The organism is Agrobacterium sp. GD03872, from assembly GCF_029840625.1.
In the GTDB taxonomy this organism is placed as follows: domain Bacteria; phylum Pseudomonadota; class Alphaproteobacteria; order Rhizobiales; family Rhizobiaceae; genus Agrobacterium; species Agrobacterium fabrum_A.
Genome location: NZ_JAOCCY010000003.1, coordinates 616,255 through 672,411 on the forward strand (window position 1 = coordinate 616,255; position 56,157 = coordinate 672,411).

Genomic DNA, 56,157 nt, shown 5'->3' on the forward strand with positions numbered 1-56,157 from the left:
GTCAACGTCACCTTCGCCCTCGACCAGTAAGATCGACGGCGGGCGGCACCTGGGTGCCGCTCATGCCCCTATGCCATGCTCAGCCACGGGCATGATGCAAAACGAAATGCCCCTCGCCTGCCTTTTCGGACAAGCGAGGGGCATTTTTGATTGACCTGCCGTACGGGGATATCGACAGATCAACGAAGGTCGCTGCTTTTAGCGGCGGATCACCGGGCAGCCGCGCTCATTGGCGAAAACAACGCGATCACGGCCACGACGATCGAAACCGGCAACCACGACGCGGCGCGGCGATACGTCAACCACGCGGGCGCGGCGAAGACCCATGCGGCTTGCCTTTTCTTCCGCAAGCCAGGGCGAGCAGCCGCGGCCCGGGCGATCCGGACGGCCCCAGCCGGGGCGATGGCCGTAGCCATCCTGAACCTGAACTCTGAATTGAACATCCGAGCCTGCCGAAGCAGCCGGAGCGGTGAAGGAAATTCCACCGAGGGCGATGAGGGCAGCCAGGCCGGTTTTTGCGAAGGTGCTGAACATGAACTCACTCCGTTTGTTTCTTTGCCGACAGGGCACATCCCCCGGCGATTGACGTGACCCTAGACTCGCCTGCCTGAATATGAACAGAACCGAATGTTCAGCAGGCGTTCATGGATGTTAACGCGGCTGCTCTTCATCCGGATCCGGGCGTCACGGCGAAATATGCAGCACGACTTCCCGGCGGTGCGGCCGGTCGCGGTGTTCGAAAAGATAAAGGCCCTGCCATGTGCCGAGCACGAGCCGGCCCTCACTGATCGGCACACCGATGGAAACCGTCGTCAGCGCCGATTTGATGTGGGCCGGCATATCGTCTGGACCTTCAAGCGTGTGCACGACCCAGCGCATGGAGGGATCGCTGGACGGCGGCACGAGACGGGAAAAAAATGTCATGAGATCACCCCGGACATCGGGATCGGCATTTTCCTGAATGAGCAGCGAACAGGATGTGTGCCGGACGAAGATGGTCAGCAGGCCTTCATCAAGATCGACCTGCTTGACGAAAGCCCTCGCCTCGGACGAGAATTCGTAAAGCCCTTGCCCCTGGGTCGAAACGATCAGTTTTTTCTGCGGCACATTTTTTCCTTCAATAACTTGGAACAAAATCGGCGCTGCCAACGTTGCAACATGTCGAATTGTATCCGATGACATCAGGGATACGACAAAGAGATGACGGCGGCCCATAACAGCAAAACGGAAAACCGGCGTCACAGTTGCAAAAAACGGGGAAGGGTTGGCACGATCAGAATGAATTATTCAGGCTTTCCCATCCCGCAACAACCAGATTATCTCCGGCACGGACAGACACAGGGTGCGAAAGACTGATTCATGGCGCCCACTGACTATCATGTCGACCTGACCAATTGCGACCGCGAACCCATTCATATTCCTGGTTATATTCAACCGCATGGCTGTCTCATCGCCTGCGATAACGCCATGCGCATGGTGTTGCGGCATTCCGAAAACTGCCGGGAACTGCTGGGCATTGACGGCGACATCAATGGCAGGACCGCCGAGGAGGTGCTCGGCAAGAAGCTCATCCACGATCTGCGCAATGCGCTGACGGTGACCGGCCGAACCACGCGCCCGGCCATGCTGCCCGCCACGGAAATGGGCGATGGCCGCAGCTTCGACATCTCCCTCCACCGCTACAAATCCACCACGATCATCGAATTCGAACCGTCGCAAAGCGAAACGCAGCCACTGGGCACGGCGCGCAAGATGGTGGACCGCATTCGCGAGGCCGACAGCGTCGAAAGCCTGATCTCCAGAACGACGCGGCTGATAAAGGCGACGCTCGGTTACGACCGGGTGATGATCTACCGTTTCGAGGAGGACGGCGCCGGCAAGGTGGTGTCGGAAGCGAAGCAGCCGGAGCTGGAAAGCTTTCTCGGGCAATATTTCCCCGCCAGCGACATACCGCAGCAGGCCCGTGCGCTTTATCTCAAGAACACGCTGCGCATCATCTCCGATGCCAGCGGCGCGCGGGTCCCTGTCCTGCCCGCCATCGATGCCTCCGGCGAGCCGCTCGACCTGTCCTTCGCGCATCTGCGCAGCGTCTCGCCCATCCATTGCGAATATCTTCGCAACATGGGCGTTGCCGCCTCCATGTCGATTTCGGTGATTGTCGATGGCGCCCTATGGGGCTTGATCGCCTGCCACCACTATTCCCCGCGCGTGCTGACGATGCCGGTCCGGATCGCCGCTGAAATGTTCGGGGAGTTTTTCTCCATGCATCTGCAGGTTCTGAAACAGAAACGCCGGCTCGACACCGTCAACCAGGCCCATGCCGCGCTCGACCGTTTCCTGCGGCTTGCCGCCCATCACACCAACATCGAAGAGCTGCTGATCGACAGTTTCCAGGATTTTGCCGATCTGATGCCCTGCGACGGCGTCGGGCTATGGGTGGGGAACAATTGGCATGGCCACGGCGCAACACCGCCGCATGATACCATTCCAAGGCTGGCGCGTTTCGTCGCCTCGGCTTCGGAAGGCAAGGTCTGGGCAACCCATGCCCTGTCGCAGGCCATACCGGAAGCGGAAATCTATGCCGGCACCGCAGCCGGAATGCTCGCCATTCCACTGTCGCAGGTGAAAAACGACTACCTGCTGTTCTTCCGCAAGGAGATCGTGCAGAACTTGAACTGGGCCGGCAATCCGGAAAAATCCTATGAAACCGGGCCGCTGGGCGACCGCCTCACACCGCGCAAGAGCTTCGCGATCTGGAAGGAAACCGTCCGCCTGCAGGCGCAGCCGTGGTCGGAGGCCGACCGGGAAATTGCCGAAGCAGCCAGAATTGCGCTTGTCGAGGTCGCATTCCATCACAGCGAGCTGATGGCCGGCGAAAGGGAGCGCGCCGAAGTGCGCCAGCGCATGCTGAACGAGGAACTCAACCACCGCGTCAAGAATGTTCTCGCCATCATCAAGTCGCTGGTCGGCAATCCTTCGCAGGAGGGCAAGACCCTGCAGGAATATGTCACCGCGCTGAAGGGCCGCATTCAGGCGCTGTCCTTTGCCCATGACCAGATCATTCGCGGCGAAGGCGGCGGTGCGCTTCGCGATCTTCTGGACGCCGAACTGTCACCCCATCGTTCGCCGGAAACAACGGTGAAACTTGAAGGGCCCCAGATCACGCTCGATTCGCGCGCCTTCTCGGTGATGGCGCTGGTTCTGCACGAACTGGCGACGAATGCCGCCAAATACGGCGCGCTTTCGCAAAATGGCGGGCAATTGCATGTGCGCTGGAACATCAACGACAATCGCGACTGCGAGATTGCGTGGCGAGAAATCCTGCCCACAAAGCTGCCGGCGCCATCGCGCGCCGGTTTCGGCACGGCGCTCATCAGCCGCAGCATTCCCTACGATCTCGGCGGGCGCAGCACGATGCGCTATTTGCCCGACGGACTGGAGGCGGAGCTTCTGCTGCCATTCCGTCACGTCTCATCGGCCACAACGGCTTCCGACACGAAATCCGAGAGCGAAGCCGTGCCGCAGGCCAGACCTTATAACCGGGAGGAGCCATTGAAAGTATTGCTCGTCGAAGACCAGATGCTGATCGCCATGGATGTCGAGAACATGCTGGAAGATAACGGCATCAGCGCCATTGAAACAGCGACTTCGTCGGCGATGGCAATCGAGAAGCTGAAGAATTATGTGCCTGACGTGGCCATTCTCGACATCAATCTCGGTTCCGATACCTCGATCCCCGTCGCCCGCGAACTCCACCGCCGCGGCGTCCCCTTCCTTTTCGCGACCGGTTACGCCGATGGCAGCATGGTTCCGGATGAATTCGGCAACGTGCCGGTCATCCGCAAGCCTTATGACGAGGATGCGCTGATGGCGGGGATTGGCATTCTGGTGGGGGATACGGAGCGGGTGTGAGGCAGCTTGAGAAAAGCCCTTTACGATCAAGGATAATCATATCGGACCCCGTCCGGACTGACGGCATGCGGACGATGAGGCGCTGCCAAATCTACCTCTATTGAAATCTCGTAAAACCGCGCTTTTTCGCCTCTTCCGGGCTGACCGCGTTGCCGATTTTAAACCGAAACTCCGTCACGGCGTAATTCTCCAGGTCGACCTCGCACTGGAACGATACATCGTGCCAGCCATTGCCCGTATTGAACGCGCCGCCGGAAGCATCGATCGAATTGCCGGAAATTCTGCCACCCGTATCCGAATAGGGGATCATGCCTCTTGCGGCAAAACCCGCACCCTGAATTTGGGCCAGAGCTTCGGTGCTGCAAAGCTGAACGATGCGGCGACGCGGCGGCAGATCGCCGAACATCTGACGTCTCTGGGCCGGCGAAAGAACGGAAGAAGACAGGAGCTGTTTGGCTGCCGGAAGCCTCTCGGGTTTTTCTTCCGCCAATTCGGCAGGCTTTTCTTCCGCCGGCTTTTCCTGCGGCACGGGCCTTTGCTCCGGCGGCACATTCTCCTTGACCGGTGAAACCGCAATTTCCCCCTGCTCGGCTGAAGCCTGAAGATCGCTGTTGGCCGTGGGAGACGCGGGTGCGTCTTCGGCCGTCTTTTCAGGCTCACCTGCCGGCTCTTGGGAAGGCTCGGTCTTTTCCGCTTCCTCCGTCTTGCCCGGCTTGTCCTCGGGGTCCGCCTGCGTTTCCTCAGGCCTCATCGCGATGGCGGGCAACGTCGCCTGCGGCGGCGGCAAGGGTTTTGCCTCTTCGGCCGGTGGGGCGGGCGGCGGCGGCGGAGGTTGCGGTTTTTCTTCCTTCGCCTTCTCTTCACCCGGCGGCGGGGCCTCTTCCGCCTTCTTTTCCTCGGGCGGCGCCACCAGATCGACGCTGATGCTTTCCGGCTCCTGCGGCTCGGCTATCCGTTCCGGCAGCTCGAAGAAAAAAAGAGCAACGACGACAAGATGCAGCAGCACCGAGACGGGCACAGCCCATCCCTTCCACCGCCATCTGCCTGCCGAAACCTGTTGCATCTCATCGAACCAAATCGAACCCCGGCATTTCCAGCAAAGCGGGATGCCTGTTGTCACACATAAGGCTTGTCGCAGAGTTCGCCAGTGCGGGAAACAAAAAACCCGGCCAGAGGTAACTGACCGGGTTCAATTTTAAAGGAAACGAACAGCTTAGCTGTCGAGGAAGCTGCGGAGCTTTCTCGAGCGGCTCGGATGTTTCAGCTTGCGCAGCGCCTTCGCCTCGATCTGGCGGATACGTTCGCGGGTAACCGAGAACTGCTGGCCAACTTCTTCCAGCGTGTGGTCGGTGTTCATGCCGATGCCGAAACGCATGCGCAGAACGCGTTCTTCACGCGGCGTCAGCGAGGCCAATACGCGGGTCGTCGTTTCGCGCAGGTTCGCCTGAATGGCGGCGTCGATCGGCAGTAGCGCGTTCTTGTCCTCGATGAAGTCGCCGAGATGCGAATCCTCTTCGTCACCCACGGGGGTTTCGAGCGAAATCGGCTCCTTGGCGATCTTCAGAACCTTGCGCACCTTTTCAAGCGGCATGGCGAGCTTTTCAGCCAGTTCTTCCGGGGTCGGCTCGCGGCCGATCTCGTGCAGCATCTGGCGCGAGGTGCGAACGATCTTGTTGATCGTTTCGATCATATGCACCGGAATACGGATCGTGCGGGCCTGGTCGGCGATCGAACGGGTGATTGCCTGCCTGATCCACCAGGTCGCATAGGTCGAGAACTTGTAACCGCGACGATATTCGAACTTGTCGACCGCCTTCATCAGGCCGATATTGCCTTCCTGAATGAGATCGAGGAACTGCAGACCACGGTTGGTGTATTTCTTCGCAATCGAGATCACCAGACGCAGGTTGGCCTCGACCATTTCCTTCTTGGCGATACGCGCTTCGCGCTCGCCCTTCTGCACCATCGAAACGATGCGGCGGAATTCGGCGATGGAAATGCCGGTTTCCGTAGAGAGATTCTGGATTTCCTGACGGATTTCGCGGATCGTATTGCTTTCCTCGCGGGCGAATTCCTTCCAGCCGCGGGCGGCCAGATTGGCAATCGACTTCATCCAGTTCGGATCGAGTTCCGCACCGTGATACTGCTCAAGGAAGCTGTCGCGCTTGACGCCATAGGATTCGGCAAGGCGCAGCAAACGGCCTTCGTTCTGCATCAGACGCTTGGAAATGTCGTAGAGCTGCTCGACAAGGCTGTCGATACGGTTCTGGTTCAGCGACAGCGACTTGACGGCCGTGATCAGCTGATCCTTCAATTCCTTGTAACGACGCTCCTGACCGGAAGACAGGGTACCGGTGCAGGCAAGACGTGCCTCAACCTGCTGGTCCTGAAGCTTGCGCAGCTTCTTGTAGGTGTCAGCGATGGTGTCGAGCGTTTCCATGACCTGCGGACGCAGTTCGGCTTCCATCGCGGCAAGCGAAAGATTGGACTCGTCGTCGTCCTCTTCTTCCTCTTCCGGCGGCAGGCCATCGCCGCCCACATCCGTCACATCCTCGTCGCCGGTCGGCGCGCGCAGCTTGCGGGTCTTTTCCTTCTCTTCGGCGGCCTTACGGTCCGCCTCGATCTTTTCCGGGCTCTGGAACTGCGGCGCCGCCTTGGCTTCCGGACCGGAATAGGTGGTTTCGAGATCGATGATCTCGCGCAGCAGCGTCGTGCCTTCGTTGAGTTCGTCGCGCCAGATGATCAGCGCCTGGAACGTCAGCGGGCTTTCGCACAGGCCCGAAATCATCGTTTCGCGGCCGGCCTCGATGCGCTTGGCGATGGCGATTTCGCCTTCGCGCGACAGAAGCTCCACGGAACCCATTTCGCGCAGATACATGCGCACCGGGTCGTCGGTACGGTCGGTCGGTTCTTTCTTCTTGGCGGTCGCAAGCGCGGTGCCGCCGGAAGGGGCCAGTTCCCCGCCTTCGGAATCGTCGCTGTCGGAATCGCTGTCGTCGTCGCTCGCCGTTGCTTCCTCGGCATCCTCGTCCTCGATGACATTGATGCCCATATCGGACAGCATCGCCATCGTGTCTTCGATCTGCTCGGAGGTCACTTCTTCGGACGGCAGGACGGAATTCAGCTCGTCCATCGTCACATAGCCGCGCTTCTTGGCGGCCTTGATCATTTTCTTGACCGCGTCATCCGAAAGGTCGAGAAGCGGGCCGTCCGTCGCACCGTCGCGTTCGTTTTCTGCTTCTTCGTTTTCTTTGACTTTGGTTGCCATCTATCTCGTCGCTTTCCCTGACGCTAACACCTGTTCCGCCGCATCGCCGTCCGCCCCTTGAGCATCCAGCGGTTTGCCGCGAATCACTGTCAGACACCTAACGGAGTGATCTTTAATTGCCGATTAACCACGGCAGCCTCAGGCAGAATGCAAAGACAGTGCACCCGGAAATGCTTGCTCATGCAATTTCTATCCGCCAAGGCCCATTCCACCTTACTTTTCCTGAAATGGTGATTCCCGCTATTTCCCGCCCCGTCAAGCCTTTGAGAGCGAGACAGCCACGGAAATTCTTAAAAAGAGCCGCATTTTGCGGGTTATCACCAGACTATCCCCTATTTAGGACGCCTGCCGCAAAAGGCAACCCCACAGGCCTTTCAATTCTTGCCGACCCGATCAGCCATGACCGACAGCCGGCCCCTTCACCCGGCCGGACATGACCCCGAAACCATCGATGATCGCTTCCTGATTTTCCATACGGCCGATTTCCAGCTGCACTTCGGCCAGCGCCCGCACCAGCAGCGTGCCGCGTTCGTCATCCGTCGCCTCGGCGATTTCCCGCTCCAGCTCGCGTTTCTGCCACAGCAGGGATTTTGTCCGCTTATGCAGGGAAAGCGCCTGCACGTAACCCTCGCGCGCATCCTCCATCGCCGCCTGCTCCGTCGCCGTCCACAGGCGGGCATTGCGCACCTGCTGGTCCATGGTCTTCAAAAGCGCTTCGAACCCCTGTTGCGACAGCCGCTCGACGAGCCCTGCCCGCGAAATCTCCGCTACACTTTCCGCCGCATAGGTCAGCACCGTCGACCACAGGCGCTGCAGATCGCGGTTCTCGTAATCGATGGCGGCGATCTCGTCATATTCCTCAAGCAGCAGTTCGGGATGGTTGACGATGGTGATGGCGAGAACGCTTTCCCGGAGCGAAGGCTTGGTCTGATAGCCCCTGACGAGGCCCGATTGCGCCAGCCGCTCGGAAATGCTGCTGGCCGGCGCGGACATGGCCCCGCCCCGCCCCGGCGCATTGCGCTGGAAGCCACGTCCCGCCGGCTGCGCGCCATTGCGACGGAAGTTGCCGTTCTGCGCCCCGCTTTGCTGGAAACGCGGCTGGAAAAAGCCGTTCAGCCTGTCGCGCATATCCTGCTGGTAAAAACGGCGCACCGTCTCGTCGCCGATAACGGCCACAATCTGCCGCAACCGGCTTTCAAGCTGGGCGCGTTTTTCCGGCGTATCGAAAGTGACACCTGACGTCTCGCGGCTCCAGATCATCGCCGCCAGCGGCTTGGCTTCGGATAATACCCGGTCGAAAGGCGCACGCCCCTCCAGTCGCACGAGATCGTCCGGATCCTTGCCATCGGGCAGAAGCGCGAAGCTGACGGAACGATCTGGCTTGATATGCGGCAGGGCAAGATCGGCGGCACGGTTGGCGGCGCGAATGCCGGCGCCATCGCCATCGAAGCAGAGGATCGGCTGCGGTGACATTTTCCAGAGGAGATCGAGCTGGCTTTCAGTCAGCGCCGTGCCGAGCGGGGCGACGGCATTTTCCACACCCGCCTGATAAAGCGCGATGACATCCATATAACCTTCGACGGCGATCACCGAACCGCCTGCCGCCTGCGAGGCGCGCCTGGCGCGGGCGAAATTGTAGAGAACATTGCCTTTGTGAAAGAGCTCTGTTTCGTTGGAATTCAGATATTTCGCGACCGCATCCGCGGCCATCGCGCGACCGCCGAAAGCGATCACCTTTTCCCGCGACGACAGGATCGGGAACATGATGCGGTCTCGGAACCGGTCATAGGAGACCGGCACATTCTCATGCACCACCAGCCCGCAGGCCTCCATCTGTTCCTTCGTTACGCCCTTGCTCGCCAGATGCTCTTTCAGCGCATTGCGGCTATCGGGCGCATAACCCAGTCGGAAAGTCTCGATGGTGCGCCCGGTCAACCCGCGATCGCGCAGGTAAGCCCGCGCCCGTGCACCGAGCGCCGTCTGCAACTGGTCCTGAAAGAACAGCGTCGCCATTTCCATGACGTCCTGCAGCGAGGTGCGCTCACGCTCGCGCTTTTCCGCCTGCGGATCGGGCTGCGGCATGGAAATGCCGGCCATATCGGCAATCTGCTGCACGGCCTCCGGGAAACTCAGGCCCTCAAGCTCGGTCAGAAAGCGGAAGTGATCGCCGGAAACGCCGCAACCGAAACAATGATACCGCCCCTTGCGGTCCTCGCAGTGGAAACTCGGGCTTTTCTCACCATGGAACGGGCAGCAGGCCCAATAATCCCCCCGCGACGTATTGGTCTTCTTCTTGTCCCAGGACACACGTCGGCCGATCACATCGGAGATGTGCACGCGGTCGCGTATCTCATCGAGGAAAGAATTGGAAAAGCGCATGGGTTACCTATTCGAGGCCAGTCTTTCATATAAGCGCGGAAAGAGGCCAGCACAAAACTTAAAGAACAGGAATACCCGATATTCACAGGCCACGAGGGCGAAATCACATCGCCATTGCGCCCGCTTCGGGCAAATTTATGGCACGGCAACATCACCAAAAATTATGTTTTTGTAATTTGAGCCGGCCGAAGCGGCGATGTAAAAACATCAGCGAAGGCAGTAATTGACCTCCGTATAATCTGCCGGCGCCCGCAGGCACGTCCCCCGAAAAAAGCCTGTGAAGGACCGCATTTTGATCCGCCGGAATGCGTTTTCGTCGACAGAAAAAAGGCAGGGCAGCTCACATCTGCCCTGCCTTTACTTTTTCGGCATTGCCGAATTTACTTCAGCAAGTCCTTCACGACGCCGGAGGCCTTCGCAAAGTCGATCTGGCCGGGATAACGCTCCTTCAGCGCATTCATGCACTTGCCCATGTCACGCAGGCCGGAGGCGCCTGTCTCGCTGATGACGGCCTGGCAGAGTTCGCGCACCTTCTCGGCCGGAATTTCTTCCGGCATGAATTCCTTGATGATGACGATTTCTTCGCGCTCCTGAGCGGCAAGCTCGGGACGGCCGGCGCCTTCATAGATGCTGGCGGATTCTTCCCGTTGCTTCACCATCTTGGTCAGGATCTGCATGATGTCCTCATCGCTGACGGGGTCCTTGCCCACGCCGCGATTGGCGATATCACGATCCTTGATGGCGGTCTGGATGAGACGCACGGTCGAGGTACGGCGTGCATCACGAGCCTTCAAAGCGTCTTTCAAAGTGTTAGCGAACGTGTCGCGCAGCATTTCTTCTTCTCCTTGGGAAAGTGCATTCCGCCGCTTTTCGACACGGAAACTTTCCACCCTATTTTTCGAAACGACATAAACGAGCAGACAGGCTCAAGCAAATCAAATGCATAAGGCCTTGAATATACGGCGGTTTAATTCCGCGTAAATCTTGGCCCTGCGGTTGACCGCTTGGGCTGCTTTCGTTATTTTCCGGCACCTGCACGAGATTTTAACGAAGGGTCGGAACGCGAGCTTTATCGCGCGCCCCTTTATGTCACGAAGCCTGCGACAAAAATGGCCCCTTACCCCCTGCCTTTCAAGAGGTGGGGTGCGAAGCGGCAGAAACGGAACGAGATGACCGAGACAGCGCCCTGGACTACCCGCAAACCGACCGCAATGCTTGTTCTTGCCGATGGCACGGTGATCGAGGGAACCGGCATCGGCGCAACCGGCAAGGTTCAGGCCGAAGTCTGTTTCAACACGGCGCTGACGGGTTACGAGGAAATCCTCACCGATCCTTCCTATCTCGGCCAGATCGTCACCTTCACCTTCCCGCATATCGGCAATGTCGGCACCAATGAGGAAGACATCGAAGACCTGACGCCCGCCGCCCGCCGCGGCGCCGTCGGCGTCATCTTCAAGGCCGATATAACCGATCCCTCGAACTTCCGCGCCGTCAAGCATCTGGATGCCTGGCTGAAGGCCCGCGGCGTCATCGGCCTTTGCGGCATCGACACCCGCGCGCTGACCGCATGGATCCGCGAAAACGGCGCGCCGAACGCGGTCATCGCCCATGATCCGAACGGCGTCTTCGACATCGAGGCGCTGAAGGCGGAAGCAAAGGCATGGAGCGGCCTCGTCGGTCTCGATCTCGCCATCGAAGCCACCTCCGGCCAGTCCTCCACCTGGACGGAAACGCCGTGGGTCTGGAACAAGGGTTACGGCACGCTCGGCGAAGCCGATGCCAAGTACCACGTTGTCTGCGTCGATTTCGGCGTCAAGCGCAACATCCTGCGCCTCTTTGCCGGTCTGGATTGCAAGGTAACGGTGGTTCCGGCCCAAACTTCGGCTGAAGACATTCTGGCGCTGAAGCCGGATGGCGTGTTCCTGTCCAACGGTCCGGGAGACCCGGCGGCGACCGGCGAATATGCCGTGCCGGTTATCCAGAACCTCATCAACAGCGAGCTGCCGATCTTCGGCATCTGCCTCGGCCACCAGATGCTCGGTCTTGCCGTCGGCGCAAAGACCGAAAAGATGCATCAGGGCCACCACGGCGCCAACCATCCGGTCAAGGACTTCACCACCGGCAAGGTGGAAATCGTCTCCATGAACCACGGCTTTGCGGTCGACACCAAGTCGCTGCCCGAAGGCGTCGAAGAGACCCATATCTCGCTGTTCGATGGCACCAATTGCGGCCTGCGCATCGTCGGCAAGCCGGTCTTCTCCGTCCAGCACCACCCGGAGGCATCGCCCGGCCCGCAGGACAGCCACTACCTCTTCCGCCGCTTCGTCAACCTGCTGCGCGAGAGACAAGGCGAGGCAGCGCTCGCCGAGCGCTGATAGGCCGTTCCCATACTCCACGTCATCCTCGGGCTTGACCCGAGGATCCATCGAGGCCGGGATGACCAGAGTTACATGTAAGAACCATCACGGCCCGCTATCAGCGGGCCGTTCGCATTTCACGCTTCACCAGAAGAACGAAACGCACGGTCAGGAGAACGGCCGCCGTCGAAAGGCCGATCACGAAACCGAACCAGACACCGCGCCCGCCAAAGCCGAGCGGAAAGGCCATGGTCCAGGCAAGCGCCAGCCCGATCGGCCAATAGGAAATCAGCGCCAGCATCGCCGGAATGCGCGCATCCTTCAATCCGCGCAGCAGGCCCGCCGTCACGGCCTGAATGCCATCGACCAGCTGGAAGATGCCGGCGATCACCACCAGGCTGCTGGCATAGGCAAGCACTTCCGCCGCCTCGGGCAATTTCGCATCCAGGAACCATTTCGCCAGAAATTCCGGCACGGCCGCAAACAGGATACCGCCGCAAATGGCAATGCCGCAGGCAATCGCGTAGATCATGATCGAAGCGCGGATGAGGTTCTTGAAGTCCCCCTGACCGCGGGCGATCCCCACCCGCACGGTCGCCGCCTGCGACAGGCCGAGCGGGATCATGAAGGCGATGGAGGCGAGCTGCAGGGCAATGCCGTGCGCCGCAAGCTGCACGGTGCCGATCTGCCCCATCAGGATAGACGCGGCGGCAAACAGCGTCACTTCGGCAAGGATGGTGATGCTGATCGGCAGGCCAAGGCGCAGCACTTCGAAGAGCGCATGCCAGTCCGGCCGCCAGAAACGTACGAACAGCTCGTATTTCTTCGTTTCCTCCCGCGTCTGCACATAAGCGACGATGAAGATGAAGCTGAAGGCATTGACGATGACGGCAACGACGGCAGCACCGTTCATGCCCATGGCCGGCAATCCGAAATGGCCGAACACCAGCGCATAGGCGAGCACGCCGTTCATCACCAGCATGGTGATGGTGGCATAAAGAATGATGCCGGCACGCCCGATGGCGCTGACGAGACTGCGCAGGACATAAAACAGCAGCGCCGGCAAAAGGCCGAACTTGGCAATGGCGAGATAATGACCCGTCAAGGCCGCAACGTTGGGGTTTTGCCCGAGAGAAACGAGAATGCGCTCGGCATTAAAGAAGATCGGCAGGGCGAGCAGCCAGTAGGCGATTGCCACCCACATGCCCATGCGCAGCGAGCGACGGGCCGCCGTCGCATCCCCCTGCCCGTAAGCCTGAGCCACCATCGGCACCACGGCCACGGAAAAGCCCGAGCCGAAAATGAAGACAACGAAGAAGAACTGCCCGGCCAGCACCATGGCCGCCAGTTTTTCGGCGCCCAGCTGGCCAACGATGACCATGTCAGTGGTATGGATGCCAAGCTGCGCGAGCTGCGCGCCGATAAGCGGAATTCCCAGCGCAAGCGTAGCCTTGAAATGCGAAAACCACGACCCCGATCCGGATGGAACGGTTCCTGCAACAATCGACGAAGACATTGTAATTCACCTGAACATTGGCCGTTGCCCGCGAATTGCGCAACGGCGGCACGATGATGAATAAAATATTCCCTTCCCGCACGCAACCTTTGTGACCAAATGATCAAAATTTACGCAGGCGCGCAACTCTGCCGCTTAAAGACCTGACAGAAGGCAAATTTAGTCGAATTTTACCATTTCACTTTAATTATTAGAACATCGAGTAGTTCTTTTAAATCATAAGCTGCATGACGCAGAATATTCCCGCCTTTGAGGCATGTTTTCCCCACCATTGTCAAAGATGACCGAAACGGTACATCCGGTTCAAAGGATCTTCAGTTTGCCGAAGAAAACCAACCTCATGACGCGCATTCTGTTCGCGGCGTCATCTCTTGTCGTCGCCGCCTTTGCGGGCTTTTCTTTCTACATCGACAGTCTTCAGCACCGGGTCACGACGGAAGCGGTGGCGGAAAATATCGATTCTTCCGGCAAGCAGGCCGCGCAGAGCATCGCCAACTGGCTGAACGGCCGCATCATGCTGACGGAAACGGTGGCAAAGACGCTTGCCAAGCTTCCGGATGACGAGGCCAAGCTGCGGTTTCTGGAAAATGACGTTCTGACCGCCCAGTTCATGTCGACCTATTTCGGCAATGCCGAAACGGGAAGTTTCACCACCTTCCCCAAAACACCGCTGCCGGAGGGATATGACCCGCGCAAGCGTCCGTGGTATCTGGACGCCGTAAAGGCGGGCAAAACCGTTCTTACCGAACCCTATAACGACGCATCGACCGGCGGCCTCATCATCACCGCCGCCATTCCCGTCTCCATCGATGGCAAGCTCACCGGCGTGACGGGCAGCGACTTCTCGCTCAATTCGCTGGTAGCAATGATCAAGTCGGTGGATGCAGGTACGGACGGTTATGCCTTCCTTGTCAGCAAGGACGGCAAGATCCTTATTCATCCCGATCCGAAATTCGTCGACAAGCCGCTCACCGATCTCTTCAAGGTCAATGCGCCGGCGATTTCCTCGGCGATTTCGCAGACCGAAATCGATGGCAAGGGCAAGATCACGAGCTTCATTCCGGTCGCCGGCCTGCCCTCGGTCGACTGGTATCTCGGTTTCGTCGTCGATTCCGATGTTGCCTATAGCGCCATCGGCCAGTTCCGTCTGGCAGCCACCATTGCCACCGTTCTTGCTGCCGCAATCATGATCGCCCTGCTCGCGACGGTGCTCTCCCGCTTCATCGTCCGCCCCGTCACGCAGATGACTTCCGCCATGGAAGGCCTCGCATCCGGCAATCTCGATGTCGCCATTCCCGGCCAGGAGCGCACCGACCAGATCGGCTCAATGGCCGCGGCGGTCGCCGTGTTCCGGTCGAACGCCATGGAGCGCCTGCGCCTCGAAGGCGACGCGGAGCAGAACCGCACGCTCTCCGAACGGGAGCGCAACGAACGTGAAAGACTGGCGGCGAAGGATGCCGCAGACATCCAGTTCGCCGTCGATTCGCTTGCCAGGGGATTGGCACATCTGTCGGATGGCGATCTCAACTACCGCATCGACACGCCTTTCGTGACGCGCATCGACCGGCTGCGCGACGATTTCAACAATTCCGTCGCCAAGCTGAACGCGGCGCTCAGCACCGTCGGCCAGAACGCCCGCGCCATCGATGCCGGCGCCGGCGAAATTCGCCAGTCGGCCGACGATCTCGCACGGCGCACCGAACAGCAGGCGGCCTCCGTGGAAGAAACGGCGGCGGCGCTTGAGGAAATCACCACCACCGTCAAGGATTCCGCCCGCCGTGCGGAAGAAGTCGGCCGCCTGGTCGACCGCGCCCGCAGCAATGCCGAACAGTCCGGCATCATCGTCGAAGATGCGGTGCGCGCCATGGAAGGCATTGAAAAATCATCGTCGGAGATCAGCAACATCATCGGCGTGATCGACGAAATCGCCTTCCAGACCAATCTGCTGGCGCTGAATGCCGGTGTGGAAGCCGCCCGCGCCGGCGAGGCCGGCAAGGGTTTTGCCGTCGTCGCCCAGGAAGTCCGCGAACTTGCCCAGCGCTCCGCCAATGCCGCCAAGGAGATCAAGACGCTGATCAACGCCTCGACGTCGCAGGTGCAGTCCGGTGTCGATCTCGTCGGCAATGCCGGCAAGGCGCTGGAAACCATCGTCCGCGAAGTGCAGGAGATCAACCGCCATATCGACGCCATCGTGACCGCGTCGCGTGAACAATCGACCGGCCTTCAGGAAATCAACACCGCCATCAACACCATCGACCAGGGCACGCAGCAAAATGCCGCCATGGTCGAGGAACAGACCGCGGCAAGCCATGGGCTGGCCTCGGAAGCGGCGGCGCTGAACGATCTGCTCGCCCAATTCCAGCTCGCCGCGGCAACGCGGCGGCAGGCGGAATATGGGCGTGCTGCGTGATAACAAGGACAGAGCTGGCCGGGAGCGACCCGGTATCGGCTAGGTCTCTACACGCACGACGTCATCCTCGGGCTTGACCCGAGGATCCAGAGTACGCCGGGATATAGATCCTCGGGTCAAGCCCGAGGGTGACGGAGGAGAGGTTTCAAACTCTCGCATGGCCGGAGCAATCCGGCCATTTTTCTTGGCCACCCCGGCAATAGCCGGTTCCCGCCACCGGCGCGATCCGCTAGAGCTTGATCGATCACGATCATGCGGAGGGATTCATGCTGGAACTGATTTGGCGCGGCATTGCCATGGGCATTGGCGGCACCGTATTCATGGATATATGGGCGATCATATTGCACCGGTTTTTCGGCCAGTCCGCGCCCAACTGGGCGCCGGTCGGCCGCTGGTTCTGGCATGTGCCGAAGGGCAGGATATTTCACGACAGCATTGCAACGGCGACACCCTATGAGCACGAACTGGCGCTCGGCTGGATTTCGCATTACGCCGTCGGAATCCTCTATGGCATCATTCTCGCGCTGATAGTGCCGGCCGCATGGTTTGCCAATCCGTCCTTCATCCAGCCATGGATCGTCGGCATCGTCACGGTCGGCGCAGGCTGGTTCCTGCTGCAGCCGGGTCTCGGCATCGGCTGGGCGGCGTCGAAAACGCCCAACCCCACCAAGGTCCGTGTTCTCAACCTCGTTGCCCACACGGTCTTTGCGCTCGGCATGTATGCCGTGGCGCTTTTGATGGGCTGAATGAAAAGGGGGCTGAAAAGCCCCCTCTCCCGTCTGCTCAGATATTTGCCGAGAATGTGTCGCAATCCTCGACGCGACCGCTCTGGAAACCGCGCTTGAACCATTCCGTGCGCTGTGCCGAGGTGCCGTGGTTGAAACTGTCAGGCACCACATAGCCCTGCGTCTGCTTCTGCAGCGTGTCGTCGCCGATCTGGTGGGCGGCATTCAGCGCTTCCTCAAGGTCGCCGGTTTCGAGAATGCCCTTCTGCTCGGTGAACTTGCCCCAGATACCGGCATAACAATCCGCCTGAAGCTCGACCCGCACCGACATCCTATTGGCATCCACCTGGCTCATCGACTGACGGCGGCGGTTGAACTCCGGCAGGACGCCGGTCAGGTTCTGAATATGGTGGCCCACCTCATGCGCAATCACGTAAGCCTGCGCGAAATCGCCGGCCGCGCCAAAACGCTGGTCCAGTTCCTTAAAGAAGCTGGTGTCGAGATAGACCTTGCGGTCACCCGGGCAATAAAACGGGCCGCTGGCCGCCGAAGCGTAACCGCAGGCCGAAGACACCTGACCGGAGAACAGAACCAGCGTCGGTTTCTGGTAGGTCTCACCGGCGGCCTGGAAAATGCCGCTCCAGGTATCCTCTGTTTCGGCCAGCACGGTGCGAACGAAAGCTGTCGTGTCGTCCGACGACTGGCCTTGCGGACGCGTGCCCGCCTGCTGGCCGCCGGATTGCTGCGTCGTGCCGCCGCCATCCAGCGAAATATCGCCGCCCGAAAGCAGCGTCAGCGGATTGATGCCGAGCACCCAGCTTATCAGCAGGATAACCAGAATGCCGCCAATACCGATACCACCGCCGCGCCGCCCGATCGGCACACGCATTCCGCCACGGGAAAATGGGTCGCTACCGCTTGGCCCCGAACCCGCCGACATGCCACGCCGGTCCTCGATGTTGTCCGACTGGCGGCGCCCTCTCCATTCCATGCTATTCTCCCGGCGGATATCGCCTTAACAAGCTGCCTGATAACGGCACTATAATACATCTTGTTCCGGAAGAAAGCTTGGCCTCGCTCAGGCGGTTTGCCGTCTTTGCCTGAGAACGGCGACGAACAGGAAAACAAGCAGCAGGCTCCCGACTGAAAGCGTCAGCAAATTCGCGCCGCCATCGCCGAAAGCCACCTCATGCATCATACGCGTGGGAAGGAAGGTGAGGCCGCCCGCAACGACGATCCCGCCAAGATAGATGCCCTTCATCAGCCGCATATGATGCTTGATTTCCCCCCTGCGGGCGAAATAGATCGATTGCAGACAGCCATATATGGTGAAAATCGACAGAAGATGTATCGGGCTGAAACCGTAAAAGACATTCAGCCCATGTATGAAAAAAGTCGAAAACGATGTGAGAATCATCAGAACAACCCAGACTTTGCCAAGTAGCCGGTGAAAAGCCGTTCCTTTCGGAGAAAACAGAACCACCGCGCCGATGATGGCCGCGGGAATGACCGTCGCCACATGCAGCTGAACAGCGAAAGGCGCATCTAGAAGAGGTTGAAGGGACATCTTTCCTACCCGGTTGAACTCGGCGGCAATTTCAGCCAAACAGGCTTTGGCTCAAGCGGAATGGCGCAAACGGCGGGAGAATTTCGTGAACGACACCGTGGTGCAATCCACGCTTCGCCAATTGCGGGCAATGGCGCGTTCCCGCCCGCTCTGGAGCACGTTTCTCGCTATCGTTTTTCTTTTCATCCTGACGGGTCCCTACGGGACGGGCGAGAAGATGACCTTCTGGCCAAGGGCTACCTACTGGACCCTGCTGCTGGGCACGGGCTGGATCATCACCACCAGCTTTTCGGCTTTCGCCAATGCCGCGCTGGCGGCGAGGCTTTCAAGCCCCCTCGCCCGGATGATGGCGGGAGCAATCGCCGCCGCCCTGCCAATCGGCGCCATTATTACATTCGCCAACCACGCGTTTTTCGCGCAGCCCATCGACGTCGCCTCGATAGGCGAGGATGCGCGGGCGGCCCTGCCGCTTTGCCTCATATTCTGTTTCCTGAGCTGCCTGACGGCCGGCTCCGCAAACCAGGCCGAGCAGGCGGCGGAGACGGAAGCGGAAACCACGCCGGCGTCATCGGCCGGGGAACGTGCCGCCATTCTGGATCGTCTGGAGCCGGAACGGCGCGGAACGTTGCTGCGCCTTTCCGTGCAGGATCATTATACCGAGGTGGTGACGGCGCGGGGACGTCAGCTCGTTCTTTTGCGTTTTGCCGATGCGATGAAGGAAACCGGCGATACGCCGGGATTGCAGGTGCACCGGTCGCACTGGATTGCCGATGCCGATGTCGTCTCGCTGCGCAGACAGGCCGGTCGCCTGCATCTCCTAACGGGAGACGGCACGGAAGTTCCCGTCAGCCGTTCCCATGCGGCGGCGGTGCAGGCCCGTTTTGCCGCCCGCGCCCCGGCCCGTTAAGAGTTTCTGTCGATTCCGGAATTTATGGGGTTCCGTTCTCAAAAACATTTGCCTATAAGCCGCTTCTAGCCTGAAAACATTTGAATTGCGCTCCCCGGCCGGTGATCTTCCACCCTGGCCGGTGTTTTGCGCAACCGAAAAGCGGAACGAGAGAGCCCATGCCGAAGCGCCAAGATATCAAGTCCATCCTCATCATCGGCGCGGGACCGATCGTCATCGGCCAGGCATGTGAATTCGACTATTCCGGCACCCAGGCCTGCAAGGCGCTGAAGGAAGAGGGTTACCGGGTCATCCTGGTCAACTCCAACCCGGCTACCATCATGACGGATCCGGGCCTTGCCGACGCCACTTACGTCGAGCCGATCACGCCGGAAGTCGTGGCGAAGATCATCGCCAAGGAGCGCCCGGACGCGCTTCTGCCGACCATGGGCGGCCAGACCGCGCTCAACACCGCGCTTTCTCTCAAGCGCATGGGCGTTCTCGACCGTTACAATGTGGAAATGATCGGCGCAAAGCCCGAAGCCATCGACATGGCTGAAGACCGTGCCCTCTTCCGCGAAGCCATGGCCCGCATCGGCCTTGAAACTCCGCGCTCGATGCTCGCCAACGCCACCGAAATCAAGGACGCCGACCGCAAGAAGCACGAGGCGGCGCGCACCGAGCTGAAGGGCAAGCTTTCCGGTCCCGATCTCGACAAGGCGCTGGACGACCTCGAAAACCAGTGGAACCTCGGCGAAACCGACCGCAAGCAGCGTTACATGGCGCACGCCATGGCGATTGCCGCCCAGGCCATCGACCATGTCGGCCTGCCGGCCATCATCCGCCCCTCCTTCACGCTCGGCGGCACCGGCGGCGGCATTGCCTATAACCGCTCGGAATTCTTCGACATCGTCTCGGGCGGTCTCGACGCCTCGCCGACGACCGAAGTTCTGGTCGAAGAATCGGTTCTCGGCTGGAAGGAATATGAGATGGAAGTCGTCCGCGACAAGGCGGACAATTGCATCATCATCTGCTCCATCGAAAACATCGATCCGATGGGCGTCCACACCGGCGACTCGATCACGGTTGCACCGGCGCTGACCTTGACCGACAAGGAATACCAGATCATGCGCAACGCCTCGATTGCGGTGCTGCGCGAGATCGGCGTCGAAACCGGCGGCTCGAACGTTCAGTTTGCCGTCAACCCGAAGGACGGCCGCCTCGTCGTCATCGAAATGAACCCGCGCGTCTCGCGCTCCTCGGCTCTCGCTTCGAAGGCGACCGGCTTCCCGATCGCCAAGATCGCCGCCAAGCTCGCCATCGGTTATACGCTCGACGAGCTGGAAAACGATATCACCGGCGGTGCGACGCCTGCTTCGTTCGAACCATCGATCGACTATGTCGTCACCAAGATCCCGCGTTTCGCCTTCGAGAAATTCCCGGGCGCTTCCCCGATCCTCACCACCGCCATGAAGTCGGTCGGTGAAGTCATGGCAATCGGCCGCACCTTCGCGGAATCGCTGCAGAAGGCGCTGCGCGGCATGGAAACCGGCCTCACCGGTCTCGATGAAATCGAAATCCCCGGTTTCGAGGAAGGCGAAGGCTCCAAGAACGCCATCCGCGCCGCCATCGGCACGCCGACGCCGGACCGTCTGCGCATGGTCGCCCAGGCGCTGCGCATGGGCATGACCGAAGAAGAAGTCCACGAAAACTCCAAGATCGATCCGTGGTTCATCGCCCAGTTCAAGGCCATCGTCGACATGGAAGCCCGCATCCGTGAGCATGGCCTGCCGCAGGATGCCGAAAACCTGCGTATGCTGAAAGCCATGGGCTTCTCCGATGCCCGCCTCGCCAGCCTCACGTCCAAGCGCCCGAAGGAAGTGGCCGAGCTGCGCAACAGCCTGAATGTTCGCCCGGTCTTCAAGCGCATCGACACCTGTGCTGCCGAATTCGCCTCGCCGACCGCTTACATGTATTCGACCTATGAAATTCCCTTCGTCGGCGCAGCCCGCTCCGAAGCGCAGGTTTCGGATCGCAAGAAGGTCGTCATCCTCGGCGGCGGCCCGAACCGTATCGGCCAGGGCATCGAGTTCGATTATTGCTGCTGCCATGCCGCCTTCGCGCTGAAGGATGCCGGCTTCGAAGCGATCATGATCAACTGCAACCCGGAAACGGTTTCCACCGACTATGACACCTCCGATCGCCTCTATTTCGAGCCGCTGACGGCGGAAGATGTGATCGAGATCATGCGCGCCGAACAGGAAAAGGGCGAACTGGTCGGCGTCATCGTGCAATTCGGCGGCCAGACCCCGCTGAAGCTGGCCGAAGCGCTGGAAAAGAACGGCATCCCGATCCTCGGCACTGCGCCTGACATGATCGACCTTGCCGAAGACCGCGACCGCTTCCAGAAGCTGCTGATGAAGCTCGATCTTGCCCAGCCGAACAACGGCATTGCCTATTCAGTCGAGCAGGCCCGCCTCGTCGCTTCGGAAATCGGCTTCCCGCTGGTCGTTCGCCCGTCTTACGTTCTGGGTGGCCGCGCCATGCAGATCATCCATTCGGAAGGCCAGCTCCAGACCTATCTGCTCGACACGGTTCCGGGCCTCGTACCCGAGGACATCAAGCAGCGTTACCCGAACGACAAGACCGGCCAGATCAACACCCTGCTCGGCAAGAACCCGCTGCTGTTCGACAGCTACCTGACCAACGCCGTGGAAGTGGACGTCGATGCGCTGTGCGACGGCGAAAGCGTCTTCGTCTCGGGCATCATGGAGCACATCGAAGAAGCCGGCATCCATTCGGGCGACTCGGCCTGCTCGCTGCCGGTTCGCTCGCTGTCGAAGGAAATCGTCGACGAGCTGGAGCGCCAGACGACGGCGCTTGCCAAGGCGCTCAATGTCGGCGGCCTGATGAATGTGCAATACGCCATCAAGGACGGCACGATCTACGTTCTCGAAGTCAACCCGCGCGCCTCGCGCACCGTGCCTTTCGTGGCGAAGACCATCGGTGCGCCGATCGCCAAGATCGCCGCCCGCGTCATGGCCGGCGAGAAGCTCGATCCGGCGATTGCCGCTTACGGCGAGAAGCCCGATCCGCGCAACCTGAAGCACATCGCCGTCAAGGAAGCCGTCTTCCCCTTCGCCCGCTTTCCCGGCGTCGACATCCTGCTCGGACCGGAAATGCGCTCGACCGGCGAAGTCATCGGCCTCGATACCGATTTCGCGCTGGCCTTCGCCAAGAGCCAGCTCGGCGCCGGCGTCGACCTGCCGCGCTCCGGTGCGGTCTTCGTCTCGGTGCGTGACGAGGACAAGGAAGGCGTTCTGCCCGCCATCCGCATTCTCGTGGAAAGCGGTTTCAGGGTGCTGGCGACCGGCGGCACCCAGCGTTTCCTTGCGGAAAAGGGCATCAACGCCGAAAAGATCAACAAGGTGCAGGAAGGCCGTCCGCATATCGAAGACGCCATCCGCAACCGTCAGGTCCAGCTCGTCATCAACACCACCGACAGCAACAAGGCGATTTCTGACAGCAAGTCGCTGCGCCGCGCGACGCTGATGCAGAAGGTGCCCTATTACACCACGATGGCCGGCGCGGAAGCCGCAGCGCTTGCCATCAAGGCGCTGAAGGCCGGCAATCTGGAAGTGAAGCCGCTGCAGAGCTACTTCCAGTAAGCCTAAAACGGCAAAGCCCGCAAAATTGAAACCGGAACGCCGCGGACCCCCATATCCGCGGCGTTTTGCATCGCGTAATCCCGCTGCAATCCGTTGTGGGTATCAAAAAGACATCATTCCCACGCGAGGTCCACGATGTCTTTTCCTGCACCTGAAAAATCCGCTTCCGCCAGCGGTCACGTCATTTCCCTGAACTCGAAGCTGCGGAGTTGACCATGGCTGGACGTCCACCAGGCCCGGAGCGCGTGGCCTTTCCGCTGCGGATCGAACCCGCAATATTGAACGAAATCCGCCACACAGCGAGCGATGAGCTGCGCAGCATCAATGCCCAGATCGAGATACTGCTGAAGGAAGCCCTACGGCATCGCGCAGCAATGGACGCCAGCACGCCAGGAAACTAACTGAAGGCGGCTTGCCGCAGAAAACGAGTGCCGCTAAGCGGCCAGCGCCTCGCGCACGCAATTACGCCCTTCGGTCTTTGCCCGGTAAAGCGCACGATCCGCCATTTCGGCGAGCGTCTGGAGATCGCAGCGCATCTCGCCGGTGGCGGCAACGCCGATGCTGATGGTCACGCCGACACGCAGACCGCCGCAATCGACCTCGGTTACCGCGATCGCATCACGAATACGTTCGCCGATCATGCAGGCTTTGTGAACGCCGGCGCCCGGCAGGAAAATGATGAATTCCTCGCCGCCGTAGCGCGCCAGCACATCGCCGCCGCGGATGCTGCCGCCGATGCGCTTCGCTACTTCCTGCAGCACGCTATCGCCGACGGCGTGGCCGAAACGGTCGTTGATCGACTTGAAGTGATCGATATCGAGCAACATGGCCGCGTCGGCAGGGTCCGGTGTCGCAGGCATGGTCTGAAAGAAGAAACGCCGGTTCTTGACGCCCGTCAGCGGATCGGTGTTGGCGAGAACCAGCAGTTTCCGCTCCGAACGTTCGGCCACCAGCATCATCACGAACAGGGCGATGGCGAAGTTCAGCATGATGATGAAGAAAAACGCATTGACCAGATTGAGAGTGGCATAGTCGGGGAAAAGCACGCTTTTCATCACCGTCAGCGAAATCAGGCCGGAGACGCCGGTGATCGCGGCCAACGCCAGGCGCGAAAGCAGCGGCTCCCTGCGCCACCCGGCAAGAAGCACCCACGCCCCGGCGAGATAGGCCAGCGACGCGCAGCCATTGAACAGCGCCGCGCGAAACGCATTATCGTCCGCCACCTGCTGCGCGACGACGATTGCCACGACGGCAATGATGCAGACTGGAAGGACAATCCGTCGGCCGACCGAGCGTCCGTCACTCAACGTCTTCAGGCCGAGCCAGATCAGCGCATAACCGACAATACCGAAAACGACGCTGCCGAACCGCCACAAAGTCGGCGACAATATTCCCCACTCCCCATAACCTGCAAGCGTGGAGCCGATCGTCATCGACACGAATCCCGCCGCAAGAGGGATGGGACCGCGCAAACCGCGATTGGTCATTTTCAGATAGATAAAACTCAGAAGCCCAACGATGTAAGAACACTTCTGCATCAATATGACTGTTGCAAGGTCGAGTTCACCCAGCATAATATGTCCACACTGTAAATAAAATTCAGATAATTCTTTTATTGCGCAATGTATAAAATTTCAACAAAAATAACTGATAAACAACAAGTAAAAAATATTTCCGTAATATAAGATGAAAATTAAAAATATACATATAATAAACAAAATTAAATTATTCTAATTCTCTTATAAGCCCCATATCATTTCTGAAGTGTAACATCTCCGCTTCTTTCACCAGCCCATCGGCAAGGCGCAGGAGATAGGACGGGTGCACGGTAACAAAAAGCGCCCGGCCCTCCCCCATCGGCAAAGGGCGCCCCCGAATCTCCTTGACGTTTTCCTTGCCGCCAGTCAGCGCATAAAGCGCCGTTGCACCCATGGCAACGATCAGTTTCGGTCGAATAAGCGCGATTTCCTGATTGAGCCACCAGCGGCATTGCTCCACTTCGTCCGCATTCGGCCGCTGATGAATACGCCGTTTGCCCCGTGTTTCATATTTGAAGTGTTTGACGGCATTGGTGACATAAAGCCTTTTGCGCTCGATGCCGACATCGGCAAGGGTCCGGTCGAAAAGCTGGCCGGCTGGGCCGACGAAAGGTTTGCCGGCGAGATCCTCGTGATCGCCCGGCTGTTCGCCAATGATCATGATTTTCGCATCCTCCGGGCCGGAGCCGAAAACTGTCTGCGTCGCGTTGCAATGCAGGGGGCAGCGGGTGCAATGGCCCGCCTGCCGCGCCAACGACGCGAGCGAGCCGTCCGGCGCCGCTTGTGATGTCTCGCGCGCGGCGGCGGCCGCCTGCAGGCGGTAGTGAAACGGCTGCGGCTGGCTTGCCGCCCTGGCGGCCATCTCAAGGACCCGCGCCTCCGCCCCAAGAACGAGACCGGGAATGAGATCGGCTTCCGGCAGGTTCTTCCAGTATTTCTTCGGCATCTCGGCCGTCATCGCTTTGACCTTGAGACGCGCCGGATTGAATATATTGGCATAATAGGTTCGCCAGAGCTCATCCGTCTCGTCCGTCAGATCAGGCTTCGCCGCCGCCTCCCGTGAGGTTTGCAGCTCGCTTCCATCCCATCGGGCGAACCCTTTCGGCGTGGCGATCAGCCAGTCCATATCGGTAAACCGTCGCTGGAAAAACGCGGCAGTTCTTTCGACAATAAAATGATCCGGCTCGAACCAGGCCACGAACCGCCGTCGCCCGCCCTGCCCCTGCGGCAAGGGCAACTCCTTGAAACGGACAAAGGCCGTCATCTTGTGACAATCCCGACGCACCGATTTTTCGAGCAAGCGGGCCTCTGCAACATCCGGATCGGACTTGAATTGCAACAGGGCGCGATCCCGCTTCAGCCGCCACAATAACCGGTAAAGCAACGCAAACCGGCCGGGATCGCCGTGGCAGATGACGGCCTGCGCCAGCGCCACGAACGAGGCCGGAACGGAAACCTGCCCATTGCCGGCATCGACCGTCGGCAATGGCTCGCCGGCGAAATCCAGCAGCCCCGCCCCGTCATCCCGCAACCACCAGTCAATCGTCTCCGGCCGAATATCGGCGGCAAGAGCCGCACGCGCGGCATCACGCCACTCGCCGAAATCGCCCCGCCCTTCCAGAACCGGACCATACATCACAACAGCAATAATTGTTCAGGCTGTGGTGCAAACATCGCCCGCAAATCCGGCCGCTCGGTCAGCTTGCCCGGCGTCCAGCCCTCGGCGACGATGAAAGCCTTCACCTTTTTCAGGGAAACGCCGAAACGCGCGATATCCTCCAGCCGCAGCCGCCGGAACCGCCGTGACGATAGAACGGAGGCCACCGTCTTGGTGCCGAAACCGGGCACACGCAGCAGCATTTCCCGATCCGCCGCATTGATGTCCACCGGGAAACGGTCGCGATGTCTCAGCGCCCAGGCGAGTTTCGGGTCGATATCGAGATCGAGCATGCCGTCGCCGCCGATTGCCGTTATCTCGTTGATATCGAAGCCATAAAAGCGATACAGCCAGTCGGCCTGATAAAGCCGGTGTTCCCGCATCAGCGGTGGCTTGATGAGCGGCAGGTTTTTCGACGAATCAGGAATGGGGCTGAAGGCCGAATAATAGACACGCCGCAAACCGTAGCTGCCATAAAGCCGGGCGCTGGTGGAGAGAATGGTGCTATCGTCAGCGCCATCGGCCCCGACGATCATCTGCGTGCTCTGCCCGGCGGGCGCAAAGCGCCTGGTCTTGCGTGTCCGGACGGTCGGCTCCCCGGCCTCCTCGATCTTCAGGCGGATATCGGCCATGGAGCGGCGAATATTGACGGGCTGCTTTTCCGGCGCGAAACGGCCAATGCCGCTATCGGTCGGCAATTCGATATTGATCGAAAGACGATCGGCATAAAGCCCCGCCTCCTCAATGAGCCCGGGCGATGCTTCGGGAATGGATTTCAGGTGGATATAACCGCGAAAACCATGGGTAACGCGCAGTTCCCGCGCCACGCGCACCATCTCCTCCATCGTATGATCGGAGGAACGGATGATTCCGGAGGACAGGAACAGCCCCTCGATATAGTTGCGCCGGTAAAACTCCAGCGTCAGCCAGACCACCTCTTCCGGCGTGAACCGCGCCCGCTCGACATTGCTGGAGGAGCGGTTGATGCAATAGGCGCAATCATAGATGCAGAAATTGGTGAGCAGGATTTTCAGGAGCGAGATACAGCGCCCGTCCGGCGCATAGGCATGGCAGATCCCCGACCCTTCCGTGGAGCCCAGCCCGCCCGACGCTGCGGAGTTGCGTTTCACCGTGCCGCTGGATGCGCATGAGGCGTCGTATTTTGCTGCGTCGGAGAGAATGGCCAGCCGTTGCCTGATCGACTTCTTCATGACGATGTTCACTATATGTTCTATTGACTGATGTCAATCATAGCGACTAGTTACTTGATTCTATGGAGAAATTTCAGCACCTCAAATTTGCTGGCATTTCGCTGTCGTCTTCTGATATAGTCGGCTCAGTTATGATTTTGGCATGGTTCCGGAGTTCCTCTCCGGAACCTGTTTCTTTTTGTGTCTGCAAGTAAAGCGACCGGAATGCGAAGGATAAAAAAATGGTAGAAAAAGTACCGATGACTCAGGGTGGATTCGTCAAGCTGCAGGAGGAGCTGCGCTGGCGCCAGCAGGAGGAACGCCCCCGTATCATCGAGGCGATTGCGGAAGCGCGCGCCCATGGCGACCTTTCGGAAAACGCCGAGTACCATGCTGCCAAGGAAGCCCAGAGCCACAATGAAGGCCGCATCACCGAACTCGAAGACCTGACCGCACGTGCGGAAGTCATCGATCTTTCCAAGATGTCGGGTTCGAAGATCAAGTTTGGCGCCACCGTCAAGCTGGTGGACGAGGACAGCGATGAGGAAAAGACCTATCAGATCGTCGGCGACCAGGAAGCCGATGTGAAGGCCGGCCGCATCTCCATCTCCTCGCCGATTGCCCGCGCCCTGATCGGCAAGGAAGTCGGCGACAGCATCGAAGTCAACGCGCCGGGCGGCGCCAAGGGTTACGAGATTCTCGCGGTACAGTGGGGCTGATGCCCTCACGTGCAATGCGCCCCATGCGGGCGCATTGCTTTTTCTGACGTATTGATTCCCCAGATTAGCCGCAAAGACGGAAGCCCATCTTGTCCCACGTCAGCCTGAAAGATGTGCAGGTGCTTGCGCCGAACTTCAAACGCAGGCTCTCCGGCGTCACTTCCACCATCGTTCAGCTGATACCCGTGCAGAACCGGATGGGACAGAAGGTGGCCACCATCGGCCCCGGCCTGCCGCCGCATCTGCCGCATGTGCGTTTTCGCGATCTCTGGCGTCTCTGGCAAAATGGTCCATTCGGCGGCCCGCGCATCTGGCATGCCCGTCGCAACCTGGAAATGCTGCCGGGCATCATCATGCGTGACGTGCTGCGCATGAAGGTGAAGCTGCTCTTCACTTCTGCTGCCCAGAGGCGGCATTCCGCCTATACCCGCTTTCTGATTTCCAAGATGGATGCCGTGGTTGCGACCAACGCCCGCTCCGGCTCGTTTCTGGAAGTGCCCCACCGCGTCGTCATGCACGGTGTCGATACCGGCCTCTTCCACCCGGCCACCGGCCCGGAAGACACGATCGCGGCAACCGGCCTGCCGGGACAATATCTGATCGGCTGTTTCGGGCGGGTGCGTCACCAGAAGGGCACCGATCTCTTCGTGCGCGCCATGATCGAACTCCTGCCCGACTACCCGCAATGGACGGCCGTGGTCTCCGGCCGCGTGACGGCGGAACACAAGGCCTTCGGCGATGCGCTCAAGGCCGATGTCGCCGCAGCCGGCCTTGCCGACCGCATCGTATTTCAGGGCGAAGTCGATGACATCAAGCCCTGGTACCGGCGGCTGACGTTCTATGTCGCGCCATCGCGCAACGAAGGTTTCGGCCTGACGCCGCTCGAAGCCATGGCCTCCGAGACGGCCGTTGTCGCCAGCAATGCCGGCGCTTACGAGGAAATGATCGTCACGGGCGAGACCGGGGCGGTTGTCGATGCGGGTGACTATGCCTCGCTGAGAGAGGCGATAAAGACCTATCTCGCCAATCCCGCTCTGGCCAAAGCCCACGCAGGCGCCGGGCTTGCGCATGTGCGCAGCACTTTTCCACTGGAGAAAGAAGCGACAAGTCTCGGCGAAGTCTATGATGCATTACGGCGGGGGTAACGCCCCCGAAGCCGACAAACAGCCTGCCGATCAGATTTCCACGAGGCCGACGCGCTTGACCTGACGGATGGTCAGCATGGTGCGCACGGTATCGACATTTTCGTCCGCCGTCAGAACCTCGATGACGAAATCCTGAAACTCGGTCAGGTTCTTGGCCACGCAATGCAGCAGGAAATCGCTTTCGCCCGACACCATCCAGGCCTGCCGCACCAGCGACCATCCGGCGGTTGCCGCCGCAAAGGCTTTCAGATTGCTGTCCGACTGGCGCTTGAGACCGATCATGCAGAAGGCGACGAGGTCGAAACCGAGCTTCGGGGCGTTCAACATGGCGTGATAACCCTCGATCACACCCGCTTCCTCCAGCTTGCGGACGCGCCGGAGGCAGGGCGGCGCGGAAATGCCGACCCTTTCGGCCAGTTCCACATTGGTCATGCGCCCGTCGCGCTGCAATTCGCGCAGGATTTTCAGATCGATGGCATCGAGTTCGACGCTGGTCACGGAGGAGTACCTCGTTAAGCTGTGGAACTTCCTTGTACTATTCGGCGCAGGATTCGCAACATTATGCCACCGCCCGGTCACAAAATTGCGCGCGCATCCACAACTGCCTTGTTGGTAACGCAAGGCTGCCCTTGAATAAAGGCACTAGACAACCTTAAATACCGGGCAACGAAGGGGTTGCGGCCCGTCCGCCGTCTTGCGGCTGCAGGGCCCCGGTGCTGAATGGCCCCGTTATTGAAAGGAACATTCCATGTCTGCCCGCCATACCAAGGTATTGATCATCGGCTCCGGTCCCGCCGGTTATACTGCGGCGATCTACGCGGCCCGCGCAATGCTGAAGCCCGTGCTGATCGCCGGCATGGAACAGGGCGGTCAGCTGATGATCACCACTGACGTCGAGAACTATCCGGGCTTTGCCGATCCGATCCAGGGTCCGTGGCTGATGGATCAGATGCTGAAGCAGGCGACGCATGTGGGCGCGGAAATCGTCAGCGACCTCGTCACCGAAGTTGACACCACGACCCGGCCTTTCGTGGTCAAGACCGATTCCGGTCAGGTCTGGACGGCTGATACCCTGATCATCGCCACCGGCGCCAAGGCCAAGTGGCTCGGCATCGAGAGCGAGCAGCATTTCCAGGGCTTCGGCGTTTCCGCCTGCGCCACCTGCGACGGTTTCTTCTATCGCAACAAGGATGTGATCGTGGTCGGCGGCGGCAACTCCGCCGTGGAAGAAGCGCTGTACCTCGCCCATATCGCCAAATCGGTCACCGTCGTGCACCGCCGCGACAGCTTCCGCTCGGAAAAAATCCTGCAGGAACGGCTGTTCGCCAAGGAAAACGTCAAGATTCTCTGGAACACGGAAATCGCCGAAATTACCGGCGCGCCCGCAAAGCCGCCAATGCCGCCTTCCGTTTCCGGCGTGAAGCTGCGCGACACCAAGACCGGCGCGATCAGCGAATTCCCCATCGACGGCGTCTTCGTCGCCATCGGCCATGCGCCGGCGGTCGAGCTCTTCAAGGGCAAGGTGAAGCTGAAAGACAACGGCTATATGTGGACCGCCCCCGATTCCACGGCGACTGACGTCGAAGGCATTTTCGCGGCCGGCGACGTCACCGACGACATCTACCGTCAGGCGATCACCGCCGCCGGCATGGGCTGCATGGCCGCGCTGGAAGCGGAACGTTATCTCACCGCGCAACAACCGCTCGCGGTCGCAGCGGAATAACCGAAAGGCAGGATAGGCATGGCAATGCCATTGGACTGGGATAAACTGCGCATTTTTCATGCCGCAGCCGAAGCGGGGTCTTTCACCCATGCTGCCGACAAGCTGCATTTGTCCCAGTCGGCCATCAGCCGCCAGGTCAGCGCGCTGGAGCAGGATGTCGGCGTCAAGCTGTTCCATCGCCATGCCCGCGGCCTGATCCTCACCGAACAGGGCGAATTGCTGTACCGCACCGCCCATGACGTGCTGCTGAAGCTCGAAACCGTCAAGATGCAGCTCACCGAAACGACGGAGAAGCCGAGCGGCAAGCTGCGCGTGACGACCACCGTCGGTCTCGGCCAGGGCTGGCTGACGGACAAGGTGCAGGAATTCCTGCAGCTCTATCCGGAAATGTCGATCCAGCTCATCCTCGACAATGAGGAGCTTGACGTGAACATGCGTCACGCCGATTGCGCCATCCGCCTGCGCCAGCCGCAGCAGTCGGACCTCATTCAGCGCAAGCTGTTCACGGTACACATGCACGTCTATGCCGCGCCGTCCTACATCAATCGCCATGGCGAGCCGCAGTCGATCGAGGATCTCGACAATCACCGCATCATCTCCTTCGGTGAACCGGCGCCCAATTATCTGCTTGATGTCAACTGGCTGGAAAATGCCGGGCGCTCTTCCGACAATACGCGCACGCCGCATCTTCAGATCAACAGCCAGACCTCGATCAAGCGCGCCTGCCTGCTGGGAATCGGCATCGCCTGTTTGCCTGACTATATCGTCGGTCGCGATCCGGGCCTTATCCAGCTATCGCTCGCCGCAGATATTCCGTCCTTCGATACCTATTTCTGCTATCCCGACGAGATGAAAAACGCTGCAAAACTGAAAGCCTTTCGCGACTTCATCGTCGCCAAGGCGCGGAACTGGAACTTCTGACGTTAAAATAGTCGGCGTCCGTTTATAGCGTTCAATTTCAATAAATTAACCAACAAGACACCCGGGTGGCGCGCTTGCGCCGCCCGGGAGCATTGCACATAAAATATACCGGAAATATCGAGGGCTGCGTGGTGCGCATGCCTGACCTGCACAAAAAAGAGTTGTTTCGTGCACAAAAAAGCACCATATCGCTCTCAGCTGATGCACACGGTGGCTTTTCCTCCCAGTTCCACCGCATCAGCTGTTCCCCTCTGGAGGTTTTTGACCTTCACACTTAAAGGGCCCTGGATCCATCCGGCGGCCCTCTTTTTTTACCCGCAAGAATTTTCCCCAAATTGGCGAAATATCGCATGATGCAACCTTGTTTTGCATTATTCCCACACCCATATTTTAGTCAGCTGTCACGCTCGCCCAAGGCACGCGGCAGCTGTTCCCCTCTGGAGGTTTTGACCTTCAAACTTATCAGGCCGCGGAAATATCCAGCGGCCTTCTTTTTTGGAAATGCCTGCCCGCCCCCCTTTCGATCCTCACAGAGACGTGACTTGTATATCGATAATGACCGATATAAATATCGGGCATGCCAGATATTGAAGAAACACCGATGAACCCGGAGGAAATCCTCAAAGCCCTTTCGCACCCCGCAAGGCTGAAATTCCTGGAATGGCTGAAGTCTCCGGAAAGTCACTTCTGCCAGGAGCATCCCCTCAGCATGGGCGTATGCGCCAACCAGTTTCAGATCAGCGGCCTGTCGCAATCCACCGTCTCGTCGCATCTGGCGGTGTTGCAGGCAGCCGGCCTCATCAGGTCGAAGAAGGTCGGACAATGGGTGTTTTTCGAACGTAGCGAGGAAACCATCGACGCCTTCCGCAATTATCTGCAAGCCAATCTCTGAGCCTCCCAAGCTTTGAGCCCCGGGGTGTCGGACCGGAAACCGCAAGACGGTTTTCATTCCGGCACCCAGACAGAAGGACAGCGCGTCCCCCGCGCAGTTTTGCCAACCGACCAGAAAGTGAAGTCGCATGACCAGTCTTTTCGAACCGGCACAGGCCGGCGATATCGCACTCGCCAACCGTATCGTCATGGCCCCCTTGACCCGCAACCGTTCGCCGGGCGCCATTCCCAACAATCTCAACGCCACCTATTACGAACAGCGCGCCACAGCCGGGCTGATCGTCACCGAGGGAACGCCGATTTCCCAGCAGGGTCAGGGTTATGCTGACGTTCCCGGCCTCTACAAGCGGGAAGCAATCGCGGGCTGGAAACAGGTTACGGATGGCGTGCATTCGGCCGGCGGCAAGATCGTCGCGCAAATCTGGCATGTGGGCCGCATTTCCCACACCTCGCTGCAGCCGCATGGCGGCCAGCCGGTCGCGCCATCGGCCATTCCCGCCAAGTCGAAGACCTATATCATCAATGATGACGGCACCGGCGCCTTTGCCGAAACCTCCGAGCCCCGCGCCCTCACCATCGACGATATCGGCCTTATCCTCGAGGATTACCGCAGCGGCGCCCGCGCAGCACTGGAGGCCGGTTTCGACGGCGTCGAAATCCATGCCGCCAATGGTTACCTGATTGAGCAGTTCCTGAAATCCAGCACCAACCAGCGCACCGACGAGTATGGCGGCTCGATTGAAAACCGCGCCCGCTTCCTGCTCGAAGTTGTCGATGCGGTGGCGGAAGAGATCGGCGCAGGCCGTACCGGCATCCGTCTCTCGCCGGTTACCCCCGCCAACGATATTTTCGAAGCCGATCCGCAGCCGCTCTACAATTACGTGGTGGAACAGCTCGGCAAGCGCAATCTCGCCTTCATCCATGTCGTTGAAGGCGCAACCGGCGGCCCGCGCGATTTCAACCAGGGCGACAAGCCTTTCGATTACGCCGCCTTCAAGGCCGCTTATCGCAATGCCGGCGGCAAGGGCCTTTGGATCGCCAATAATGGCTACGACCGTGAGAGCGCCATCGAGGCGGTTGAAAGCGGTAAGGTCGATGCCGTGGCTTTCGGCAAGGCTTTCATCGCCAATCCGGATCTGGTGCGCCGCCTGAAAAACGACGCGCCGCTCAACGAGCCGAACCAGCCGACCTTCTATGGCGGCGGAGCCGAAGGTTACACCGACTATCCGGCGCTTGCCTGATAAAGGATAAAGCAAAGACGCCGCACTGCCCGAAAGCGGTGCGGCGTTTTCTTTCAGCCCAGGCTTCGCGCCTGCCGCGCGGCAAAATCGGAAAACGCACCCATCACGAAGGCATTGGGCACATGCAGCGCCTGCAGGAACCCGTTGCCCGTTTCCCGGCCGATGCTCATCAGGGCCACCTGAAGACAATAGAGAGCAAGCAGTATCAGCGCCCGTGCAAGGTTCGGCCGCACATCTTCATAACGCAGCGCCAGCACGACCAGCGACGCGATGGGGACGGCGATGAAAATGCCGAGCCCCTTGTGCAGCGAAAGTAGCGATCCGTCATAATAGATCGACAGTCCGGCGAGCAGAACCTGCGCGAAGATCAGCACCGGCACGCTTGCCGAAATCACGGCAAACACGCGACGCCGGGCCGACATCCCATTCGCAACCGTGGCCATCACACCCTGCCCCCGGCATCGGCCGGATGCGGGAGGCTCGACGGCTGCGGCCTCTGTTCAAGGCAGCCGAGGCTCGCCAGTGTCGTCGCTACCGCGATGTCGATCGGTGTTCTGGGTTCCGTTCCGAGGAAATCGGTCAGCCTGCGATTGCTCATCCGGATCGGCATCTGCCAGAGATATTGCATTTCCAGCACTTCGCGGAACAGGGGAACGAAGGGGGCGGCCAATTTGATGCCCGACCAGGATAACTGCCGCCTCTTGACCGGATGACCGACAACCCGCTCGATGGCTTCAACTAGTTGCAACCCGTCGAAATCCCAGAAACCCTCCATGTGATAAACAGCGAAAGCCGGAAGCGCGTCCGCGCGATCAAGCAGCCGCCCGATTGTCTCCGCCACGTCAGGCAGATAGGCCCATTGATGCCCCGCATGGGGCGCTGCGGGATTCTGAACGCTGCGGACCGGCTTTCCGGGCCGCACCAGCATCTGCGAAAACCAGTTGTTTCTCGCGTCCGGCCCAAAGAAATCCCCGGCGCGGACAATCAGCACCGGCACGCCGCGCATCGACGCCATTTTCAGCCGTCGCTCCATCTCCACACGCAGCGCGCCCTTGCGGGTAAAAGGCTTTTGCGGGCTGTCTTCCGTCAGAAGCGGAAAGGCGTCCGTGCCAAAATTATAGACGCTGCCCGGAAAGACGATCCTCGCCCCGCAGGCCTCGGCGGCGGCGATGCTATTGTCCAGCATCGGCAGCACCTGGCTTTCCCAGTTGCGATATCCGGGAGGATTGACCGCATGGACGATGAGGCTCGCGCCTTTTGCCGCATCCATCACATCCTGCCGGTTCATGGCGTCCCCGGTCACTCGTTCGATGCCGTCCGTAGCGCCCGTTGACCCCCGCTGGCGCGTCATCGCCCTCACCCGCCATCCCCGTTGCTGCAGCATTCTGGAGACCTGACTGCCGACACCGCCATTCACCCCCAAAATCAGGGCCAGAGGCCGTTCATTCCGCGCTGCATTTGCGTTGTTTTCATATATCATCGCCGTACTCCTTGTTGTGGGCTGGAGTATCGTCCCGTTCCGCGATATACGAAATTATCGAAATGAGTGGAGCAGCTATACAAAATCTTATGACTAGAAACCGTGACATCAGCTGGGATTTTTATCGCACCTTCCTCAGCGTGCTGAGCGACGGTTCGCTTTCCGCCGCCGCCCGCGAACTCGGCATTACCCAGCCGACGGCGGGACGTCATATCGGCGCGCTGGAAGAGGCCGTCGGCTTTCCGCTGTTCATCCGCTCGCCGCACGGGTTGATGCCGACGGAAGCGGCGCTTGCGCTTCGCCCCTATGCGGAAAATCTCGCGGCGACGACCGCCGCCCTCATGCGCGCGGCCTCCGGCGAAGTCGGCAAGATCGAAGGCACGGTACGCATCAGCGCTTCCGATATCATCGGCGTGGAAATGCTGCCGCCAATCATCGCCGCCATGCAGGAGGTCCACCCCCGGCTTGAAATCGAGCTTTCGCTCTCCGATACGCTTGAAGACCTTTTAAGGCGCGAGGCGGATATAGCCATTCGCATGACCGAGCCGCAGCAGGATGCGATCGTCATGCGTTACATCGGCAATTTCCGCCTGGGATTTCATGCGACACGCGACTATCTGGCAAGAGCCGGCGCCCCGAAGAGCATGGAAGACCTGAACCACCACCGGATGGTCGGTTTCGACCGCAAGACGCCGTTCATCCGGGCGGCCATCCAGCGGATGCGCTCGCTCGATCCTGATATACCCGATATCGAGGAAATTTCCTTTGAAATCCGCGCCGACAGCAATCTCGCCCAGCTTGCCATGATCCGCGCCAGCGCGGGCATCGGCGTCTGTCAGATCGGCCTGGCGCGCAAGGACCCCCGGCTTGTTCAGGTGCTTCCGAAAGTCGACATCCCGCTCCACACCTGGGTCGCGATGCATGAAAATCTCAAGACCTCACCGCGATGTCGTGCCGTGTTCAGCGCCCTCGTCGAAGGTCTCAAGGGTCATCTCAAAGAAACCGATCCGGGCGCTCCGCCGAAAAGGCGCTAATGCCAATCCCGCATCGATACCACGCAGCCCTGCACCCGCAATTGCCTGGAAGAGACCGACGAAATACGCAAAATGATCACGGTCTTGCTGGAAATCCACGGATCGCTGATCAAAACGGTCTGGCCTGCTGTGTTGTCTTGTCGACCACCTCGGCTTCCGGCCGATCGCCGCCCTGGCTGTATTCTTCATGCCAGTGGCCGCTCTCATCCTGATAGCTGATTTCCTCGTCATCGCCCCCCACCTGCTGTTCGGCGGCGACGATGCGCGCAGCCTCGACGGCATCCGCATAAGAAGGGAATGTTTCGGAATAAGCGCCGTTCATGCGGTAGGCGAAGCCACCGTCATGCTCGACGATTTCATATACCACTTTGGTCATGCATGGTCCTCCTGTCTCGGTAGGCGACATGGCAACCACAACCGCGTTTCAAGCATTGCACCCGATGGGACAGCGCGGCATGAGCAGCATGTCCTGCGACACCACTATCCTACCAAAAGCATTCAAGCGCAAATCCTGCTTGATCTCACGGGCGATACGTCACAGCCTGAGCCGATCAGGGGGAAGGGAAATCGATGGCGGGTTCTATTCTGAAACAGGAGCGCATGCTGCTGCTGGCGATACCGGCGGCAATCCTCGCCTATATGGCCGAACATGCGATATTCGAAGCCGGAAAAACGGCGGCGCTCATCGCTGCAATCATGCTCATCGGGCTCATTGTTCTCGTCTCGATGCGCGTTGCCCATCACGCCGAAATCCTCGCCGCCAAGGTCGGCGATCCCTATGGCACCATGATCCTGACGCTGTCGGCCGTCGCGGTGGAAGTGCTGATCCTCGCCATCATCATGAGCGAATCCAGTTCACCGACGCTGGTGCGCGACACGATCTATTCCGCCGTGATGATCGACATCAACGGCATTCTCGGTCTCGCCGCCCTGCTCGGCGGCCTTCGCCACGGCGAGCAGCCTTATAATGACGATTCCGGCAAGACCTACGGCGTGATGATCCTGACGGCCATGGGCATATCGATGATCGTGCCGGAATTCATTCCGCAACAGAGCTGGCACGTCTATTCCGCCTTCACCATCGTCGCGATGATCGCGCTTTACGCGCTCTTCCTCAAAATGCAGGTCGGCCCGCACAGCTATTTCTTCAGCTACACCTATCCCCGCAAGACACACCCGGCCGGTCAGGCGCCGGACAGCCATGCGGACGAGGAGGACGAAGGCAGCGTGCCCCTCTCCATCGGCCTCATCATTGCCGGCGTGGTGCTGATCGGCGTGCTGGCGGAGTTCATGTCCGCCTTCTTAAGCGAAAGCCTCGAGGGCACAAGCGCGCCGCCGGCGCTGATGGCGGTGGTGGTGGCAACGATCTCGGCATCGCCGGAAATCCTCACCGCGCTCCGCTCCGCCTTGCGCAACCGTATGCAGGCCGTGGTCAATATCGCCATGGGCGCGTCGCTGTCGACGGTGATCCTGACCGTACCAGTCATGGAGGGCATCGCGCTCTATACCGGCCAGCCCTTCATCATGGCGATGACGCCGGTTCAGACCGTCATGGTCTTCATCACCCTCATAGCCGCCGCCATCAATCTCAATGACGGCGAAACCAATGCGATTGAAGGAATGACGCATTTCATTCTCTTCGCCACCTTCATCATGCTGCTGTTTCTGGGGCTTTAAAAACGAGCGTCGCGCCTGGATTTCCAGCACCTGACAAGGCGTCGTCGAAACCTCTCCTCCGTCATCCTCGGGCCTGCCCCGAGGATCCATCGCTCCGGGTTGTGGATCCTCGGGTCAGGCCCGAGGATGACGTGGAGTGTGCGGAGAACTCCACCGAACAAAAAAGCCCGGCATCGCTGCCGGGCTTCTTCATTTGAGATCACAACCGATCAGCGGCAATCGGCGCAGAAGCGCTGGATGCGCTTGCAGGCTTCTTCCAGCAGCGCTTCCGACGTGGCGTAGGAAATGCGGAAGTTCGGGCCGAGGCCGAAAGCCGATCCCTGCACGACGGCGACGCCTTCAGCTTCCAGAAGCTCGGAAACGAAATCCGTATCCGTCTCGATGACCTTGCCCGAAGGCGCGGTCTTGCCGATCAGACCGGCGCAGGACGGATAGACGTAGAACGCGCCTTCCGGAGCCGGGCAGCTGATGCCCTTGGCCTGGTTGAGCATGGAGACGACGAGGTCGCGGCGGCCTTCGAAGATTTTCTTGTTCGTCGGAATGAAATCCTGCGTGCCGTTCAAGGCTTCGACAGCCGCCCATTGCGCAATCGAGCTTGCGCCCGAGGTCTGCTGGCCCTGGATCATGTCCATGGCCTTGATGAGCGGCAGCGGGCCGGCGGCGTAACCGATACGCCAGCCGGTCATGGCATAGGCCTTGGAAACGCCGTTCATCGTCAGCGTGCGGTCATAAAGCGACGGCTCCACTTCGACCGGCGTGACGAATTTGAAATCGCCATAGGTCAGGTGCTCATACATGTCGTCCGTCAGCACCCAGACATGCGGATGCTTGACGAGCACATCCGTCAGCGCCTTCAGCTCGTCATGCGAATAGGCGGCGCCCGAGGGGTTGGACGGCGAGTTGAACACGAACCACTTGGTCTTCGGCGTGATCGCCTTTTCCAGCGCTTCCGGCTTCAGCTTGAAATTGTCTTCCAGTGTGGCATCGACAAAAACCGGCGTACCGCCGCAGATCGCCACCATTTCCGGATAGCTGACCCAGTAAGGCGCCGGAATGATGACTTCGTCACCCGGGTTCAGCGTGGCCATGAAGGCGTTGAAGAGGATCTGCTTGCCGCCGGTGCCGACGATGGTCTGTTCCGGCTTGTAGTCCAGGCCGTTTTCACGCTTGAACTTGTCGGCAATCGCCTTGCGCAGTTCCGGAATGCCGGAAATGGGCGTGTATTTGGTCTCGCCGCGTTTGATCGCGTCAATGGCCGCTTCCTTGATATTGTCGGGCGTATCGAAATCCGGCTCGCCGGCGCCAAGGCTGATCACATCGCGGCCCTGTGCTTTCAGCTCGCGGGCTTTCTGGGTAACGGCGATGGTGGCGGATGGCTTTACGCGGGAGAGAATGTCGGCAAGGAAGGCCATTTTTAATCGGTCCTATTGGGGTTGACATCGGCAGAATGGAAAACTTGTCTGCTGCGGCATTTTCTATGTCGAAAGACAGGCCTTCTTTCAAGGTCAAAAGCCGGCTTATCTGCGGTAACCGAGAATTTAAACCTTCCTTAACCTGGAAGTAACGCTTGATACGCTACATTCACGAGCCTAGAGGTCGTGTCTCTATAGCTGGTTGAAAAATGGCGCTCAAAAGCATCTTTTCCAGTCTTGTCCGCGAGGTCGATGGCACATGGTCCACGGCCTATCGCAGCTTCAACCTGAAATCGGCCCTGCAGCCCATTTTCCGCCGCACGCCGAGCGGCATGCTGGACATCGATTCCTTCGAGGGGCTGGTGCGTCCGCATCGCAATGGCGAGCCGGTGACGCCGGGCGAATTTTTCGCCCTCGTGGCGCCTGAAGACATCGAAAATATCGACAGCATCCTGCGCACGATTCACATCCTCAACACCGGCAGGCTCAACCGTTCCCGCGCCCGCATCTTCGTGAATTTCCATCCGGGCCTGTTCCAGACCCCGGCCAAGATGCGCCAGGAAGTGGAGCGCATGCGGCTTGCGGCCCACGAGGCCGGCATGACGGCGGATCGCATCGTCTGCGAAATCTCGGAGAAAAAAGCCTCCGACACGCAGATCGTCGCCGACTTCGCTTACCATATGCATGATATCGGTTTCCGCGTGGCGCTCGATGATTACGGCGCCGGCGATTCCGACATCGACCGCGTGAAGCTCATCAAGCCCGACTACGTGAAATTCGAAGCGGGCTGGGTGCGCGACTTCATGCAGAATTCGGCGGGCGCCGCGCTTTTGCGCGTCATCGTCAGCCAGTTTCGCGAGGACGGGATCGAGCCGGTATTCGAAGGGCTGGAAACCGGATGGCAGGTGGATCAGTGCGAAGAACTCGGCGTCTTCCTGATGCAGGGTTATATTCTGGCAAAACCCGAACTCGCACCGACCAGTTTCGACACACGTTTTCCCGAACTCGGAAGCGCCTATTTCTCCCCTCCCGCCCGGCCGGATAGAGGTGCCGCACCGTCATTTTCACGCGAAGAACGCCCCAATGACGCACATCCCCTGCGCCAGACCCGGACCTTCGGAAAACGCGGCCTCTGAGGCCAAATCGGCCAAAACGGGCTCTCCAATCGCTTCCGCCACAATATTGCCGCAATAAATGCCGCGGAACGCCAGAATTCGGTCTCCAAGCCGTCCATTTCGAAGCCTCTTTTATCCTTTAAGAACAGGGACAAGAGGCGACAGCCATGTTTACCAACGACAGGACTTCGGTTGAAAGGTTAAGGGCGCAGAGAACGCTGTTTTCCCTCTGGATGGCCGTTGCCGCTTTTCTCGTCATCGTCACCATGGCCGCCGGCATCGCCACCTCCGCCAATGCGGCCGCTGAGGCAATCGACACCCTGCAGACATCCGCCATCCCGCAGGTGGCGGCAACGACGAAAGCCGGCCCCCACCTCCTGACCATCGTCCTCTCGGCCGCAGCCTTTGTCGGCCTCGGCATTGGCGGCCTGACGCTCACCCGGCGCAGCCTGAAGGACGAGGCCCGCCGCTACAAATAAAGTAGCCTTCTCCTCGACTTGCGGCATCGGGATGTTGCTGCTAAAGCACCCGGGAACAGTCGACCGCATCGCCGGATCGACATTTCAGACAATCCCCTGTTTGCCATGGCCGTGACTGAATGATCGTCCGGCCCCTGCCGTGCTGGTGCCAACAATGACGCGTATTCAGGCCAATATGCTGCTCCTGCTCGCCGCAGCAATCTGGGGAGGCGGCTTTGTCGCCCAATCCTCCGCCATGGCCTCGATCGGCCCTTTCTGGTTCGTCGGCCTGCGTTTCGCCATCGCCGCCATCGCCGTGCTGCCCTTCGCGCTCATGGAAACACGGTCGCTGAAATCGCCGCCGAAGCGCACGGAGATCGGCAGCTTCATCCTCGTGGGGCTTGCCCTGTTCGGCGGCGCCACCACCCAGCAGGTCGGACTTTTGACCACGACCGTCACCAATTCCAGCTTCCTGACCGGCCTTTACGTCATCTTCGTACCCGTCATCGCCGTCGTGCTTTACCGCCGTCATCCCCACTGGATCGTCTGGCCATGCGCCTTGATGATGCTCGGCGGCATATTCCTGCTCTCCGGCGGCGCCTTCGAGACGCTGACAAAGGGCGACATTCTCAGCATCATCTGCGCTTTCTTCTGGGCGATCCAGATCACGCTGGCCGGGCGCTTCGTTTCCGAAAGCGGACGGCCGCTGGCGCTTTCCTGCACCCAGTTCGCCGTCTGCTCTCTTCTGAGTTGCATGATCGGCGTGGTGTTCGAGCCGATCAGCATGGCCTCCATCGAGGCATCGCTGGCGGAAATCCTCTATGTCGGCCTCGTTTCCTCCGGCCTCGCCTTTGTGCTGCAGGTCATCGGCCAGCGCTACACCACTGCGCCGCAGGCAGCGATATTCCTGTCCTCGGAGGCGCTTTTCGGCGCTTTGCTGGCCTCGATTTTCCTGAAGGAAACCATTTCGAGCGCCGGTTACATCGGTTGCCTGATAATCTTCGTTGCGATCCTCATCGTGGAACTGGTGCCGGAACTGACCAGGAAGCGGCAAAAATCCATGGCCGGAGCGAACTGACGAAAAAAGAACTTATTTTTCTCGTTCTGCCATAAATCCGGGTACGGCATTCAAATTTTGCCGTGAAATCCTGCGGCAAACGGCAATTATTTCATCAATTGTCGCTTATGCAGAAAAAATATGCGATTGCACGGTGTTATTCTACCGCAGGTTTTTTATCTGACAAAAAGCCCGTGAAAACTTTTGCTTGCCAATTTTCGATAAACGCATCACTCTACTGCGGTTCGGGCAATTTGCGAGCATGGGAAGGCCTATAAATTTGCGCACCGGGGACGCTATAAACCTCGGGCGGCGGGACGAAAAACGTTGGATGAGAACGCCATTACTTCCCGCTGCGAAGGTCCATTTTCTCAATAGTCAAGAACTGCCTGCCAACGCCCTCGCGGGGCAAAACTGTAATGCTGCCTGTAGCTGAACGCGGGCAGAGCGAAAAGGACCTGATGCATGGCCGAAACTGGCACCGTAAAATTCTTCAATACAGACAAAGGCTTCGGCTTCATCAAGCCAGACAATGGTGGCGCTGATATCTTTGTTCACATCTCTGCTGTACAGGCTTCTGGCCTGTCCGGACTTTCAGAAAATCAGAAAGTGAGCTTCGACACGGAACCGGATCGTCGCGGCAAGGGCCCGAAGGCAGTCAATCTGCAGATTGCTGGCTGACCCTAAAACGGCTTTCTTTTCTAGTTGAAGCCCGGCAGGAATGCCGGGTTTTTTTATGGTGGAACCGGTCCATCTCTTCTCCCGGAAGCTCAAATTCCCTGGAGATAGGGATTGCTGCGGCGTTCATCACCCAGCCTTCCGCCGGGGCCATGGCCGCAGATAAACCCGACATCATCGCCAAGCGGCAGCAACTTGTCGCGAATGGACGCCATCAATTGCTCATGGTTTCCACCCGGCAGGTCCGTGCGCCCCACCGATCCCGAAAACAGCACGTCGCCGACATGGGCAAACTGCTGGTCGCGGTTGTAATAGATGACATGGCCGGGTGCATGGCCGGGGCAATGGTAAACCTCGAACACGTGGTCCCCGAAGGACACCCTGTCGCCATCCTTCAGCCATTTGTCGGGCGTGACGTTCCGAAGGCCGCTGATGCCGTATTTTTCAGCCTGCGCTTCAACCCGCTCTAGCAGCGGCCGGTCGTCCTCATGCGGTCCGACGATCGGCAGCGACAGCTTTTCCCGCAACTCATCCGCGCCGCCGGCGTGATCGAGATGGCCATGCGTCAGCCAGATTTCTTTCAGCGTGATACCGTTTTCAGCCACCACCTGAAGAATGACGTCCACATCTCCGCCGGGATCGACGACGACGCCCTCCTTGGTGTCCTGATCGAACAGGATGGTGCAATTCTGCTCGAATGGCGTGACCGGAATAATGCCGGCCTGCAACTTTCCCATACCCTGTGTCTCCTGTCTGAAAGGTCCCGCCACCTATAGCCCGCGACCGGTTGCGGCACAATGGCAGCGGAAAAGACACCCGCTTTCAGCGATCGCGCCGCGCTGAAAAACACCATTGAACACAGTGAGATAGCAGCAATTCTTCCGCCGATGGCCGGAATTGCCGGCGAAAAATGTGGAACGCCCTGATGGCTGCGACGTTCTAGGTCCAGTCTTGAAAGGAGTGAGACACATGGACAAGACGCTAAAAATGCTGATCGCTGGCGGCGCCTTCGCCTTGATGGCGGGCTATGCAAACGCCGCCATGGTCGCCACCACCGCATCGGATGTTTCCGTTCGCTCGGGCCCCGGCGAAGACTATCCCGAAGTGGGCCTGGCCACCCGCGGCAGCAATGCGGTTCTGGATGGCTGCATGGAAGGCAGCAGCTGGTGCCGTATCGAAGTCAACGGCCTGCGCGGCTGGGCCCATGCCGATTATCTGAATGTCATGTATGAGGGCTCTCCGGTCATTCTCGAACAGCGCCGCTCGGAACTCAGCGTGCCTGTCGTGACCTACGAAACGACCTCGAGTGTGCAGGCAGAACCCAATCCCGGCGATCCTAATCTCGGCCGCGTCGGTGAGGTCGATCCGCCGCAATCGGTGATGACCTATATTGACGAACATCCCGCCGACACCGTCACCTATGACGGCGACATAGCCATCGGTAGCGTGTTGCCGTCGGATACACGTCTCGTCGAAATTCCGGACTATCAATATCGTTATGTCCGGGTGAACGACGTGCCGGTTCTGGTCGAACCTTCGACGCGACGGATTGTCTACGTCTATCAGTAAACGCACGGCGGATATCAATAGGCGGATGAAGGGCGCGGAGTTTCCGCGCTCTTTTCTATTTCCGGCAACAGCCGCTCAGGATTCCAGTTGCGCCCGCACCCGCGCCATATTATCCACCGCAACAGAAAATGATCGCGGCATGCTCCCGAGCGGACGCATTTTCGGCTATGTTTACAGAATATTGGCGCATCGACGCATGTCAGCCGCAGAATATGAAGGAACCGCAGTGCCACCGCAATCGCTCAAAACCGCCGCCGCCAGGCAGATACCGGCACTCCCGAAGGTTGACGACGGCAAGATCGACTTCGACACGATCGAGGCGCTGTTTTTCGCCTATCGCGATTTCGTCTCCGATCCCGATGTCATCCTGTCGAAGCTGGAATATGGGCGGGCGCATCACCGGGTGGTCTATTTCGTCAGCCGGCAGCCGGGCATGACGGTGGCGGATCTGCTCGATACGCTGCAGATCACCAAACAGAGCCTTGCCCGCGTGCTGAAACAATTGATCGACGACGGCTACATCCGCCAGATGGCGGGCCCGGAAGACCGCCGCCAGCGCAGGCTCTACCCCACGCTGACGGGTCGCGAACTGGCGCTGGCGCTGAGCGAGCCGCAATCGCGCCGCATCGATCGCGCGCTGGAAGGTCTCGGGCCCGACGCCCGCGCCTGCGTGCGCAAATTCCTGGCGCAGATGCGCAGCCCGACGACGGCGGCCGTGGAGGACGAGTGACGATGGCGACAGCACCGACAAAACGTCCACCGGCGGATGACGATGCGGCCCATCTCCTGATCGTCGATGACGACGCCCGCATTCGCGACCTTCTGCAGCGCTTTCTGGGCGACAAGGGTTATCGTATCTCCGTGGCGGCCGATGCGGCCGAAGCCCGGCGCAAAATGGTCGGCATCCGTTTCGATCTGCTCATCCTCGACGTGATGATGCCGGGCGAAAACGGGCTTTCGCTGACCCGCTCGCTGAACGAGGACAAATCCGTGCCGGTCATCCTTCTGACCGCCCGCTCGGAAGCGGATTCGCGCATCGCCGGGCTGGAAGCGGGAGCGGACGATTATCTCGCCAAACCCTTCGACCCGCGCGAGCTTGTCCTGCGCATCAACAATATCCTGCGGCGCAATACCTCGCCCGATACGCCGAAGATCGAACAGATCATGTTCGGCCCCTACAGCTTCTCCATTCCCAGGAAGGAATTGCGGCGCGGCCCCGAAACGATCCGCCTGACGGATCGCGAGCAGGAGATCATGCTGCTTTTTGCGCTGCGCGCCGGCGATACCATTCCGCGCCACGAACTGGTGGAAGCGGAATCGGAGGTAGGCGAAAGAACCATCGACGTGCAGATCAACCGTCTTCGCCGCAAGATCGAGGACGACCCTGCCAACCCTATCTATCTGCAAACGGTGCGCGGCATCGGTTACCGCCTGAGCGTGGACTGACGAGCACTCAAGGAAGGGCGAACGCACGGCCATGGCGAGCCTCGATTTTCTCAGCACGGTCAGAAACAGCGGCGCGGCCAAGGCCTGGCGCACATCCGGCAGATGGCTGCGCCACTGGCTGCCGACCGGCCTTTACACCCGTTCGCTGCTCATCATCATCCTGCCGATGATCCTGCTTCAGGCCGTGGTCGCGGCCGTCTTCATGGAACGTCACTGGCAGCTCGTGACGGAGCGCCTCTCCGCCGCCGTCACCCGCGATATCGCCGCGATCATCGAGCTGCTCCAGACGGACCCGGAAGAAGACGACTATCAGCGCGTCATCCGCATCGCCCGCGATAAGCTGGACCTCAGCGTCTATATCGAGCCGAAGACAGACTTGCCGGCCCCGAGACCGGAGCCGCTGTTCTCGATCCTCGACAGAATCCTTGCCGACCAATTGAAACAGCAGATCGGCAGGCCGTTCTGGATCGACACCTATGGCAACGGCTCACTGGTGGAAATCCGTGTCCAGCTGGAAAACAAGACGCTACGCGTCTTTACCAGCCGCAGCTCGGCCTATGCCTCCAACACCCATATCTTCCTTGTCTGGATGGTCGGGGCGTCGCTGGTGCTGATCGCCATCTCCATCCTCTTCCTGCGCGGGCAGATCAAACCCATCGAAGCGCTTGCCAAGGCGGCGGAAAACTTCGGCAAAGGCCAGAAGATCAGCGGCTATTCCCCGCGCGGCGCGGATGAGGTGCGGCGCGCCGGCCTCGCCTTCATCCTGATGCGCGAGCGTATCGAGCGGCAGATGGAGCAGCGCACCGCGATGCTGAACGGCGTCAGCCACGACCTGCGCACGATCCTCACCCGCTTCAAGCTGCAACTGGCGCTCGCCGGCGACAATCCCGATCTCGAGGGGCTCGACAAGGATGTCGAGGACATGCAGTCGATGCTGGAGGCCTATCTGACCTTCGCCCGCACCGATGTCGAAGAGGATGTCGGCACGCTGGAGCTCCCGGCGCTTCTTGAAAAAATCCGCCATGATTTCGAGCTGCACGGCAAGAAGTTCAGCTACGAACTCTACAATATCGAGCGGATCATCGCACGGCCCAATGCGCTGTCCCGGCTCGTCGCCAATCTGGCCGAAAATGCGCGACGCTACGCCGGCAATCTCCACATCGATATCCGCAAGGCGCCGCGCTCCATCATCATGACCTTCGACGATGACGGCCCCGGCATTCCGGAGAATTCACGCGAGGATGTGTTCAAGCCGTTCTTCCGGCTGGACGAGGCGCGCAATCTCAATGCTTCGGGCACCGGCCTTGGCCTTTCCATCGTCCGCGATATCGCCCGCAGTCACGGCGGCGATGTGACACTCGATGAAAGCCCGATGGGTGGATTGCGGGTAATCGTAAAGATACCGGCTTAGCGGCAAAATGCCGATCAGCACATTTTCTCGCCGTTCGGCACCGGCCGCTCGACGGCGGCGAGCACGATGTCGCCATTGGCATCGGCAAAACCGAGCGTCAGGACCTCGGACCGGAAAGGGCCGATCTGGCGCGGCGGAAAATTCACCACGCCCAGAACCTGCCGGCCGACTAGACTTTCCGGCGTATAGTGCACCGTGATCTGCGCCGAGGATTTCTTGACGCCGATCTCCGGCCCGAAATCGATCTTCACCTTGATTGCCGGCTTGCGCGCTTCGGGAAAAGGCTCGGCCTCGACGATGGTGCCGACGCGGATATCGACCTTCTCGAACTCGGCATAGGAAATTTCACCGCTCATGGCCCGCCCTTCAGCCCGCCAGCTCTTCAGCGCGCGTTTTTGCGGCAGCGACCGCCCTGTCGAACAGCGGCTGCATGCCGTCTTCGGCCATCAAAACGGAGAGCGCCGCAGCCGTGGTGCCGCCCGGCGAGGTCACATTCTGGCGCAGGCGCGCCGCCTCGTCGGAGGATTGGTGCAGCAACTCGCCGGCGCCGGCCACGGTTTCGCGCGCCAGACGCATGGCCACATCCGCCGGCAGACCGGCCTTGCGGCCGGCTTCAGCCATGCATTCCACCAGATAGAAGACATAGGCCGGGCCGCTTCCCGAAACCGCGGTCACCGCGTCTATATCGCTTTCGGCCTCCACCCATTCGACCGGGCCGCTGACCTTCAGCAAGCCATCCACCACGGCTCTAAGCTCCGGCGTTACCCGCTCGTTGGCATAGGCGCCCGTGACGCCGCGCCCCACCATGGCGGGTGTGTTGGGCATGGCCCGCACGGCGGCAACCGCACCGAAATGCGAAACGAAGGTGGCAATGGTGGTGCCCGCCGCGATGGAGACAACGACCGTTTCCGGACCCAGCAGGGGTTTCAGCGACGGCAGCACGGCGTCCATCATCTGCGGCTTCACCGCCACGAAAAGAATACCGGCCTTCACGCCCTCGGGCGCGCTTTCGCTATGGGCGGCGCCGGCTTCCGCAATAGTCGTGCGCATGGCGTCGGAGGGGCGCGGGTCGATGACGATGACCTGCGATCCCGGCACACCCTTTTTCAGCCAGCCTGAAAGCAGGGCACCGCCCATATTGCCGGCACCCACCAGGACGAGCGGCCCGGAAGCCTTGTACACCATGTTACGCTTCTCCGACGGTCTCGAACATGACCGCTTCGATTGCACTTTTCGCATCCAGCCCCGACCAGACGACGAACTGGAATGCCTGATAATATTGCTCGCAGGCCTCCAGCGCGCTGGAAAGCAGCACTTCCACCTGCTGGTTGTTCGGCTCGGCGCCGCCGGCCAGCAGCAGCGACTGGCGGAAGATCACCACATCCTCCTGCCGCCACAGATCGAAATGCCCCATCAGCACCTGACCGTTGACCTGAGAGAGCAGACGAATGACTTCGTTGACGCGCTGGTCCGGCACCTTGATGTCGAAGGCGCAGGCAAGATGCAGCGCCTCAAACTCTTCCATCCATGAAAAGGAGACGTGATAATCGGCCCAGTGACCGGCGACAGTCATGGCGATCTCGTCTTCGCCCGAACGCTCAAACGACCAGTCATTCGAGGCGGCGACAATCTCGATCATATCGACGGGATTGGACTGACGCTCAATTTCAAATTCTATCAGACTCATGCGGCACCTTCTCAGCCGGTAGGAATGTCCTGTTTTGAACGCCGGGCACAAAACGCACATACAAACCGGGATAAACATTTGAGACGATTGCCCGACACCACCAGAATTACGCATTCACCCTGTCTGGAGCTTACCAGGTCTTTTCGAATCATCATTTAAAATCAGTGTATAATGGCCGAGTCCCACTGCCACCCCTTCGCCGCCATTTTTGCTTTTTGAACAGTGGATATCTCCTCCCCCATCACCTCAGGCGAGATACATAAGCGACTCTGCCGATTGTGTTTTTTGGAAGTGTCCACAGGCCCCAAAAAATTCACGCCGGTGGCCGGTTTTAACAACCGGGCGTGACTTCGGGTGGAATGGGCCGCAAATAAAAAGCCCCGGAATCGCAGGCGATCCGGGACCCGTCAGAAAAAACGCTAAAAAAATCAGTCCTTGGCGGCGGAAAGCTTCGCTTCCAGAGCCTCGATGCGGGCGCGCAGCGCATCGTTTTCATCACGCGCCTGAATGGCCATTTCGCGAACCGCGTCGAATTCCTCGCGGCGGACGACATCGAGGCTGTTGAGCCAGCGATCCGCCTGTGCGTGAAAAGCGGCTTCGGCTTCCTTGCGCACGCCCTGCGCCGCGCCGGCCGCATCGGTCATCAGCTTGGCGAATTCATCCAGAAAACGATTGGTGCCTGTCGTGCTCATGGCGCTTGTCCTTCGTCGGTTCAGGGGCATCGTCTTGCCCGCTGTTGATAGCCTTCAGGTAGGCACTCCACCGCCGCCTTGCAAGCAAAATCGAAAAATCGCAAGGGCTGGCACCGCCCACGGTATGTTGAGCCGGAGCTTGAAGAATCACCTTGACCGCCGCCATCGCAATCGCCATTTTCCTCGCGTCAGGGAGACCGGTGAGCATCATCGCCCGGCCCCTTGAGGCAATGGCTCGTTCCGTTGTCCGCCCAGCAACGATGACGGAATATACGGATTGTCAGCCGCTCCCACCCAACTTGCCATCATGCCCTTCCCGAATATCGATCCGGTGGCGCTGTCCCTCGGCCCGCTCTCGATCCACTGGTACGGCATCGCCTATGTCGCCGGCATCATGCTTGGCTGGTTTTACGCCCGCCGCCTCGCCCGCACGGATCGCCTGTGGCCAAACGGGACGTCGCCGATCTCGGCGCAGCACCTCGACGATTTCATCCTCTGGGCAGCCGGCGGCATCGTGCTTGGCGGACGTATCGGTTACATCCTGTTTTATGATCTCGCCGCCGTCGCCGCCAATCCCATCAGGGCGATCGAGATATGGAACGGCGGCATGTCGTTCCATGGCGGCCTGATCGGCACCACCATCGCCATGATCCTTTTCGCCCGCAGAAACGGCATTCCGGTCTGGAGCATGTTCGACATCATTGCCGCTGTCGCGCCCATCGGCCTGCTGTTCGGGCGCATCGCCAATTTCATCAATGGCGAATTGTGGGGGCGCATCGCCGATGTGCCATGGGCGGTCGTCTTCCCGACCGGCGGCCCCTTTGCGCGGCACCCGAGCCAGCTTTACGAAGCAGGCCTCGAAGGCCTTGTGCTCGTCATCGTCCTGTCAATCGCCATCTATGCCTTCCGGGCGCTGAAAACGCCCGGCGTCGTTACCGGCATCTTCGTCTGCGGTTACGCGCTGTCGCGCATCTTCGTGGAATTCTTCCGCGAGCCGGACGCCCAGATCGGTTATCTCGCCGGCAACTGGCTGACCATGGGCATGGTGCTTTCCACGCCGATGTTCGCTCTCGGCCTGTGGGCCATCCTGCGGGCGCGCAGCGCGGCAAAAATCGCCTGAACGGTATGATTACCCATGACGACACCGCTCGCGCAACGCATCAAATCCCTTATCCGGCTCAACGGTCCGCTCAGCGTTACCGACTACTTCTCGCTCTGCCTCGCCGATCCTGAACACGGTTATTACAGAAGCCGCGAACCCTTCGGCCGTTCGGGTGATTTCATCACCGCGCCTGAAGTCAGCCAGCTTTTCGGCGAGATGCTCGGGGTTTTCGTGGTCCATGCCTGGCAAAGACACGGTGCGCCCGTGGAAACGCAACTGGTGGAGATCGGTCCCGGCCGCGGCACCATGATGTCGGACATGCTGCGTGTGATCCGCCGCATCGCCCCGCCGCTTTACGAGACGATGCGGGTGCATCTGGTCGAAACCAGCCCCCGCCTTTCCGCCATCCAGAAAGAAACTCTGGCCGCCCATTCGGGCAGGCTGACCTGGCACGACAGTTTCGACGATGTGCCGGAGGGCTTCCTGCTCCTCGTCGCCAACGAACTTTTCGACGCCATTCCGATCCGGCAATTCGTGAAGACGCCGCAGGGCTTTCGAGAGCGCGTGGTCAGCCTCGACGCCAATGACGAACTCGTCTTTTCGACGGGCATTGCCGGCATAGACCCAAGCCTGCTGCCGCCCCAGCCGGAACGCCAGCCTCCCGGTACCATATTCGAGGTTTCACCCGCCCGCGAAGCCGTGATGACCGCGATCTGCCAGCGCCTCTCCGCCCACGGCGGCACGGCGCTCGCCATCGATTACGGCCATCTGGTCGCCGGTTATGGCGATACGCTGCAGGCCATGCGCAACCACGCCTTCGACCCGGCGCTTGCCCATCCCGGCGAAGCCGACCTCACCAGCCATGTCGATTTCGAAAGCCTCGTGAAAACAGCCGAAGCAACCGGCGTGCATGTCAACGGCACGCTGCGGCAGGGCGATTTTCTCTATGGCCTCGGCCTCAAGGAACGCGCGGCCGCCCTTGCCGCCAAGGCCACGCCCGACCAGACGCTGGAAATCGCCGAAGCGGTGAACCGCCTCGCCGGCGAAGGCGCCGGCAAGATGGGGGAACTTTTCAAGGTCATCGCCGTTTCAAGTCCCGCGCTACATCTCCTGCCGTTTCGCGCGGTGGATTGACAGCGCAATAACCTCTGGGCCAACATCGCCGCGACACACGAAGCAGGCACACTGCATCACACACGCCGTGCAACGCCGCGGCAACAGGAAACATCTCGCTCAACCCTATTCCACTGGCCAACAGCGATATTCTCCAAGGAACTCCCACACCATGCAGAACGCAACGCTGCCGCTCCCCATCCAGAGTCCCCTGCTCGTCGCCCTCGGTGAAAACCGCGTCCGCCACGGCTTTTTCACCCGGCAGGGCGGCGTCTCCGAAGGGCTTTATCAGGGCCTCAATGTCGGCCTCGGCTCCCATGATGAACCCGAAAAGGTGCAGGAAAACCGCCGGCGCGTGACACAATGGTTCGGCCTGTCCTCAGAGCGCCTCGCCACCGTGCACCAGATCCATTCTGCCGATGTCCTCGTGGTCGATGAAACCTATGACGGCAATCGCCCGCAGGCCGATGCCATGGTGACGGCGACGCCGGGTTTCGTGCTTGGCGTGCTGAGCGCCGATTGCGGCCCGATCCTGTTTGCCGATGCGGAAGCCGGCGTCGTGGGCGCTGCCCATGCCGGCTGGAAGGGCGCGCTCTTCGGCGTGCTCGAAAACACCATCGAGACCATGACGAAGCTCGGCGCCAGCCGCGAGCGCATCGCCGCCTCGCTCGGCCCCTCCATCAGCCAGAGCAATTACGAGGTCGGGCCGGAATATGTGGCGCGTTTCACCGATATCGATCCGGCCTACGCGGATTATTTCGCCAAAACAGAGAAGGAAGGCCACGCGCTGTTCGACCTCAAGCAGTTCACCATCGACCGCCTGACCAAAGCCGGCGTGAAGGCGGAAAATCTCGGCCTCTGCACCTATCCGGACGAAGAACGCTTCTATTCCTATCGCCGCACCACCCATCGCGCCGAACCCGATTACGGCCGGCAGATTTCCGCAATCGCAATTCTGGAGGACTGACATGGCCCTGCATTTCGAGCTTTCGGAATTCGATGCCCGCCGCGAGCGGCTGCTCGCGAAAATGGCCGAGGAGAAGCTGGACGCGCTTCTGCTTTTCGCGCAGGAAAGCATGTACTGGCTGACCGGCTATGACACATTCGGCTACTGCTTCTTCCAGACGCTGGTGGTCAAGTCGGACGGTTCCATGACGCTTCTGACCCGCTCGGCGGATCTGCGTCAGGCCCGCAACACCTCCATCATCGAAAATATCCTTATCTGGGTCGACCGGCCCAATGCCGACCCGACGCTCGACCTCAAAAACCTGCTGAGCGATCTCGACCTGCTCGGCGCGAAGGTCGGCGTCGAATACGACACCCACGGCATGACCGGCCGCGTCGCCCGCCTGCTGGACAACCAGCTCGCCAGCTTCTGCCAGATGAGCGACGCTTCCTATCTGGTCAGCACCCTCAGGCTCGTCAAAAGCCCGGCCGAGATCGCCCATGCGCGCAAGGCGGGCCAGCTGGCCGATGCGGCGCTGGACGCGGCGTTGCCGCTCATCAAGCCCGGCGCGGATGAGGCCGCAATTCTCGCAGCGATGCAGGGAGCGGTTCTGGCCGGCGGCGGCGATTACCCCGCCAATGAATTCATCGTCGGTTCCGGCGCGGATGCGCTGCTGTGCCGTTACAAGGCCGGCCGCCGCAGGCTCGACGCCAAGGATCAGCTGACGCTGGAATGGGCCGGTGTCAGCGCCCATTACCATGCCGCCATGATGCGCACGGTGGTGATCGGTGAACAGGATTTCCGCCAGAAGGAGCTTTACAGCGCCTGCCTGCAAAACCTCACCGCTATCGAGGAGGTGCTGCGGCCCGGCAAGACCTTTGGCGATGTCTTCGACGTGCATGCCCGCGTGATGGACGAGCGCGGCTTGACCCGCCACCGGCTGAACTCCTGCGGTTATTCGCTGGGTGCGCGCTTTTCGCCGTCCTGGATGGAGCATCAGATGTTCCACGCCGGCAATCCGCAGGAGATCAGCGCCGACATGACGCTCTTCGTGCATATGATCGTGATGGATTCCGATTCCGGCACGGCCATGACGCTCGGCCAGACCTATCTGACCACAGACGGCGCGCCGGAGCCGCTCTCGCGCCACAACCTCGATCTTCTCACAGCTTAAATCGCCGCCGGGTTTGACAGAGCGGGAAAACCGCCCTTACATTGCGCCACCTTGGGCAAGAAGGAGCGGAACATGAGAGGGAAAATCGCATGAACCGGACGGGGTTCGCCCCCCTTTTTCCGGCCGTCATCGTTCCAGCGCTGGTGCTGGCCCTGTCAGGCTGCAACACGACGGAAGCGCTGACACCTCAGGTAGATGTCGGCCATAATACCTCGCAATCGACACCCGTGACCCAGGGCGATCTCGACCGGATGGCCGCCGCTGCCGACAGCGCGCCCGCAGGCGCTCCGGCAACAGCAACCTCCGTTCCCGCCTATGCGCCGCAGAACTCGTTGCAGGCGCAGGCACAGGCGCTATCCAGCGGCAACCAGTATGGCGAACCGCTCGGCCAGGCCCAACCCGCGACTCAGTCCCCCGCTGCCGCGCCGGCGCAGCAGACGGCATCGCTTGCGCCCGCCTCTTCCGCAAATTCCATCCGCTTCCTACCGATCATCGGCGCGCCCGTGCAGGCGGTGACGCCATTGTCACGCCAGCTCGGAGCCGAAGCGCGGGCGAAGGGGCTCACCATCCGCGCTTCCAACGACAATTCGGCCGAAAACATCCTGAAGGGATATTTCTCCGCCTTCGCCGATGGCGGCAAGGTGAATATCATCTACGTCTGGGACATTCTCGATGCCAATGGCGTGCGGCTTCACCGCCTGCAGGGGCAGGAAACGGTGGCGTCAAAAGGCAGCGATCCATGGGCGGCGGTGACCGACAGGGTCATGCAGGATATCGCCGCAAAAACACTCAACGATTATTCATCCTGGAAGCAATCTCAACGCGGATGAGGTGAAACGGCGGGAGAAGTCACAGAGATTTCACGAAAATCATTGCGAAAGCGCGGAGTCCTCTTGCAATCGGAAGCAACAGCGCTATTAAGGCGCGCATGGCAACAAGGCGTATCCGGCAAAGGCTTTTCAGCCGGATGTTCCTCCCCTTGAACGACGCTTGGTTACGGTGGATTGAGCCCCGTGACGCAAGGCGATGGCATGGAAACAGGCGGCCGCAATGAAGGTTTTCGCAGGCAATTCGAACCGGCACCTTGCCGAAGCGATCTGCAAGTATCTTAATGTTCCTCTCGGAAATGCCACTGTAAAGCGGTTTGCTGACCAGGAAATATTCGTAGAAATCAGCGAGAACGTGCGCGGCGAAGACGTTTTCATCGTCCAGTCCACCTCCTTCCCGGCAAATGATCATCTGATGGAACTGCTCATCATGATCGACGCCATGCGCCGCTCCTCTGCCAAGCGCATTACCGCGGTGCTTCCCTATTTCGGTTACGCTCGCCAGGACCGCAAGGCCGGCCCCCGAACCCCGATTTCCGCCAAGCTCGTCGCCAATCTGATCACCGAAGCCGGCGCCGACCGCGTCCTCACCCTCGATCTTCATGCCGGCCAGATCCAGGGCTTCTTCGATATTCCCACCGACAACCTCTTCGCAGCGCCCATTCTCGCCCGCGACGTGAAGGACCATTACGACACCAACAATGTCATGGTCGTTTCGCCAGACGTCGGCGGCGTGGTCCGCGCCCGTGCACTCGCCAAGCGTCTCGACTGTCTTCTGGCCATCGTCGACAAACGCCGTGACCGTCCGGGCGAATCCGAGGTCATGAACGTCATCGGCGATGTTTCCGGCAAGGACTGCATCCTCATCGACGACATCGTCGATTCCGGCGGCACCCTCTGCAACGCTGCTGAAGCCCTGCTGAAAAAGGGCGCGACCAGCGTCACCGCCTATATCACCCACGGCGTGCTTTCCGGCGGCGCGGTTGCCCGCGTGGCCTCTTCGAAGCTGCGCGAACTCGTCATCACAGACAGCATCCAGCCGACCACCAGCGTTCAGTCCGCGCATAACATCCGCGTGGTCAGCACCGCAGGCCTGCTCGGCGAAGCGATCAACCGCACCGCGCAGGAACAGTCAGTTTCCGGCCTGTTCGACTAAAGAGCTTCAGAAACCTCGGCCGTCATGCTCGCGCCCGCCCAGCTGCGGTCGGGCGCGGCGCCGGGCATTTTCGCAACGGCGTCCTTCGGGCTTTCCCCATGGATGTATCACGTCAACGACATCAATCGGTTGCAGATTCCCGGGACAGGCCTGAGGATGACGCGGCAGCGTCCGGCAGGCTCGCCATTCACATCGATGACGTCGCACAACTTCTTCTCAAGACGAGGCCGTCCCCGCATCCGGAGGCCGCTGCAGCCGGGAGACCGCCGCCTTGATTTTCGGCCACCAGCGCCGAACGCGGGTAAGGATGGCATGGCGGCCATTGCGCCAGATGCTGGCCGTATCGGCCGAGACGGCGTCGCCGGTGAACAGCTGGCGATGGCGGCTTATCGCCAGTGCCCGGTAGAGAA

Annotated in this window: 55 protein-coding genes (2 of these 55 cut by a window edge); 31 read left to right on the forward strand and 24 right to left on the reverse strand. The window is 60.1% G+C overall.

All coding sequences use genetic code 11. The features are described 5' to 3' along the window. Positions 1 to 30: the final stretch of an SIMPL domain-containing protein gene (locus N5D22_RS10680; protein ID WP_279656343.1), read on the forward strand. The gene continues 714 nt to the left of window position 1, outside the view; only the last 30 of its 744 coding nucleotides appear in the window; the start codon falls outside the window, past its left edge; it ends in the stop codon at positions 28 to 30. 168 nt (positions 31 to 198) lie between these two features. On the opposite strand, the gene N5D22_RS10685 is transcribed toward N5D22_RS10680, so the two are convergent. After that, entirely contained in the window at positions 199 to 534 is a 336-nt protein-coding gene (locus tag N5D22_RS10685; protein WP_279656344.1) for a hypothetical protein, read from the reverse strand. Between the two features lie 150 nt (positions 535 to 684). After that, on the reverse strand, positions 685 to 1,107 hold the full coding sequence (locus N5D22_RS10690) for a secondary thiamine-phosphate synthase enzyme YjbQ (RefSeq protein WP_279656345.1): 423 nt from the start codon (positions 1,105 to 1,107) through the stop codon (positions 685 to 687). 252 nt (positions 1,108 to 1,359) lie between these two features. Between N5D22_RS10690 and N5D22_RS10695 the strand changes: the two genes are divergently transcribed. Then, positions 1,360 to 3,912 carry an HWE histidine kinase domain-containing protein gene (locus N5D22_RS10695; protein WP_279656346.1) on the forward strand — a complete coding sequence of 851 codons (2,553 nt, stop codon included), beginning with the start codon at positions 1,360 to 1,362 and terminating at the stop codon, positions 3,910 to 3,912. Positions 3,913 to 4,009: 97 nt separating this feature from the next. On the opposite strand, the gene N5D22_RS10700 is transcribed toward N5D22_RS10695, so the two are convergent. The 4 genes from N5D22_RS10700 to N5D22_RS10715 all read right to left on the reverse strand — a co-directional run bounded on the left by N5D22_RS10700 (position 4,010) and on the right by N5D22_RS10715 (position 10,392). Then, complete coding sequence (locus tag N5D22_RS10700; RefSeq protein WP_279656347.1) at positions 4,010 to 4,930, reverse strand: DUF930 domain-containing protein; 921 nt, start codon at positions 4,928 to 4,930, stop codon at positions 4,010 to 4,012. A gap of 195 nt (positions 4,931 to 5,125) precedes the next feature. Then, the gene (gene rpoD / locus N5D22_RS10705) at positions 5,126 to 7,180 is read right to left on the reverse strand and encodes an RNA polymerase sigma factor RpoD (RefSeq protein ID WP_035220298.1); all 2,055 of its coding nucleotides are present in this window, start codon (positions 7,178 to 7,180) and stop codon (positions 5,126 to 5,128) included. 393 nt (positions 7,181 to 7,573) lie between these two features. Continuing rightward, positions 7,574 to 9,559, reverse strand: a complete 1,986-nt coding sequence (gene dnaG / locus N5D22_RS10710) for a DNA primase (protein ID WP_279656348.1) — start codon at positions 9,557 to 9,559, stop codon at positions 7,574 to 7,576. 380 nt (positions 9,560 to 9,939) lie between these two features. After that, entirely contained in the window at positions 9,940 to 10,392 is a 453-nt protein-coding gene (locus N5D22_RS10715; protein ID WP_184288256.1) for a GatB/YqeY domain-containing protein, read from the reverse strand. Positions 10,393 to 10,728: 336 nt separating this feature from the next. Between N5D22_RS10715 and carA the strand changes: the two genes are divergently transcribed. Then, a complete protein-coding gene (gene carA, locus N5D22_RS10720) occupies positions 10,729 to 11,934 on the forward strand; it encodes a glutamine-hydrolyzing carbamoyl-phosphate synthase small subunit (RefSeq protein WP_279656349.1) in 1,206 nt (401 codons plus the stop codon). A 100-nt stretch (positions 11,935 to 12,034) separates the two neighbouring features. Here carA and N5D22_RS10725 read toward each other — a convergent pair whose 3' ends face one another. Beyond that, the gene (locus N5D22_RS10725; RefSeq protein WP_279656350.1) at positions 12,035 to 13,432 is read right to left on the reverse strand and encodes an MATE family efflux transporter; all 1,398 of its coding nucleotides are present in this window, start codon (positions 13,430 to 13,432) and stop codon (positions 12,035 to 12,037) included. 319 nt (positions 13,433 to 13,751) lie between these two features. Here N5D22_RS10725 and N5D22_RS10730 point away from each other — a divergent pair, with 319 nt between their 5' ends. After that, positions 13,752 to 15,842 carry a methyl-accepting chemotaxis protein gene (locus tag N5D22_RS10730; RefSeq protein WP_279656351.1) on the forward strand — a complete coding sequence of 697 codons (2,091 nt, stop codon included), beginning with the start codon at positions 13,752 to 13,754 and terminating at the stop codon, positions 15,840 to 15,842. Between the two features lie 266 nt (positions 15,843 to 16,108). Further along, positions 16,109 to 16,588 carry a DUF2938 domain-containing protein gene (locus N5D22_RS10735; RefSeq protein ID WP_279656352.1) on the forward strand — a complete coding sequence of 160 codons (480 nt, stop codon included), beginning with the start codon at positions 16,109 to 16,111 and terminating at the stop codon, positions 16,586 to 16,588. 37 nt (positions 16,589 to 16,625) lie between these two features. Here the strand turns inward: N5D22_RS10735 and N5D22_RS10740 are convergent, their stop codons facing one another. Further along, entirely contained in the window at positions 16,626 to 17,558 is a 933-nt protein-coding gene (locus N5D22_RS10740) for a neutral zinc metallopeptidase (RefSeq protein WP_279656353.1), read from the reverse strand. 87 nt (positions 17,559 to 17,645) lie between these two features. Then, positions 17,646 to 18,134: a DUF2306 domain-containing protein gene (locus tag N5D22_RS10745; protein ID WP_279656354.1), complete on the reverse strand. Its 489-nt coding sequence runs from the start codon at positions 18,132 to 18,134 to the stop codon at positions 17,646 to 17,648. Positions 18,135 to 18,264: 130 nt separating this feature from the next. Between N5D22_RS10745 and N5D22_RS10750 the strand changes: the two genes are divergently transcribed. The 3 genes from N5D22_RS10750 to N5D22_RS10760 all read left to right on the forward strand — a co-directional run bounded on the left by N5D22_RS10750 (position 18,265) and on the right by N5D22_RS10760 (position 23,089). Further along, positions 18,265 to 19,041 (forward strand): LytTR family transcriptional regulator DNA-binding domain-containing protein, encoded by a 777-nt coding sequence (locus N5D22_RS10750; RefSeq protein ID WP_279656422.1) that lies wholly within the window; start codon positions 18,265 to 18,267, stop codon positions 19,039 to 19,041. 158 nt (positions 19,042 to 19,199) lie between these two features. Beyond that, positions 19,200 to 22,688, forward strand: coding sequence for a carbamoyl-phosphate synthase large subunit (carB, locus tag N5D22_RS10755; protein ID WP_279656355.1), 3,489 nt, complete (start codon positions 19,200 to 19,202; stop codon positions 22,686 to 22,688). Positions 22,689 to 22,903: 215 nt separating this feature from the next. Next, positions 22,904 to 23,089, forward strand: a complete 186-nt coding sequence (locus N5D22_RS10760) for a hypothetical protein (RefSeq protein ID WP_279656356.1) — start codon at positions 22,904 to 22,906, stop codon at positions 23,087 to 23,089. 33 nt (positions 23,090 to 23,122) lie between these two features. Here the strand turns inward: N5D22_RS10760 and N5D22_RS10765 are convergent, their stop codons facing one another. The 3 genes from N5D22_RS10765 to N5D22_RS10775 all read right to left on the reverse strand — a co-directional run bounded on the left by N5D22_RS10765 (position 23,123) and on the right by N5D22_RS10775 (position 27,094). After that, on the reverse strand, positions 23,123 to 24,262 hold the full coding sequence (locus tag N5D22_RS10765; RefSeq protein ID WP_279656357.1) for a GGDEF domain-containing protein: 1,140 nt from the start codon (positions 24,260 to 24,262) through the stop codon (positions 23,123 to 23,125). Positions 24,263 to 24,413: 151 nt separating this feature from the next. Further along, positions 24,414 to 25,862: a UdgX family uracil-DNA binding protein gene (locus N5D22_RS10770; protein ID WP_279656358.1), complete on the reverse strand. Its 1,449-nt coding sequence runs from the start codon at positions 25,860 to 25,862 to the stop codon at positions 24,414 to 24,416. Beyond that, positions 25,862 to 27,094: a putative DNA modification/repair radical SAM protein gene (locus N5D22_RS10775; protein ID WP_279656359.1), complete on the reverse strand. Its 1,233-nt coding sequence runs from the start codon at positions 27,092 to 27,094 to the stop codon at positions 25,862 to 25,864. The genes N5D22_RS10770 and N5D22_RS10775 overlap by 1 nt, the downstream gene beginning before the upstream one ends. A 221-nt stretch (positions 27,095 to 27,315) precedes the next feature. Here N5D22_RS10775 and greA point away from each other — a divergent pair, with 221 nt between their 5' ends. Together greA and N5D22_RS10785 are read left to right on the forward strand one after the other, a co-directional pair. Then, a complete protein-coding gene (gene greA, locus N5D22_RS10780) occupies positions 27,316 to 27,792 on the forward strand; it encodes a transcription elongation factor GreA (protein WP_003522847.1) in 477 nt (158 codons plus the stop codon). An 89-nt stretch (positions 27,793 to 27,881) separates the two neighbouring features. Then, positions 27,882 to 28,937 carry a glycosyltransferase family 4 protein gene (locus N5D22_RS10785; protein ID WP_279656361.1) on the forward strand — a complete coding sequence of 352 codons (1,056 nt, stop codon included), beginning with the start codon at positions 27,882 to 27,884 and terminating at the stop codon, positions 28,935 to 28,937. Between the two features lie 30 nt (positions 28,938 to 28,967). Here the strand turns inward: N5D22_RS10785 and N5D22_RS10790 are convergent, their stop codons facing one another. After that, positions 28,968 to 29,435, reverse strand: a complete 468-nt coding sequence (locus N5D22_RS10790; RefSeq protein WP_004430414.1) for an Lrp/AsnC family transcriptional regulator — start codon at positions 29,433 to 29,435, stop codon at positions 28,968 to 28,970. 250 nt (positions 29,436 to 29,685) lie between these two features. On the opposite strand from N5D22_RS10790, the gene trxB reads away from it, so the two are divergent. The 4 genes from trxB (at position 29,686) to N5D22_RS10810 (ending at position 33,713) form a co-directional block, all read left to right on the forward strand. Beyond that, entirely contained in the window at positions 29,686 to 30,660 is a 975-nt protein-coding gene (gene trxB / locus N5D22_RS10795) for a thioredoxin-disulfide reductase (RefSeq protein WP_279656362.1), read from the forward strand. Between the two features lie 24 nt (positions 30,661 to 30,684). Beyond that, positions 30,685 to 31,581, forward strand: coding sequence for a LysR family transcriptional regulator VtlR (locus tag N5D22_RS10800; protein ID WP_020011327.1), 897 nt, complete (start codon positions 30,685 to 30,687; stop codon positions 31,579 to 31,581). A gap of 601 nt (positions 31,582 to 32,182) precedes the next feature. Then, on the forward strand, positions 32,183 to 32,473 hold the full coding sequence (locus N5D22_RS10805; RefSeq protein ID WP_279656423.1) for a metalloregulator ArsR/SmtB family transcription factor: 291 nt from the start codon (positions 32,183 to 32,185) through the stop codon (positions 32,471 to 32,473). Positions 32,474 to 32,600: 127 nt separating this feature from the next. Beyond that, positions 32,601 to 33,713 (forward strand): alkene reductase, encoded by a 1,113-nt coding sequence (locus tag N5D22_RS10810; RefSeq protein ID WP_279656363.1) that lies wholly within the window; start codon positions 32,601 to 32,603, stop codon positions 33,711 to 33,713. 53 nt (positions 33,714 to 33,766) lie between these two features. Here the strand turns inward: N5D22_RS10810 and N5D22_RS10815 are convergent, their stop codons facing one another. Next, a complete protein-coding gene (locus N5D22_RS10815) occupies positions 33,767 to 34,156 on the reverse strand; it encodes a DUF6220 domain-containing protein (protein WP_279656364.1) in 390 nt (129 codons plus the stop codon). Then, positions 34,156 to 35,193 (reverse strand): NAD-dependent epimerase/dehydratase family protein, encoded by a 1,038-nt coding sequence (locus N5D22_RS10820; RefSeq protein WP_279656365.1) that lies wholly within the window; start codon positions 35,191 to 35,193, stop codon positions 34,156 to 34,158. Before N5D22_RS10820 ends, N5D22_RS10815 begins: the two co-directional genes overlap by 1 nt. An 89-nt stretch (positions 35,194 to 35,282) precedes the next feature. On the opposite strand from N5D22_RS10820, the gene N5D22_RS10825 reads away from it, so the two are divergent. Continuing rightward, the gene (locus N5D22_RS10825) at positions 35,283 to 36,227 is read left to right on the forward strand and encodes a LysR family transcriptional regulator (RefSeq protein ID WP_279656367.1); all 945 of its coding nucleotides are present in this window, start codon (positions 35,283 to 35,285) and stop codon (positions 36,225 to 36,227) included. A 109-nt stretch (positions 36,228 to 36,336) separates the two neighbouring features. Here N5D22_RS10825 and N5D22_RS10830 read toward each other — a convergent pair whose 3' ends face one another. Continuing rightward, positions 36,337 to 36,603: a DUF2188 domain-containing protein gene (locus N5D22_RS10830; protein ID WP_003522857.1), complete on the reverse strand. Its 267-nt coding sequence runs from the start codon at positions 36,601 to 36,603 to the stop codon at positions 36,337 to 36,339. A gap of 194 nt (positions 36,604 to 36,797) precedes the next feature. On the opposite strand from N5D22_RS10830, the gene N5D22_RS10835 reads away from it, so the two are divergent. Beyond that, positions 36,798 to 37,904: a calcium:proton antiporter gene (locus tag N5D22_RS10835; protein WP_279656372.1), complete on the forward strand. Its 1,107-nt coding sequence runs from the start codon at positions 36,798 to 36,800 to the stop codon at positions 37,902 to 37,904. 209 nt (positions 37,905 to 38,113) lie between these two features. Here the strand turns inward: N5D22_RS10835 and N5D22_RS10840 are convergent, their stop codons facing one another. Next, on the reverse strand, positions 38,114 to 39,316 hold the full coding sequence (locus tag N5D22_RS10840; RefSeq protein ID WP_279656373.1) for a pyridoxal phosphate-dependent aminotransferase: 1,203 nt from the start codon (positions 39,314 to 39,316) through the stop codon (positions 38,114 to 38,116). Between the two features lie 209 nt (positions 39,317 to 39,525). Between N5D22_RS10840 and N5D22_RS10845 the strand changes: the two genes are divergently transcribed. From N5D22_RS10845 to N5D22_RS10860, 4 genes are all read left to right on the forward strand, one after another. Continuing rightward, the gene (locus N5D22_RS10845; RefSeq protein WP_279656374.1) at positions 39,526 to 40,452 is read left to right on the forward strand and encodes an EAL domain-containing protein; all 927 of its coding nucleotides are present in this window, start codon (positions 39,526 to 39,528) and stop codon (positions 40,450 to 40,452) included. Positions 40,453 to 40,598: 146 nt separating this feature from the next. Beyond that, a complete protein-coding gene (locus N5D22_RS10850) occupies positions 40,599 to 40,910 on the forward strand; it encodes a hypothetical protein (protein ID WP_279656375.1) in 312 nt (103 codons plus the stop codon). A 154-nt stretch (positions 40,911 to 41,064) separates the two neighbouring features. Continuing rightward, entirely contained in the window at positions 41,065 to 41,967 is a 903-nt protein-coding gene (locus N5D22_RS10855; protein WP_279656376.1) for a DMT family transporter, read from the forward strand. Between the two features lie 444 nt (positions 41,968 to 42,411). Further along, entirely contained in the window at positions 42,412 to 42,627 is a 216-nt protein-coding gene (locus N5D22_RS10860; RefSeq protein ID WP_003494703.1) for a cold-shock protein, read from the forward strand. Between the two features lie 89 nt (positions 42,628 to 42,716). Here the strand turns inward: N5D22_RS10860 and N5D22_RS10865 are convergent, their stop codons facing one another. Next, positions 42,717 to 43,361 carry an MBL fold metallo-hydrolase gene (locus tag N5D22_RS10865; RefSeq protein ID WP_279656391.1) on the reverse strand — a complete coding sequence of 215 codons (645 nt, stop codon included), beginning with the start codon at positions 43,359 to 43,361 and terminating at the stop codon, positions 42,717 to 42,719. A gap of 60 nt (positions 43,362 to 43,421) precedes the next feature. Here N5D22_RS10865 and N5D22_RS10870 point away from each other — a divergent pair, with 60 nt between their 5' ends. From N5D22_RS10870 to N5D22_RS10890, 5 genes are all read left to right on the forward strand, one after another. Next, the gene (locus tag N5D22_RS10870; protein ID WP_279656392.1) at positions 43,422 to 43,550 is read left to right on the forward strand and encodes a hypothetical protein; all 129 of its coding nucleotides are present in this window, start codon (positions 43,422 to 43,424) and stop codon (positions 43,548 to 43,550) included. Between the two features lie 43 nt (positions 43,551 to 43,593). Then, positions 43,594 to 44,193 (forward strand): DUF1236 domain-containing protein, encoded by a 600-nt coding sequence (locus tag N5D22_RS10875; RefSeq protein WP_279656393.1) that lies wholly within the window; start codon positions 43,594 to 43,596, stop codon positions 44,191 to 44,193. A 196-nt stretch (positions 44,194 to 44,389) separates the two neighbouring features. After that, positions 44,390 to 44,923 carry a MarR family transcriptional regulator gene (locus N5D22_RS10880; RefSeq protein WP_279656394.1) on the forward strand — a complete coding sequence of 178 codons (534 nt, stop codon included), beginning with the start codon at positions 44,390 to 44,392 and terminating at the stop codon, positions 44,921 to 44,923. A 2-nt stretch (positions 44,924 to 44,925) separates the two neighbouring features. Then, positions 44,926 to 45,639: a response regulator transcription factor gene (locus tag N5D22_RS10885; RefSeq protein ID WP_279656395.1), complete on the forward strand. Its 714-nt coding sequence runs from the start codon at positions 44,926 to 44,928 to the stop codon at positions 45,637 to 45,639. Positions 45,640 to 45,670: 31 nt separating this feature from the next. Beyond that, positions 45,671 to 47,050, forward strand: coding sequence for an ATP-binding protein (locus N5D22_RS10890; RefSeq protein ID WP_279656396.1), 1,380 nt, complete (start codon positions 45,671 to 45,673; stop codon positions 47,048 to 47,050). A gap of 14 nt (positions 47,051 to 47,064) precedes the next feature. Here the strand turns inward: N5D22_RS10890 and N5D22_RS10895 are convergent, their stop codons facing one another. The 5 genes from N5D22_RS10895 to N5D22_RS10915 form a co-directional block, all read right to left on the reverse strand. After that, a complete protein-coding gene (locus N5D22_RS10895; RefSeq protein WP_279656397.1) occupies positions 47,065 to 47,406 on the reverse strand; it encodes a tRNA-binding protein in 342 nt (113 codons plus the stop codon). Between the two features lie 10 nt (positions 47,407 to 47,416). Then, positions 47,417 to 48,235: a pyrroline-5-carboxylate reductase gene (gene proC / locus N5D22_RS10900; RefSeq protein WP_279656398.1), complete on the reverse strand. Its 819-nt coding sequence runs from the start codon at positions 48,233 to 48,235 to the stop codon at positions 47,417 to 47,419. Position 48,236: 1 nt separating this feature from the next. Continuing rightward, a complete protein-coding gene (locus N5D22_RS10905) occupies positions 48,237 to 48,737 on the reverse strand; it encodes a YbjN domain-containing protein (RefSeq protein WP_003522870.1) in 501 nt (166 codons plus the stop codon). A gap of 428 nt (positions 48,738 to 49,165) precedes the next feature. Beyond that, positions 49,166 to 49,429, reverse strand: coding sequence for an accessory factor UbiK family protein (locus tag N5D22_RS10910; RefSeq protein WP_003522871.1), 264 nt, complete (start codon positions 49,427 to 49,429; stop codon positions 49,166 to 49,168). Next, positions 49,395 to 49,640: a hypothetical protein gene (locus tag N5D22_RS10915; RefSeq protein WP_279656399.1), complete on the reverse strand. Its 246-nt coding sequence runs from the start codon at positions 49,638 to 49,640 to the stop codon at positions 49,395 to 49,397. Before N5D22_RS10915 ends, N5D22_RS10910 begins: the two co-directional genes overlap by 35 nt. 96 nt (positions 49,641 to 49,736) lie before the next feature. Here N5D22_RS10915 and lgt point away from each other — a divergent pair, with 96 nt between their 5' ends. From lgt to N5D22_RS10945, 6 genes are all read left to right on the forward strand, one after another. Beyond that, on the forward strand, positions 49,737 to 50,549 hold the full coding sequence (gene lgt, locus N5D22_RS10920; protein WP_279656424.1) for a prolipoprotein diacylglyceryl transferase: 813 nt from the start codon (positions 49,737 to 49,739) through the stop codon (positions 50,547 to 50,549). Between the two features lie 15 nt (positions 50,550 to 50,564). Beyond that, entirely contained in the window at positions 50,565 to 51,665 is a 1,101-nt protein-coding gene (locus N5D22_RS10925; protein ID WP_279656400.1) for a class I SAM-dependent methyltransferase, read from the forward strand. Positions 51,666 to 51,816: 151 nt separating this feature from the next. Then, a complete protein-coding gene (pgeF, locus tag N5D22_RS10930; protein WP_279656401.1) occupies positions 51,817 to 52,611 on the forward strand; it encodes a peptidoglycan editing factor PgeF in 795 nt (264 codons plus the stop codon). A gap of 1 nt (position 52,612) precedes the next feature. Further along, complete coding sequence (locus N5D22_RS10935) at positions 52,613 to 53,764, forward strand: Xaa-Pro peptidase family protein (protein ID WP_279656402.1); 1,152 nt, start codon at positions 52,613 to 52,615, stop codon at positions 53,762 to 53,764. Positions 53,765 to 53,853: 89 nt separating this feature from the next. Further along, a complete protein-coding gene (locus N5D22_RS10940; protein WP_279656403.1) occupies positions 53,854 to 54,594 on the forward strand; it encodes a hypothetical protein in 741 nt (246 codons plus the stop codon). 220 nt (positions 54,595 to 54,814) lie between these two features. After that, entirely contained in the window at positions 54,815 to 55,747 is a 933-nt protein-coding gene (locus tag N5D22_RS10945) for a ribose-phosphate pyrophosphokinase (RefSeq protein ID WP_279656404.1), read from the forward strand. A 216-nt stretch (positions 55,748 to 55,963) separates the two neighbouring features. Here the strand turns inward: N5D22_RS10945 and N5D22_RS10950 are convergent, their stop codons facing one another. Then, positions 55,964 to 56,157, reverse strand: the 3' end of a protein-coding gene (locus N5D22_RS10950) for a phosphatase PAP2 family protein (RefSeq protein ID WP_279656405.1). 655 nt of this gene lie beyond the right edge of the window; only the last 194 of its 849 coding nucleotides appear in the window; its start codon lies beyond the right edge, outside the window; the stop codon is at positions 55,964 to 55,966.

Excerpts from the sequence above, each read along its gene's own strand:
- N5D22_RS10865 (WP_279656391.1), bottom strand. The coding sequence starts at position 43,361 with ATGGGAAAGTTGCAGGCCGGCATTATTCCGGTCACGCCATTCGAGCAG.
- trxB (WP_279656362.1), top strand. The coding sequence starts at position 29,686 with ATGTCTGCCCGCCATACCAAGGTATTGATCATCGGCTCCGGTCCCGCC.
- greA (WP_003522847.1), top strand. The coding sequence starts at position 27,316 with ATGGTAGAAAAAGTACCGATGACTCAGGGTGGATTCGTCAAGCTGCAG.
- N5D22_RS10765 (WP_279656357.1), bottom strand. The coding sequence starts at position 24,262 with ATGCTGGGTGAACTCGACCTTGCAACAGTCATATTGATGCAGAAGTGT.
- N5D22_RS10870 (WP_279656392.1), top strand. The coding sequence starts at position 43,422 with ATGGCAGCGGAAAAGACACCCGCTTTCAGCGATCGCGCCGCGCTGAAA.
- N5D22_RS10835 (WP_279656372.1), top strand. The coding sequence starts at position 36,798 with ATGGCGGGTTCTATTCTGAAACAGGAGCGCATGCTGCTGCTGGCGATA.
- proC (WP_279656398.1), bottom strand. The coding sequence starts at position 48,235 with ATGGTGTACAAGGCTTCCGGGCCGCTCGTCCTGGTGGGTGCCGGCAAT.
- N5D22_RS10725 (WP_279656350.1), bottom strand. The coding sequence starts at position 13,432 with ATGTCTTCGTCGATTGTTGCAGGAACCGTTCCATCCGGATCGGGGTCG.
- N5D22_RS10890 (WP_279656396.1), top strand. The coding sequence starts at position 45,671 with ATGGCGAGCCTCGATTTTCTCAGCACGGTCAGAAACAGCGGCGCGGCC.
- N5D22_RS10915 (WP_279656399.1), bottom strand. The coding sequence starts at position 49,640 with ATGATGCTCACCGGTCTCCCTGACGCGAGGAAAATGGCGATTGCGATG.
- N5D22_RS10860 (WP_003494703.1), top strand. The coding sequence starts at position 42,412 with ATGGCCGAAACTGGCACCGTAAAATTCTTCAATACAGACAAAGGCTTC.
- N5D22_RS10685 (WP_279656344.1), bottom strand. The coding sequence starts at position 534 with ATGTTCAGCACCTTCGCAAAAACCGGCCTGGCTGCCCTCATCGCCCTC.
- N5D22_RS10830 (WP_003522857.1), bottom strand. The coding sequence starts at position 36,603 with ATGACCAAAGTGGTATATGAAATCGTCGAGCATGACGGTGGCTTCGCC.
- N5D22_RS10695 (WP_279656346.1), top strand. The coding sequence starts at position 1,360 with ATGGCGCCCACTGACTATCATGTCGACCTGACCAATTGCGACCGCGAA.
- N5D22_RS10880 (WP_279656394.1), top strand. The coding sequence starts at position 44,390 with ATGTCAGCCGCAGAATATGAAGGAACCGCAGTGCCACCGCAATCGCTC.
- N5D22_RS10750 (WP_279656422.1), top strand. The coding sequence starts at position 18,265 with ATGGCGCGTTCCCGCCCGCTCTGGAGCACGTTTCTCGCTATCGTTTTT.
- carB (WP_279656355.1), top strand. The coding sequence starts at position 19,200 with ATGCCGAAGCGCCAAGATATCAAGTCCATCCTCATCATCGGCGCGGGA.
- N5D22_RS10820 (WP_279656365.1), bottom strand. The coding sequence starts at position 35,193 with ATGATATATGAAAACAACGCAAATGCAGCGCGGAATGAACGGCCTCTG.
- N5D22_RS10745 (WP_279656354.1), bottom strand. The coding sequence starts at position 18,134 with ATGTCCCTTCAACCTCTTCTAGATGCGCCTTTCGCTGTTCAGCTGCAT.
- pgeF (WP_279656401.1), top strand. The coding sequence starts at position 51,817 with ATGCAGAACGCAACGCTGCCGCTCCCCATCCAGAGTCCCCTGCTCGTC.
- N5D22_RS10875 (WP_279656393.1), top strand. The coding sequence starts at position 43,594 with ATGGACAAGACGCTAAAAATGCTGATCGCTGGCGGCGCCTTCGCCTTG.
- N5D22_RS10740 (WP_279656353.1), bottom strand. The coding sequence starts at position 17,558 with ATGGAATGGAGAGGGCGCCGCCAGTCGGACAACATCGAGGACCGGCGT.
- N5D22_RS10805 (WP_279656423.1), top strand. The coding sequence starts at position 32,183 with ATGAACCCGGAGGAAATCCTCAAAGCCCTTTCGCACCCCGCAAGGCTG.
- N5D22_RS10815 (WP_279656364.1), bottom strand. The coding sequence starts at position 34,156 with ATGGCCACGGTTGCGAATGGGATGTCGGCCCGGCGTCGCGTGTTTGCC.
- N5D22_RS10925 (WP_279656400.1), top strand. The coding sequence starts at position 50,565 with ATGACGACACCGCTCGCGCAACGCATCAAATCCCTTATCCGGCTCAAC.
- N5D22_RS10760 (WP_279656356.1), top strand. The coding sequence starts at position 22,904 with ATGGCTGGACGTCCACCAGGCCCGGAGCGCGTGGCCTTTCCGCTGCGG.
- N5D22_RS10940 (WP_279656403.1), top strand. The coding sequence starts at position 53,854 with ATGAACCGGACGGGGTTCGCCCCCCTTTTTCCGGCCGTCATCGTTCCA.
- N5D22_RS10800 (WP_020011327.1), top strand. The coding sequence starts at position 30,685 with ATGCCATTGGACTGGGATAAACTGCGCATTTTTCATGCCGCAGCCGAA.
- N5D22_RS10840 (WP_279656373.1), bottom strand. The coding sequence starts at position 39,316 with ATGGCCTTCCTTGCCGACATTCTCTCCCGCGTAAAGCCATCCGCCACC.
- N5D22_RS10850 (WP_279656375.1), top strand. The coding sequence starts at position 40,599 with ATGTTTACCAACGACAGGACTTCGGTTGAAAGGTTAAGGGCGCAGAGA.
- N5D22_RS10825 (WP_279656367.1), top strand. The coding sequence starts at position 35,283 with ATGACTAGAAACCGTGACATCAGCTGGGATTTTTATCGCACCTTCCTC.
- lgt (WP_279656424.1), top strand. The coding sequence starts at position 49,737 with ATGCCCTTCCCGAATATCGATCCGGTGGCGCTGTCCCTCGGCCCGCTC.
- N5D22_RS10910 (WP_003522871.1), bottom strand. The coding sequence starts at position 49,429 with ATGAGCACGACAGGCACCAATCGTTTTCTGGATGAATTCGCCAAGCTG.
- N5D22_RS10895 (WP_279656397.1), bottom strand. The coding sequence starts at position 47,406 with ATGAGCGGTGAAATTTCCTATGCCGAGTTCGAGAAGGTCGATATCCGC.
- N5D22_RS10905 (WP_003522870.1), bottom strand. The coding sequence starts at position 48,737 with ATGAGTCTGATAGAATTTGAAATTGAGCGTCAGTCCAATCCCGTCGAT.
- N5D22_RS10715 (WP_184288256.1), bottom strand. The coding sequence starts at position 10,392 with ATGCTGCGCGACACGTTCGCTAACACTTTGAAAGACGCTTTGAAGGCT.
- N5D22_RS10735 (WP_279656352.1), top strand. The coding sequence starts at position 16,109 with ATGCTGGAACTGATTTGGCGCGGCATTGCCATGGGCATTGGCGGCACC.
- N5D22_RS10855 (WP_279656376.1), top strand. The coding sequence starts at position 41,065 with ATGACGCGTATTCAGGCCAATATGCTGCTCCTGCTCGCCGCAGCAATC.
- N5D22_RS10935 (WP_279656402.1), top strand. The coding sequence starts at position 52,613 with ATGGCCCTGCATTTCGAGCTTTCGGAATTCGATGCCCGCCGCGAGCGG.
- dnaG (WP_279656348.1), bottom strand. The coding sequence starts at position 9,559 with ATGCGCTTTTCCAATTCTTTCCTCGATGAGATACGCGACCGCGTGCAC.
- N5D22_RS10810 (WP_279656363.1), top strand. The coding sequence starts at position 32,601 with ATGACCAGTCTTTTCGAACCGGCACAGGCCGGCGATATCGCACTCGCC.
- N5D22_RS10885 (WP_279656395.1), top strand. The coding sequence starts at position 44,926 with ATGGCGACAGCACCGACAAAACGTCCACCGGCGGATGACGATGCGGCC.
- N5D22_RS10770 (WP_279656358.1), bottom strand. The coding sequence starts at position 25,862 with ATGTATGGTCCGGTTCTGGAAGGGCGGGGCGATTTCGGCGAGTGGCGT.
- N5D22_RS10845 (WP_279656374.1), top strand. The coding sequence starts at position 39,526 with ATGGCGCTCAAAAGCATCTTTTCCAGTCTTGTCCGCGAGGTCGATGGC.
- N5D22_RS10775 (WP_279656359.1), bottom strand. The coding sequence starts at position 27,094 with ATGAAGAAGTCGATCAGGCAACGGCTGGCCATTCTCTCCGACGCAGCA.
- rpoD (WP_035220298.1), bottom strand. The coding sequence starts at position 7,180 with ATGGCAACCAAAGTCAAAGAAAACGAAGAAGCAGAAAACGAACGCGAC.
- N5D22_RS10945 (WP_279656404.1), top strand. The coding sequence starts at position 54,815 with ATGAAGGTTTTCGCAGGCAATTCGAACCGGCACCTTGCCGAAGCGATC.
- carA (WP_279656349.1), top strand. The coding sequence starts at position 10,729 with ATGACCGAGACAGCGCCCTGGACTACCCGCAAACCGACCGCAATGCTT.